The organism is Microbacterium sp. No. 7, from assembly GCF_001314225.1.
GTDB lineage: Bacteria > Actinomycetota > Actinomycetes > Actinomycetales > Microbacteriaceae > Microbacterium.
This window is the reverse complement of record NZ_CP012697.1, coordinates 3,805,017-3,862,207: the sequence shown is the minus strand read 5'-3', so window position 1 is coordinate 3,862,207 and position 57,191 is coordinate 3,805,017. Positions and strand designations below refer to the sequence as shown.

At 71.5% G+C, this 57,191-nt stretch carries 50 protein-coding genes (2 of these 50 cut by a window edge); 34 read left to right on the top strand and 16 right to left on the bottom strand.

Features of this window, described 5'->3' with window-relative positions; translation table 11 throughout:
- The 3 genes from AOA12_RS17875 to AOA12_RS17865 all read left to right on the top strand — a co-directional run.
- On the top strand, window positions 1-11 hold the final stretch of the coding sequence (locus AOA12_RS17875) for a ketosteroid isomerase-related protein (protein ID WP_054685902.1). Its footprint begins 445 nt before the window's first position; only the last 11 of its 456 coding nucleotides appear in the window; the start codon falls outside the window, past its left edge; it ends in the stop codon at window positions 9-11.
- Between the two features lie 30 nt (window positions 12-41).
- A complete protein-coding gene (locus tag AOA12_RS17870) occupies window positions 42-554 on the top strand; it encodes a ketosteroid isomerase-related protein (protein WP_054685899.1) in 513 nt (170 codons plus the stop codon).
- A 66-nt stretch (window positions 555-620) separates the two neighbouring features.
- Complete coding sequence (locus AOA12_RS17865) at window positions 621-1,199, top strand: flavin reductase family protein (protein WP_082406362.1); 579 nt, start codon at window positions 621-623, stop codon at window positions 1,197-1,199.
- 82 nt (window positions 1,200-1,281) lie between these two features.
- Here the strand turns inward: AOA12_RS17865 and AOA12_RS24080 are convergent, their stop codons facing one another.
- The 3 genes from AOA12_RS24080 to AOA12_RS17850 all read right to left on the bottom strand — a co-directional run bounded on the left by AOA12_RS24080 (window position 1,282) and on the right by AOA12_RS17850 (window position 4,670).
- Entirely contained in the window at window positions 1,282-2,406 is a 1,125-nt protein-coding gene (locus AOA12_RS24080; protein ID WP_269465075.1) for a helix-turn-helix transcriptional regulator, read from the bottom strand.
- Entirely contained in the window at window positions 2,403-3,332 is a 930-nt protein-coding gene (locus tag AOA12_RS17855; RefSeq protein WP_257720159.1) for a helix-turn-helix transcriptional regulator, read from the bottom strand. The genes AOA12_RS24080 and AOA12_RS17855 overlap by 4 nt, the downstream gene beginning before the upstream one ends.
- An 84-nt stretch (window positions 3,333-3,416) precedes the next feature.
- Window positions 3,417-4,670, bottom strand: coding sequence for a TetR/AcrR family transcriptional regulator (locus AOA12_RS17850; protein WP_054685889.1), 1,254 nt, complete (start codon window positions 4,668-4,670; stop codon window positions 3,417-3,419).
- 175 nt (window positions 4,671-4,845) lie between these two features.
- On the opposite strand from AOA12_RS17850, the gene AOA12_RS17845 reads away from it, so the two are divergent.
- From AOA12_RS17845 to AOA12_RS17805, 9 genes are read left to right on the top strand one after another with little or no spacing between them, the layout of a single operon-like run.
- Window positions 4,846-5,769, top strand: coding sequence for an NAD(P)H-dependent flavin oxidoreductase (locus AOA12_RS17845; RefSeq protein WP_054685886.1), 924 nt, complete (start codon window positions 4,846-4,848; stop codon window positions 5,767-5,769).
- Window positions 5,770-5,786: 17 nt separating this feature from the next.
- Window positions 5,787-6,992: an acetyl-CoA C-acetyltransferase gene (locus tag AOA12_RS17840; protein WP_197280971.1), complete on the top strand. Its 1,206-nt coding sequence runs from the start codon at window positions 5,787-5,789 to the stop codon at window positions 6,990-6,992.
- Window positions 6,993-7,020: 28 nt separating this feature from the next.
- Window positions 7,021-9,198, top strand: coding sequence for a 3-hydroxyacyl-CoA dehydrogenase NAD-binding domain-containing protein (locus tag AOA12_RS17835; RefSeq protein WP_054685881.1), 2,178 nt, complete (start codon window positions 7,021-7,023; stop codon window positions 9,196-9,198).
- Window positions 9,195-10,793 carry an acyl-CoA carboxylase subunit beta gene (locus AOA12_RS17830; RefSeq protein WP_054685880.1) on the top strand — a complete coding sequence of 533 codons (1,599 nt, stop codon included), beginning with the start codon at window positions 9,195-9,197 and terminating at the stop codon, window positions 10,791-10,793. Before AOA12_RS17835 ends, AOA12_RS17830 begins: the two co-directional genes overlap by 4 nt.
- An 8-nt stretch (window positions 10,794-10,801) precedes the next feature.
- Complete coding sequence (locus AOA12_RS17825; RefSeq protein ID WP_054685877.1) at window positions 10,802-12,808, top strand: acetyl/propionyl/methylcrotonyl-CoA carboxylase subunit alpha; 2,007 nt, start codon at window positions 10,802-10,804, stop codon at window positions 12,806-12,808.
- Entirely contained in the window at window positions 12,805-13,566 is a 762-nt protein-coding gene (locus AOA12_RS17820) for an enoyl-CoA hydratase-related protein (protein WP_054685875.1), read from the top strand. The genes AOA12_RS17825 and AOA12_RS17820 overlap by 4 nt, the downstream gene beginning before the upstream one ends.
- Window positions 13,563-15,353, top strand: a complete 1,791-nt coding sequence (locus tag AOA12_RS17815; protein WP_231637120.1) for an acyclic terpene utilization AtuA family protein — start codon at window positions 13,563-13,565, stop codon at window positions 15,351-15,353. Before AOA12_RS17820 ends, AOA12_RS17815 begins: the two co-directional genes overlap by 4 nt.
- A 1-nt stretch (window position 15,354) precedes the next feature.
- Window positions 15,355-15,741 carry a DMT family transporter gene (locus AOA12_RS17810; RefSeq protein ID WP_054685872.1) on the top strand — a complete coding sequence of 129 codons (387 nt, stop codon included), beginning with the start codon at window positions 15,355-15,357 and terminating at the stop codon, window positions 15,739-15,741.
- Window positions 15,738-16,487, top strand: coding sequence for an enoyl-CoA hydratase/isomerase family protein (locus tag AOA12_RS17805; RefSeq protein WP_054685868.1), 750 nt, complete (start codon window positions 15,738-15,740; stop codon window positions 16,485-16,487). The genes AOA12_RS17810 and AOA12_RS17805 overlap by 4 nt, the downstream gene beginning before the upstream one ends.
- A gap of 152 nt (window positions 16,488-16,639) precedes the next feature.
- Here the strand turns inward: AOA12_RS17805 and AOA12_RS17800 are convergent, their stop codons facing one another.
- The 6 genes from AOA12_RS17800 to AOA12_RS17775 form a co-directional block, all read right to left on the bottom strand.
- A complete protein-coding gene (locus AOA12_RS17800; protein ID WP_156366569.1) occupies window positions 16,640-17,758 on the bottom strand; it encodes a TIGR03617 family F420-dependent LLM class oxidoreductase in 1,119 nt (372 codons plus the stop codon).
- A gap of 109 nt (window positions 17,759-17,867) precedes the next feature.
- The gene (locus AOA12_RS17795; RefSeq protein WP_197280970.1) at window positions 17,868-19,328 is read right to left on the bottom strand and encodes a TRAP transporter large permease; all 1,461 of its coding nucleotides are present in this window, start codon (window positions 19,326-19,328) and stop codon (window positions 17,868-17,870) included.
- A complete protein-coding gene (locus AOA12_RS17790; protein WP_054685861.1) occupies window positions 19,325-19,882 on the bottom strand; it encodes a TRAP transporter small permease subunit in 558 nt (185 codons plus the stop codon). Before AOA12_RS17790 ends, AOA12_RS17795 begins: the two co-directional genes overlap by 4 nt.
- A complete protein-coding gene (gene dctP, locus AOA12_RS17785; RefSeq protein WP_054685859.1) occupies window positions 19,879-21,135 on the bottom strand; it encodes a TRAP transporter substrate-binding protein DctP in 1,257 nt (418 codons plus the stop codon). The genes AOA12_RS17790 and dctP overlap by 4 nt, the downstream gene beginning before the upstream one ends.
- Entirely contained in the window at window positions 21,132-22,373 is a 1,242-nt protein-coding gene (locus AOA12_RS17780) for an acyl-CoA dehydrogenase family protein (protein ID WP_054685856.1), read from the bottom strand. Before AOA12_RS17780 ends, dctP begins: the two co-directional genes overlap by 4 nt.
- A gap of 48 nt (window positions 22,374-22,421) precedes the next feature.
- Window positions 22,422-22,835: an SCP2 sterol-binding domain-containing protein gene (locus tag AOA12_RS17775; protein WP_054685852.1), complete on the bottom strand. Its 414-nt coding sequence runs from the start codon at window positions 22,833-22,835 to the stop codon at window positions 22,422-22,424.
- Window positions 22,836-23,104: 269 nt separating this feature from the next.
- Between AOA12_RS17775 and AOA12_RS17770 the strand changes: the two genes are divergently transcribed.
- From AOA12_RS17770 to AOA12_RS17750, 5 genes are read left to right on the top strand one after another with little or no spacing between them, the layout of a single operon-like run.
- Window positions 23,105-24,652 (top strand): CoA-acylating methylmalonate-semialdehyde dehydrogenase, encoded by a 1,548-nt coding sequence (locus tag AOA12_RS17770; protein WP_054685848.1) that lies wholly within the window; start codon window positions 23,105-23,107, stop codon window positions 24,650-24,652.
- A 2-nt stretch (window positions 24,653-24,654) separates the two neighbouring features.
- Window positions 24,655-25,800: an acyl-CoA dehydrogenase family protein gene (locus tag AOA12_RS17765; protein WP_054685845.1), complete on the top strand. Its 1,146-nt coding sequence runs from the start codon at window positions 24,655-24,657 to the stop codon at window positions 25,798-25,800.
- The gene (locus AOA12_RS17760; RefSeq protein WP_054685841.1) at window positions 25,797-26,882 is read left to right on the top strand and encodes an enoyl-CoA hydratase/isomerase family protein; all 1,086 of its coding nucleotides are present in this window, start codon (window positions 25,797-25,799) and stop codon (window positions 26,880-26,882) included. Before AOA12_RS17765 ends, AOA12_RS17760 begins: the two co-directional genes overlap by 4 nt.
- Window positions 26,879-27,793, top strand: coding sequence for a 3-hydroxyisobutyrate dehydrogenase (mmsB, locus tag AOA12_RS17755; protein WP_054685837.1), 915 nt, complete (start codon window positions 26,879-26,881; stop codon window positions 27,791-27,793). The genes AOA12_RS17760 and mmsB overlap by 4 nt, the downstream gene beginning before the upstream one ends.
- The gene (locus AOA12_RS17750) at window positions 27,790-28,566 is read left to right on the top strand and encodes an enoyl-CoA hydratase-related protein (protein ID WP_054685834.1); all 777 of its coding nucleotides are present in this window, start codon (window positions 27,790-27,792) and stop codon (window positions 28,564-28,566) included. The genes mmsB and AOA12_RS17750 overlap by 4 nt, the downstream gene beginning before the upstream one ends.
- A gap of 120 nt (window positions 28,567-28,686) precedes the next feature.
- On the opposite strand, the gene AOA12_RS17745 is transcribed toward AOA12_RS17750, so the two are convergent.
- The 3 genes from AOA12_RS17745 to AOA12_RS17735 are packed head-to-tail and all read right to left on the bottom strand — an operon-like array spanning window position 28,687 to window position 29,892.
- Complete coding sequence (locus AOA12_RS17745) at window positions 28,687-29,073, bottom strand: MmcQ/YjbR family DNA-binding protein (RefSeq protein ID WP_054685831.1); 387 nt, start codon at window positions 29,071-29,073, stop codon at window positions 28,687-28,689.
- Window positions 29,058-29,489: a DUF1801 domain-containing protein gene (locus tag AOA12_RS17740; protein WP_082406358.1), complete on the bottom strand. Its 432-nt coding sequence runs from the start codon at window positions 29,487-29,489 to the stop codon at window positions 29,058-29,060. Before AOA12_RS17740 ends, AOA12_RS17745 begins: the two co-directional genes overlap by 16 nt.
- A gap of 40 nt (window positions 29,490-29,529) precedes the next feature.
- Window positions 29,530-29,892 carry a DUF488 domain-containing protein gene (locus AOA12_RS17735; RefSeq protein WP_054685828.1) on the bottom strand — a complete coding sequence of 121 codons (363 nt, stop codon included), beginning with the start codon at window positions 29,890-29,892 and terminating at the stop codon, window positions 29,530-29,532.
- A gap of 172 nt (window positions 29,893-30,064) precedes the next feature.
- Here AOA12_RS17735 and AOA12_RS17730 point away from each other — a divergent pair, with 172 nt between their 5' ends.
- Together AOA12_RS17730 and AOA12_RS17725 are read left to right on the top strand one after the other, a co-directional pair.
- Window positions 30,065-30,853 carry an enoyl-CoA hydratase/isomerase family protein gene (locus AOA12_RS17730; RefSeq protein WP_054685825.1) on the top strand — a complete coding sequence of 263 codons (789 nt, stop codon included), beginning with the start codon at window positions 30,065-30,067 and terminating at the stop codon, window positions 30,851-30,853.
- Between the two features lie 9 nt (window positions 30,854-30,862).
- Complete coding sequence (locus AOA12_RS17725; RefSeq protein ID WP_054685822.1) at window positions 30,863-31,693, top strand: SDR family oxidoreductase; 831 nt, start codon at window positions 30,863-30,865, stop codon at window positions 31,691-31,693.
- A 131-nt stretch (window positions 31,694-31,824) separates the two neighbouring features.
- Here AOA12_RS17725 and AOA12_RS17720 read toward each other — a convergent pair whose 3' ends face one another.
- Window positions 31,825-32,700, bottom strand: a complete 876-nt coding sequence (locus AOA12_RS17720) for a Cof-type HAD-IIB family hydrolase (RefSeq protein WP_054685819.1) — start codon at window positions 32,698-32,700, stop codon at window positions 31,825-31,827.
- A gap of 77 nt (window positions 32,701-32,777) precedes the next feature.
- Between AOA12_RS17720 and glgX the strand changes: the two genes are divergently transcribed.
- Window positions 32,778-34,970, top strand: a complete 2,193-nt coding sequence (gene glgX / locus AOA12_RS17715) for a glycogen debranching protein GlgX (protein WP_054687198.1) — start codon at window positions 32,778-32,780, stop codon at window positions 34,968-34,970.
- Between the two features lie 151 nt (window positions 34,971-35,121).
- On the opposite strand, the gene AOA12_RS17710 is transcribed toward glgX, so the two are convergent.
- Window positions 35,122-35,847 (bottom strand): glutamine amidotransferase, encoded by a 726-nt coding sequence (locus tag AOA12_RS17710; RefSeq protein WP_054685816.1) that lies wholly within the window; start codon window positions 35,845-35,847, stop codon window positions 35,122-35,124.
- A 134-nt stretch (window positions 35,848-35,981) separates the two neighbouring features.
- On the opposite strand from AOA12_RS17710, the gene AOA12_RS17705 reads away from it, so the two are divergent.
- The 7 genes from AOA12_RS17705 (at window position 35,982) to AOA12_RS17675 (ending at window position 43,637) form a co-directional block, all read left to right on the top strand.
- The gene (locus AOA12_RS17705; protein WP_231637118.1) at window positions 35,982-36,755 is read left to right on the top strand and encodes a crotonase/enoyl-CoA hydratase family protein; all 774 of its coding nucleotides are present in this window, start codon (window positions 35,982-35,984) and stop codon (window positions 36,753-36,755) included.
- Entirely contained in the window at window positions 36,752-37,903 is a 1,152-nt protein-coding gene (locus AOA12_RS17700) for an acyl-CoA dehydrogenase family protein (RefSeq protein ID WP_231637117.1), read from the top strand. Before AOA12_RS17705 ends, AOA12_RS17700 begins: the two co-directional genes overlap by 4 nt.
- On the top strand, window positions 37,900-38,931 hold the full coding sequence (locus AOA12_RS17695) for an acyl-CoA dehydrogenase family protein (protein ID WP_197280969.1): 1,032 nt from the start codon (window positions 37,900-37,902) through the stop codon (window positions 38,929-38,931). The genes AOA12_RS17700 and AOA12_RS17695 overlap by 4 nt, the downstream gene beginning before the upstream one ends.
- Before the next feature lie 45 nt (window positions 38,932-38,976).
- The gene (locus AOA12_RS17690; protein WP_054685806.1) at window positions 38,977-39,759 is read left to right on the top strand and encodes an SDR family NAD(P)-dependent oxidoreductase; all 783 of its coding nucleotides are present in this window, start codon (window positions 38,977-38,979) and stop codon (window positions 39,757-39,759) included.
- Window positions 39,760-39,767: 8 nt separating this feature from the next.
- Window positions 39,768-40,628: an SDR family NAD(P)-dependent oxidoreductase gene (locus AOA12_RS17685; RefSeq protein WP_054685803.1), complete on the top strand. Its 861-nt coding sequence runs from the start codon at window positions 39,768-39,770 to the stop codon at window positions 40,626-40,628.
- Between the two features lie 63 nt (window positions 40,629-40,691).
- On the top strand, window positions 40,692-42,401 hold the full coding sequence (locus tag AOA12_RS17680; protein WP_054685801.1) for a class I adenylate-forming enzyme family protein: 1,710 nt from the start codon (window positions 40,692-40,694) through the stop codon (window positions 42,399-42,401).
- Between the two features lie 81 nt (window positions 42,402-42,482).
- On the top strand, window positions 42,483-43,637 hold the full coding sequence (locus AOA12_RS17675; RefSeq protein ID WP_054685797.1) for a CaiB/BaiF CoA transferase family protein: 1,155 nt from the start codon (window positions 42,483-42,485) through the stop codon (window positions 43,635-43,637).
- 25 nt (window positions 43,638-43,662) lie between these two features.
- Here AOA12_RS17675 and AOA12_RS17670 read toward each other — a convergent pair whose 3' ends face one another.
- A complete protein-coding gene (locus AOA12_RS17670; RefSeq protein ID WP_054685794.1) occupies window positions 43,663-44,397 on the bottom strand; it encodes a LysR family substrate-binding domain-containing protein in 735 nt (244 codons plus the stop codon).
- Window positions 44,398-45,042: 645 nt separating this feature from the next.
- Window positions 45,043-45,450: a transferase gene (locus AOA12_RS17665; RefSeq protein ID WP_054685791.1), complete on the bottom strand. Its 408-nt coding sequence runs from the start codon at window positions 45,448-45,450 to the stop codon at window positions 45,043-45,045.
- A gap of 315 nt (window positions 45,451-45,765) precedes the next feature.
- On the opposite strand from AOA12_RS17665, the gene AOA12_RS17660 reads away from it, so the two are divergent.
- From AOA12_RS17660 to AOA12_RS17630, 7 genes are all read left to right on the top strand, one after another.
- Window positions 45,766-46,908: an iron-siderophore ABC transporter substrate-binding protein gene (locus AOA12_RS17660; RefSeq protein WP_156366568.1), complete on the top strand. Its 1,143-nt coding sequence runs from the start codon at window positions 45,766-45,768 to the stop codon at window positions 46,906-46,908.
- An 8-nt stretch (window positions 46,909-46,916) separates the two neighbouring features.
- Window positions 46,917-50,978 carry an immunoglobulin domain-containing protein gene (locus tag AOA12_RS17655; RefSeq protein ID WP_156366567.1) on the top strand — a complete coding sequence of 1,354 codons (4,062 nt, stop codon included), beginning with the start codon at window positions 46,917-46,919 and terminating at the stop codon, window positions 50,976-50,978.
- Window positions 50,979-51,020: 42 nt separating this feature from the next.
- Complete coding sequence (locus AOA12_RS23905; protein WP_054685786.1) at window positions 51,021-51,923, top strand: hypothetical protein; 903 nt, start codon at window positions 51,021-51,023, stop codon at window positions 51,921-51,923.
- On the top strand, window positions 51,920-52,981 hold the full coding sequence (locus AOA12_RS23900) for a FecCD family ABC transporter permease (protein WP_082406357.1): 1,062 nt from the start codon (window positions 51,920-51,922) through the stop codon (window positions 52,979-52,981). The genes AOA12_RS23905 and AOA12_RS23900 overlap by 4 nt, the downstream gene beginning before the upstream one ends.
- Window positions 52,978-54,096 (top strand): FecCD family ABC transporter permease, encoded by a 1,119-nt coding sequence (locus AOA12_RS17640; RefSeq protein ID WP_231637116.1) that lies wholly within the window; start codon window positions 52,978-52,980, stop codon window positions 54,094-54,096. Before AOA12_RS23900 ends, AOA12_RS17640 begins: the two co-directional genes overlap by 4 nt.
- Complete coding sequence (locus tag AOA12_RS17635; protein ID WP_054685783.1) at window positions 54,093-54,950, top strand: ABC transporter ATP-binding protein; 858 nt, start codon at window positions 54,093-54,095, stop codon at window positions 54,948-54,950. Before AOA12_RS17640 ends, AOA12_RS17635 begins: the two co-directional genes overlap by 4 nt.
- A 295-nt stretch (window positions 54,951-55,245) precedes the next feature.
- Window positions 55,246-57,191, top strand: partial view of an OmpL47-type beta-barrel domain-containing protein gene (locus AOA12_RS17630; RefSeq protein ID WP_054685780.1) — the 5' portion only. It continues 1,591 nt past the right edge of the window; only the first 1,946 of its 3,537 coding nucleotides appear in the window; the start codon lies at window positions 55,246-55,248; its stop codon lies off the right edge, out of view.

Sequence of the window (57,191 nt, the reverse complement as noted above, 5' to 3'; positions counted from 1 at the left end):
TCGCCGCCTGACCGGCGCCGTATCGACGAAAGAAGACCACTATGACCACCACCACGGTCGGCGCCAAGCTCGCCGACGCGCACGCTGCCAAGTGGACCCAGGGGCTCACCGAGTCGCTCGACGCAGCCCTTGACCTCTATGCCGACGAGTTCGTCTACGACGACGGCAACGACCTCGACCACGTGATCGACACCCCCATCACGAAGGACGAGCTGCGTCCGGTTCTCGCCCCCTATTCCAACAAGAGTCGCGACAACGGTTCCGGCGTTCACCGGTTCGAAGTGCGCGAGGCGTTCGATCTCGCCGGGGACAATGGCCTGCCCGCCGTCGTCATCCTGTGGACCTGGACCGGCGAGGCGCTGGAGACCTACCACGGCCTGCCCGTGGGCGGACGCACGCTGTCGGCGCTCGGCATCACATGGCAGCAGCTCGACGCGAACGGGAAGATCACCCGCGAGACGACCTACTGGAACGACACGCCCCTGCTCGCCGAGCTCGGCGTGCCGGTGCAGACGCCGCACTACTGGGAAGCCGGCTTCGTCTTCCCCTCGTGAGCACGGAACACCCGGGCGGCGAACGCTGCCCGGGTGCCGCCTCTGAATCTCGTGAAAGGACCGATGATGAACAGCAGCATCGCACACCGCATGGAGCCTGAGCCCGTGCCGCTGCGCCTCGACGGAGGCCTGAGCGCCGAAGACTTCAAGGGCGCCTTCCGCAACCATCCCGCGGGCGTGGCTGTCGTCACCGCCGACGCCGGCGACGGGCCGGTCGGGCTGACGGCGACATCGGTGTTCTCGGTCAGCGCCGAGCCGCCGCTGCTCGTCTTCTCGGTGTCGGCGATGTCGTCGAGCACGCCGACCGTCCTCGCCTCCGACACCGTCGTCGTGCACCTGATCGGTGAGGAACAGCTGCACATCGCGCGACTGTGCGCCACGAGCGGGATCGACCGTTTCGCCGACACGTCGCTGTGGGACAGGCTCCCGACTGGAGAGCCGCACTTCCCATCGGCGAGCACGTGGATCCGCGGCCGCGTCGTCGAGCAGCTGGACGCGGGAACCTCGACCGTCATCGTCGTCCACGCCTTGCAGGCGAAGGCCCCCGAGCCGGGCAGCGAAGACGCCGTCGCGGAGGCATCCCGCCCATTGGTGTACCACAACCGCGCCTGGCACGTGTTGGGCGATCATTCGCTCGTGGGCTGAACTGCGTGAGACGAGCGCGCTCGCGCCGCCGTGGAGCCCCGGTCGACCGATCGAGGCTCCACGGCTTCCGGTGCCGCGAGCGTCAGTCGCGCAGATAGACGGCGACGGCCTGCGCGCGATTGCTGACGCCGAGCTTGCGGAGGATGTTCTTGACGTGCGACTTGACCGTGTCGGGTGAGATCACGAGCCGTTCGGCGATCGCCTGGTTGGTCCCACCGTCGGCGAGCAGGCGGAGGACGTCGGTCTCGCGTGGCGTGAGCGCCTCGAGCCACGCGGTGCCGAGCGCGTCGGACGCCGGTGTCGCAGGGCGGTCGAGCATGTCCTCCCTCTCGGCGAGAGCGATGATGCTCTCGGCGGCACTCAGCAGAACGTCGCGAGCTTGCTGCCGCTGGCCGCGTAGCGTCTCCTGCAGCAGCACCCGGTCGTAGAGCAGGCCGAGACCGCTGGCGAACGCCCACAGCACGTCGCGGTCGACCTCGTCGACGCGAGGGCCGTCGGCATGATGATCCGCGTGCAGAAGGCCGATCACCTCGTTCGCGCAGATGAGCGGCGCCACGACGTAAGAGCGCGCACGTCCGGAGTCCACGATGAGAGGACGGTGCACGCCCGGCGCTGCCGTGTCGACGACGAGCGCGGGACGCCGGATCGTCATCGCCTCGTGCTCCGGAGAGTCGCGATCGATCGTGATCGATGTGCCGACCCAGCCCGGAAACCACTCCTCCAGCTCACCGCTCAGCGTGGAATGGCCGAGATGCGGGGTCCACGACGTGCCGCTCAGCCGCGAGAGCACGACACGGCCGAATCCGCAGCCGTTCGTGGCCTCCATACAGCTGGCTTCGACGAGCTCTCGGACGCTCCCGGTGGTGCGGAGGTTCGACAGTGCCCTTGCGCACCCCTCCAGGCGCCGTGACTGCGCATCGTGCAGGTAGTGCCGCAGATCCGACGCAAGGCGTTCCAGCTCGGAGACGACCGCTGCCAGCCCGACAGGCGTCTCTCCTGTCGCGACGTCGAACTGGGCCGTCGCGTGTCGCGACAGCTGAGCGATCGCACGGAGGGACGTGTGGGGGATGGTCTGCGCAGCCTCGTGTGTCAGATCGGCGACCCGGCCGGCCAGGTACTCGAAGCGCGCCTGCAGCTCCATCCCCCGGCGGTCCGAGAGCGGCAAGGAGTCCGTGACCGCGCGTGCGTGCGCGATCGCTCTGGTCATGATGCGCGCAGACCTTCCCAGCGGGCGCGTCGCCACGCCCGCGCGATCGACTCCGGGCGGGTCGCTACCCCTTGCTTGCGGAAGATGTGTTTGATGTGGGTCTTCACGGTGCTCTCGGAGACGAAGAGCCGCTCAGCGATCTCACGGTTCGTTCGTCCCTCGGCCATCAGATCGAGGACGGCGCGCTCGCGCGCGGAGAGCCCCCACGGCTGCTTCGCGGGTGTCGCGTCCATGTCGGATGCTGCAGACGGACGGGGCGCAGCGACGGGAGCCAGCCCATCGTCGAGAAGCCGCAGCCCCGGCGAGCCGCTCGTGATGAGCGATTGCACGTCGGCCAGTGCACCGGCGATCTGCAGGCGCTCCGCGCGAACGCGGACCGCGAGCTGGAGCGCTTCGACGGCCAACCCCGCCAGTACCGCGAAATGCCGGACGACATCGTGATCGGCATCGGTCACGCGCCGACCGCCGATGCCATGATCGGCGTGCAGGAGCGCCACGATGTCCTCGCCGAGGACGACGGGCGCGACCACGTACGATCGCGTTCGCGTGGCGTCGACGAACGGACGGTGCACCCGAGGGTCCCGAGCGACGCGCGGGACCCTCATCGACGTGCGCCGTCTGACGACCTCGGTCTCGATCAGCGGCGGACGCAACGGCATGTGCAGTGTCCACAGGTGTGATGTCTCGGCGACGGTGTATGCGTCGCTCGCATGCCAGTGCAGGGGCGTCCATGTGGCACCGTCGATGTGCGAGAGCAGGACGCGCGCGAACCCTCCGGCGACGGCGAGGCTCGCGGGACAGGCGGCGAGCGCCTGGTCGATGTCGTCGAGGGTGCGCAAGCGATGCGTCGCGTCATGAAGAGCGTCCCAGCGCGCGGCGATGCGTGCACCTGGTACAGCAGCTGTGGTGGGCTCGGCCAGTGACATCATCGTCTCTCCCAGACCGGCGCGCTCCGTCGGGCGCGCTCCGCGGATCAGGTTCGATGAACTTCAGTGTTACTTGAAATTCACTTATCCATCATTGTCCATGCCTGAGTCGAGGTTGTCAACGGGCGTGCCCTCGGCGGCGCAGGCCACGTCGCTCCACAGCACGCTTTCGGCGAGCCGTGCGATGTTGCGGGCGACTCCCGCGTGCCGGCGCACGCGGGGCGTTCGCACGGCGTCGTTGACGATGGTCAGGGCTGCGTGCACGCGGAACCTGACCTCCGTGCGTCCGAGCTCGGGTCGTGCCGCCTCCAGCAGGGCGAACCACTCTGCCACGTAGGCGCTCTGGGCGCGGCGCAGGCTGTGGCGTGCGGAGTCGGGGATGTTCGTCAACTCCGCCACCAGGACCCAGAGCAGATCTGCGCGGTCGATCGCGAACTCGATGTACTCCGCGACGGTCGCCCTGAGTGCGTCGGCGGGCGTCGGCGACGTCGCGAGCGCCCGATCCAGTCCGAGATGGAGAGCCTCGGTGGCCCGCGTCATGATCGCCGTGAGCAGATCTCCTTTCGTCGCGAAGTGGCGGTACAGGCTCGTGCTCGTGGCCCCGACGGCGTCGCCGATGTCCTGCATCGTGACCGACTGGTACCCGCGCGCGCTGAACAGCCGTGTCGCCGCTGCCATGATCGCCGCCGGACGCGTTGTCGAGGTCACTCCCTGCGACGCCTCTGCGGGGCCTCGGCGCAGGTCGAGGCGCACGGCGGCCGCGGCGAGCGCGAGGTCCGCGGTGAGCGTCGCTATGCGCTCGGCCGGCAGCGGCGTGCTGTGGTAAGCGGGACTGGTGAGCACGGCGATCACGGCAAGGGCGGTCAGCTCGGGATCGTCGCTGCGTCCCTGCGCGTCAACGAGCTGGATGAGCCGCTCGAACACGTGATAGAAGGGCGCGCGGACGCGTTGGCGTGCCTCATCGGGCAGGTGACGTGCCTCGCGCGTCCAGAGCAGTGCCATCCGCCGACGCTGGGCGAAGGTCGATGCCATGGTCTGCACGGCCGTCTCCAGATCCTGGGGCGCCGCGCCGTCGAGGGACTTCCGCGCCTCCTCGAACTCGGCCAGCAGAGCCGCCTCCAAGAGATCTTCCTTGCCGCGCACGTGTCGGTAGAGGGCACTGGCGCCCACGCCGACCGCGCGGGCGATGTCGTCGGTGCTCACGTTGTGGAATCCGGAAGCGGCGAACAGCTCCGCGGCGACGGCAAGGATCGTCTGTCGCCGGTTTCGGGGCCGAGTACGTGCCGGGACTGTCGTCGTCGACGTCATCGCGACCTCCTCGATCGTGGTATCGCTCATGCATCGACAGTCTACGATGGTTACTGTAAATTCACTTATCGCGATTCTTGCGCTATCGTGATCGGCAGAGCAGATGACGGCGGCAGGCGACACGACAGACGTCCGACCGCCCTCGGCCGGGCTCGCATCAGGCGCAACGGCGCAGGTTCGGATCAATGACGACGAGGAGCAAACGATGACGCTGCCCGAGAACGTGTCGGCACGGCTCCGACTGCCCGCGATCGCGGCGCCGATGACCGGTGTGTCCGGCATCGAGCTGGTCGCGGCCGCGTGCGAAGCAGGCGTCATCGGATCTTTTCCCGTGCACAACGCGCGACGCGACACGTCGCTCGGCGACTGGCTGACCACACTGGAGCGACGCCTGCAGCAGTCGGAGGGCACGCCGGCCCCGTTCGCGCCGAACCTCATCATGCACAGCTCGAACCGCTACCGTGACGAGGAGCTCGCGACCCTCGTCGCACACGGTGTGGAGCTCGTGATCACGAGCGTGGGCTCTCCGGCTCGAGCGGTGGAGCCGCTGCACGCTGTCGGCGCACTCGTGCTGGCCGACGTCGCGACCCTCGCGCACGCAGAGAAGGCGCTGGAGGCTGGAGCCGACGGACTCGTGCTGCTCACCGCCGGCGCCGGAGGGCAGACGGGATGGTTGAATCCGTTCGCCTTCGTCCGCGGAGTCCGCGCCTTCTTCGACGGGCCGATCGTGCTCGCGGGCGGCATCTCCGATGGGGTGTCAGCGTTCGCCGCCGAGGTGCTCGGCGCCGACCTCGTCTACCTGGGCACGCGCGTCATCGCGACCGAGGAGAGCCTCGCCGACGATGCCTACCGGGCAGCGCTCGTCGCGGCGACTGCAGACGACGTCGTGCTCTCCAGCGCGGTCGGCGGGCTGCCTGCCAACCTTCTCCGGTCTTGGATCGAGCGCAACGACGCTGACGTGGCCCAAGGGGACTACCAGCAGGAGCGGTTGCTCGGCTGGCAGGGCGTATGGAGCGCCGGGCACGCAGTGGCCGGCGTCACAGAAGTGCTTCCGGTCCGCGACGTGATCGCGGAGCTGATCGACCAATACGAGGCCGCGCGTGCGGCGCTCCGGAATCCAGGCGCGTGAGAGCGGGGAGGATGACGATGTCACAGGCATACATCTACGAGGCGGTGCGCACACCGCGCGGCAAGGTCAGGAAGGGGTCGCTGCAGAGCGTCAAGCCCCTTGACCTCGTCACGTGCCTCGTCGACGAGGTGCGCGACCGGCTGCCGGACCTGGACCCGGCGGCGGTCGACGACATCGTGCTCGGCGTGGTCTCGCCCGTCGGCGACCAGGGCGGCGACATCGCGAAGGCGGTCGCGATCGCCGCGGGCCTTCCCGACACCGTCGCGGGCGTGCAGCTCAACCGGTTCTGCGGATCGGGCCTCGAAGCGGTCAACGTCGCCGCGCAGAAGGTGAGCTCGGGCTGGGAGCACCTCGTGTTCGCGGGCGGCGTCGAGTCGATGTCGCGCGTCGAGATGCTCAGCGACGGTGGCCCGCTGTTCAATGACCCCACGACGACCTATGACTCGTACATCGTGCCCCAGGGCATCGGTGCAGACCTCATCGCGACGATCGAGGGCTTCAGCCGCGAAGACGTCGACCGGTTCGCCGTACGCTCCCAGGAGCGCGCCGAGGCGGCCTGGCAGCAGGGCAGGTTCGCCCGGTCGGTCGTGCCGGTCCGCGACGTGAACGGCCTCGTCGTCCTCGACCGTGACGAGCATCGCCGACCGGGCACCACCGTCGAGTCGCTCGCCGACCTGAAGCCCGCCTTCGCAGCGGCCGGCGCCGCGGGGTTCGACGCCGTCGCCCTGCAGCGATACACCGACGTGGAGCGGATCGAGCACGTGCACCATGGGGGCAACTCCTCGGGGATCGTCGACGGTGCCGCCTTGGTCGTCATCGGCAGCGAGACCGCCGCCGACCGGTTCGGGCTGACCCCTCGTGGCCGGATCGTGGCGACCGCCGTCAGCGGCGCCGACCCCACCATCATGCTCACCGGCCCGACGCCCGCGACCCGCAAGGTGCTCGACGTCGCCCGTCTGACCGTCGACGACATCGATCTGTTCGAGATCAACGAGGCCTTCGCCTCCGTGGCGTTGAAGTGGGTCAGGGATCTCGACCTGCCCTGGGAGAAGGTCAACGTCAACGGAGGCGCCATCGCGATGGGCCACCCTCTCGGCGCGACGGGCGCGATGCTCGTCGGCACCGTCCTCGACGAGCTCGAGCACCGCGGGGCCCGGCGAGGACTCATCACGCTGTGCATCGGCGGGGGCATGGCGATCGCGACGATCATCGAGCGGGTCTGAGGACCCGCGGTAACGAGGAAGCACAGACATGAGCGAGAGCACGACCATCACGTGGCACCGAGACGACGACGGGATCGTCGTCCTGACCTTCGACGACCCGGCATCGTCGGCGAACACCATGAGCGAGGCATACGTCGCGTCGATGGCGGCGACCCTCGATCGTCTCGACGCGGAGGCGGAGAACATCGCCGGCGTGGTCCTCACGTCTGCGAAGAAGACGTTCTTCGCCGGGGGAAACCTGGGCGAGATCCTCTCCTACACGGCAGAGGACACACCGCGCGTCGTGGCGGTGTCCGACACGATCAAGGCGCAGCTGCGCCGGCTGGAGAGCTTCGGACGACCCGTCGTCGCGGCGATCGGCGGCGCCGCCCTCGGCGGCGGCCTGGAGATCGCGCTCGCGACCCACCACAGGATCGTGGCCGATGTGCGCGGCGCGGTCGTGGGCCTGCCCGAGGTCGGGCTCGGGCTGCTGCCGGGCGGAGGCGGCGTGATCCGCTCCGTGCGCCTGCTCGGCGTCGTTCCCGCGGTGCGCGACGTGCTCCTCACAGGGCGCCGGTTCTCGCCCGCGGAGGCGCGGGAGATCGGGCTCGTCGACGAGGTCGTCTCGTCGGCCGGCGAGCTCGTGCCCGCCGCCAAGGCGTGGATCGCGGCGAACCCCGAGGCGACCCAGCCCTGGGACCGGCGGGGCTTCCAGCTGCCCGGCAGCCGCTTCTACTGGCAGGCGCCCGCCGCCGAGCTGGGCGCTCTGTCGGCCGGCCTGCGCAAGCAGACCAAGGGCGCCCCGGCGCCGGCCGCGCGCGCCATCATCGCCGCCGCTGTCGAGGGCGCGCTCCTCGACATCGAGACCGCGGGGCGCATCGAGAGCCGCTACTTCGCGAGCATCGCGACCGGCACGATCGCGAAGAACCTCATCCAGTCGACGTTCTTCGACCTGCAGGCCGTCAACGCGGGCGGCAGCCGGCCCGCCGGCATCCCGCAGCGCACGGTGAGTCGCCTTGCCGTGCTCGGCGCCGGGATGATGGGCGCGGGCATCGCCTACGTCGCCGCGAAGGCCGGGATCGACATCGTGCTGAAGGACGTCTCGCTCGAGGCGGCGCAGCGCGGCAAGGCCTACTCCGAGAAGCTCGTGGCCGCCCAGGTCAGCCGCGGACGCCTCGCGCAGGCAGACGCCGACGCGCTCCTGGCGCGCATCGTCGCGAGCGACGACGACGCCGACCTGGCCGGCGCCGACGCGGTCGTGGAGGCGGTCTTCGAGTCGGTCGCCGTCAAGCACGAGGTCTTCCAGCGCGCCGAGGCGGTCGTGGACCCCGGCGCGCTGCTCGCCTCGAACACCTCGACGCTGCCGATCACGGTCCTCGCCGAGGGCGTACAGCGGCCCGAGGACTTCATCGGCATCCACTTCTTCTCGCCTGTCGACAGGATGCCGCTGGTCGAGATCATCGTGGGCGAGCGCACGAGCGACGAGACGCTGGCCCGCGCCTTCGACCTGGCCCGGCAGCTCGGCAAGACGCCGATCGTCGTCGGCGACAGCCGCGGATTCTTCACGAGTCGCACCATCATCTCCTTCCTCAACGAGGCGGTCGCCGCCGTCGGCGAGGGCGTCGAGCCGCAGCGGATCGAGCAGGCCGCCCTGCAGGCCGGCTACCCCGCCGGCCCGCTCCAGCTGATCGACGAGCTGACCCTGACGCTGCCGCAGCGCATCCGCAAGGAGGCGGAGGCGGCCGCGGGCGGTGCCCCGCGCGTCGAGCACGGCTCGGCTGCCGTGATCGACGCGATGATCGAGACGCACGGACGCCCGGGCCGCTCCGGCGGCGGCGGATTCTACGACTACGACGAGTCGGGGCGCCGCCTGCGCATCTGGCCCGGGCTGCGCGACGCGTTCGGCTCCGGCCGCGCCGACACGCCGCTGAAGGACCTGCAGGAGCGGATGCTGTTCGCCGAGGCGCTGGAGGCCGTGCACTGCCTCGACCAGGGCGTGCTGCGCTCCGTGCGCGACGCGAACGTCGGATCGCTGCTGGGCATCGGCTTCCCCGCCTGGACGGGAGGCGTGCTGCAGTACATCAACTCCTATCCGGGCGGTCCCGCCGGCTTCGCCGAGCGCGCCGACGAGCTCGCCGGCTTCTACGGCGAGCACTTCCGCCCGCCCGCCTCGCTGCGCGAGAAGGCCGCGGCGGGCGCCCGCTACGAAGACGAGGTCCAGGGATGAGCGTTCTCACGAGCAGGCTCGACGTCGCCGACGAGGACTTCCGCGCCAACCGCGCGGCGGGGCTCGCGCTCATCGCCGAGCTCGACGCCGAGAACGCCGCCGTGGTCGCCGGTGGCGGCGAGAAGGCCGTCGCCCGCCACCACGCCCGCGGGCGGCTGACGGTGCGCGAGCGCATCGAGCTGCTGCTCGATCCCGACACCGCCTTCCTCGAGCTGTCCACGCTCGCCGGATGGGGCACGGGCTTCACCGTGGGCGGCGTCATCGTCACGGGCATCGGCGTGGTCAGCGGCACGGAATGCATGATCATCGCGCACGAGCCCACCGTCAAGGGCGGCACGATGAACCCCTACACGCTGCGCAAGAACCTGCGCGCGCTGGAGATCGCCCGGGTCAACCGGCTGCCCGTGCTCTACCTCGTGGAGTCGGGCGGCGCCGACCTGCCGACGCAGGCCGACCTGTTCATCCCGGCGGGGCGGATCTTCCACGAGCTCACGGCGCTGTCGGCGGCGGGCGTGCCGTCGATCTCCCTCGTGTTCGGCAACTCGACCGCCGGCGGCGCGTACGTCCCCGGCATGAGCGACTACGCCGTGCTCGTCGACAAGCAGGCGCAGGTCTTCCTCGGCGGCCCGCCGCTCGTGAAGATGGCCACGGGCGAGGACGCCGACGGCGAGGAGCTGGGCGGCGCGGCGATGCACTCGCGCGTCTCGGGCGTGAGCGACTACTTCGCCGTCGACGAGCGCGACGCGATCCGCATCGGGCGGCAGATCGTCTCGCGGCTGAACTGGCGCAAGCACGGGCCGGCGCCGCGCGGCGTCCCGCGTCCGCCCCGGTACCCCGCCGAGGAGATCCTCGGCATCGTCTCCCGCGACCAGCGCGTGCCGTTCGACCCGCGCGAGATCCTCGCGCGTCTCGTCGACGACTCCGACTTCGACGAGTACAAGGCCCTGTACGGCACGTCGCTCGTCACGGGGTGGGCGAGCCTGCACGGCTACCCGATCGGCGTCCTCGCGAACCACCGCGGCGTGCTCTTCGGCGAGGAGGCGAAGAAGGCCGCCGAGTTCATCCTGCTGGCCAACCAGACCGACACGCCGCTCGTCTTCCTGCAGAACACGACGGGCTACATCGTCGGCTCGGCCTACGAGCAGGCCGGCATCATCAAGGACGGCGCGAAGATGATCAACGCCGTCGCCAACAGCGCGGTGCCGCACCTCACCGTGAACATGGCCGCGTCCTTCGGCGCCGGCAACTACGGGATGAGCGGGCGCGCCTACGATCCGCGCTTCCTGTTCAGCTGGCCCAACATGCGCCAGGCGGTCATGGGCGCGCCCCAGCTCGCGGGCGTGCTCTCGATCGTGGGACGTGCCGCCGCCGAGAGGTCGGGCCGTCCGTTCGACGAAGAGGCCGACGAGCGCCAGCGCCGGCAGATCGAGGAGCAGATCGAGGCCGAGTCGCACGCCTACTTCATGTCCGGCCGGCTCTACGACGACGGCATCATCGACCCGCGGCACACGCGTGACGTGCTCGGGATCGCGCTGTCCGCCACGCACTCCGCACCCGTCGCCGGCCGTCGCGGCTTCGGCGTCTTCCGAATGTGAGAATCCCCATGACTGCTGACACGACCGCGACGCCGCGCATCCGCCGGCTCCTGATCGCCAACCGCGGCGAGATCGCCGTCCGCATCATCCGCACCGCTCGCGCGATGGGCGTCGAGACGGTGGCCGTCTTCTCGGACGCCGACGCCGGCGCCCTGTTCGTCCGCGAGGCCGATCGCGCCGTGCGGCTGCCCGGCGTCGTCCCCGCCGACACCTACCTGCGCGGCGATCTCGTGATCGAGGCCGCGCGACGCACGGGCGCGGACGCCGTGCACCCCGGTTACGGCTTCCTGTCGGAGAACGCGGAGTTCGCCCGCGCCGTCGCGGCCGCGGGGCTCATCTTCGTCGGGCCCAGTCCCGAGGCGATCGACGCGATGGGGTCGAAGATCCGCGCCAAGGAGCTCATGGCCTCCTCCGGCGTGCCCGTGCTGCCGGGCGCGACCGTCACGGCCGAGCACGACGACGCGGCCCTCGTGACTCTCGGCGACCGGATCGGCTACCCCGTGCTCGTCAAGGCGTCTGCGGGCGGCGGCGGACGCGGCATGCGCATCGTCTGGGCGGCCGGCGAGCTGGCGGGCGCCGTCGCGTCGGCACGCCGTGAGGCGGGCTCCGCCTTCGGCGACGACACCGTCTTCCTGGAGAAGTACGTCACGGCGCCGCGTCACGTCGAGGTGCAGATCTTCGGCGACACGACGGGCCGCGTCATCAGCCTCTTCGAGCGCGAGTGCTCGATCCAGCGGCGCTACCAGAAGATCGTCGAGGAGTCGCCGTCGCCGGCCGTGACCCCCGCTCTGCGGGAGCGGCTGAGCACCGCCGCCGTCGCGGCGGGCGAGGCGCTCGGCTATCTCGGGGCGGGCACCGTCGAGTTCGTCCTCGACGCGAGCGGCGATTTCTTCTTCCTCGAGGTGAACACACGCCTGCAGGTCGAGCATCCCGTGACCGAGTTCATCACGGGCCTCGATCTCGTGCGGCTGCAGCTGCTCGTCGCGCAGGGCGAGGCCCTTCCGCAGGATGCGCTGTCGGCCCGCATCCAGGGTCACGCCATCGAGGCGCGGCTCTATGCCGAGGATCCGTCCGCGGGCTTCCTGCCGACGTCGGGCCTGCTGCGCGACTTCACGCTCGACCAGGGCGTGCGCGCCGACACGGGCTTCTCGCCCGGCGACACCGTGAGCATCCACTACGATCCGATGCTCGCGAAGCTCGTGGCGCACGCCCCGACACGCGGCGAGGCCGCGTCGGTGCTCGCACGGGCACTGGAGCGCAGCCGCATCCACGGCGTCGGCACGAACCGCGACCTGCTCGTCGGCATCCTGCGCGAGCCCGAGTTCCTCGCGGGAGACACCGACACGGCCTATCTCGACCGGCACGCCGTCGCCGAGCTCTCCCGCACCGACCGTGCGGTCACCGCTCCCGCCGCGGCCGCCGTGCTGGCGCTGCGGGAGCACCGCCGCACGAGCAGCGTGGTACAGCAGAGCATCACCCCCGGCTTCCGCACGCTCGTCTCGCAGCCCGCGCTCGTGCGCTTGTCGCACGACGAGACCGAGCACGACGTGCGCTACCGCGTCGAAGGATCTCGCGCCGAGATCTCGGTCGACGGCGTCTCCGTCGGCGATGTGCGGTTCGAGGTGGCGTCGGACGGAGCGGATCGCTACGTCCTCGTGCTCGAGATCGACGGCGACCGTCAGCGGTTCGAGGTCGCGCTGCACGGCGATCTCATCGACGTCGACGGACCGCAGGGCGGCGTCGAACTGGCCCGGGTCGACCTGCTGCCCGAGCCGGGCTCGCAGGTCGCGCAGGGCTCTCTGACCGCGCCCATGCCGGGCTCCGTCGTGCGGATCGCGGTCGAGCCAGGACAGCAGGTTCGTCAGGGTGAGCCGATCCTCGTCCTGGAGGCGATGAAGATGGAGCACGTGGTCAGCGCGCCCGCCGACGGGCTCGTGGAGGCCGTGCTCGTCGTCGCCGGGCAGCAGGTCGACATCGGCGAGGTGCTCGCCGTGGTCGGAGAGGAACAGGAATGAGCGACGACGTCCTCTACGAGCGACGAGGGCCGGTCGCCTGGATCACGATCAACCGGCCCGAGACGCGCAACGTGCTCAGCCGCTCGGTCCGCGAGGGCCTGTTCGCTGCGACGCGCCGCTTCGTCGACGACGACGCGAGCGTCATGGTGCTGACGGGAGCGGGCGACAAGGCGTTCTGTGCCGGCGGCGATCTCAAGGAGATGTCGGGTGAGGCGCTGCGCGTGCCGCCGCCCGACTACGTGCCCCAGTTCGAGCGGAACATCCAGGTCGACAAGCCCATCGTCGCCGCCGTCAACGGGGTCGCCTACGCCGGCGGCTTCCTGCTCGCGCAGAACGTCGACCTGATCGTCGCCGCCGAGCACGCGCGCTTCGCGGTCACCGAGGTCAAGGTGGGCCGCGGCGCCCCGTGGGCGGCGCCGCTGCCGTGGTGGATGCCGCCCCGCGTGGCGCTCGAGCTGCTGCTGACCGGTGACCCCCTCACGGCGCAGCGGGCCTACGAGCTGGGCTTCGTCAACCGGGTCGTGCCCGCGGCCGACCTCGTCGACGCGACGCAGGAGCTCGCGGAGCGCGTCGCGGCGGGCGCCCCGCTCTCGGTGCGGGCGGCGAAGGCGACCGTCTATACGATGCGCGAGCGTCCGCTCGCCCAGGCCTACGCGGAAGCCGAGCGCGTCTTCGAGCCGGCATACCTGTCCGAGGATGCGCAGGAAGGGCCGCGCGCGTTCGCCGAGCGCCGCTCGCCCGTGTGGAAGGGACGATGATGACCACCTCACCGATCAGGCGCCCCGTGCGGATCGCCAACGTCTCCGGCTTCTACGGCGACCGCGTGCAGGCCGCCGCGGAGATGCTCGAGGGCGGCGAGATCGACGTGCTCACGGGCGACTACCTTGCCGAGCTGACGATGTACATCCTGCACAAGAGTCGGCAGCGCGATCCCGACGCCGGCTACGCCGCGACCTTCCTGACCCAGATGGAACAGATACTGGGCACGTGCCTCGACCGCCGCATCCGCGTCGTCGCCAACGCGGGAGGGCTCAACCCCCGCGGTCTCGCGACCCGGCTGGAGCAGCTCGCGGCGCGTCTCGGGCTCAGCGCCCGTATCGCCTGGACCGACGGCGACGACGTGCTCGGCAGCCTCGCGCAGCTTCAGCGCGACGGGCATGAGCTGCGTCATCTCGACACCGGACGGCGCCTCGCCGAGCTCGACGCGGAGCCGGTGACCGCCAACGCCTACCTCGGCGCCTGGCCCATCGCCCGCGGACTCGAGGAGGGTGCCGACGTGATCGTCACCGGTCGCGTCACCGATGCGTCGGTCGTCGTCGGGCCCGCCGCATGGTGGCATGGCTGGGGCGAGGAGGACTGGGACCGCCTCGCCGGTGCCGTCGTCGCGGGACACCTGATCGAGTGCAGCACGCAGGTGACGGGCGGCAACTTCAGCTTCCTCGCCGACCTCCGCGAGCACCGGATGCCCGGCTATCCGATCGCCGAGATCGAGGCGGACGGCTCGAGCGTCATCACAAAGAACCCGGGAACCGGAGGACTCGTCTCGGTCGACACCGTCTGCGCACAGCTCCTCTACGAGATCGGCGGTCCGGCCTACGGCGGACCCGACGTCACGACCTGGTTCGACGCCGTCACCCTGCTCGAGGAGGCACCGGACCGCGTGCGGGTGTCGGGCACGCGTGGAACACCGCCGGCGGGCGAGGCGAAGGTCGCCGTCAACTACCAGGGCGGCTATCGCAACACCATGACGCTGGGGCTGACGGCGCCCGACATCGAGCAGAAGGCGGCGCTCGCCGAGACCCTGCTGTGGGAGCGGCTCGGCGGACGCGACTCGTTCGACGGCGCCGACGTGCGGCTGCTGTCGAGCCGGCCGGATGCCGACGTGCAGGCCGACGCGACCGCTCATCTGACCGTGACCGTCAAGGACCGCGATCCGAAGAAGGTCGGACGCCGGTTCTCCAACGCCGTCCTCGAGCTCATCCTCGGGGGCTACGCAGGCGCCTATGCGACGACGCCGCCGTCGTCGGAGAGCGCTTTCGGCGTGTACTGGCCCACGCTCATCCCGGCCGCGGCGGTCACGCCCACGCTGCATCTGGACGACGGCTCCGAGAAGGTCTTCCCGTTGCACCCGGGCGACCCGGCCCGTGCGGCCGTCTCGCCCGTGCCCGCTCCCGAGCCACCGCGGTGGCACGGCGGCGGCGAGACGATCGAGCGTCCGCTCGGGGTCATCGCGGGGACCCGTTCGGGCGACAAGGGCGGCAACGCCAACGTCGGAGTGTGGACCCGCACAGACGCCGAGTACGCGTGGCTCCACGGTTTCCTCACCGCAGAGCGCTTCCAGCAGCTGCTCCCCGAGACGAAGACGTTCGAGGTGCGCCGCTACGAGCTGCCGAACCTGCGGGCGCTGAACTTCGTGGTCGTCGGCCTCCTCGGCGACGGCGTCGCCTCGTCGACGCGGCCCGATGCGCAGGCCAAGGGGCTCGGCGAGTTCCTGCGTTCGCGGCCCGTCCCGGTGCCGCGCGAGCTGCTCGAGGAGGAAGGCTGACATGGGCATGGTATTCCTGGCCATCGCGATCGTCGCCGAAGTGGCGGCGACGACGAGCCTCAAGCTCACCACGGGCGAGAACCCCGCATGGTGGGCGTGGATCGTCGTCGTGATCGGATACATCGTCGCGTTCGCGTCGCTGCAACGCTGTCTCGACGCCGGATTCCCGCTCGGCATCGCCTACGCGATCTGGTGCGGCGTCGGCGTGACGGTCGTCGCGCTGCTGAGCTTCTGGCTCTTCCGCGAGGGCCTGACGGCGTGGCAGATCGCCGGGATCGCGCTCGTCGTCGTCGGGATCGGATGCCTCGAGCTCGGTCGTGCGCCCGAACCGGCCGCCGCAAGCTCTGCGACCGTCGTCGCAGAGACCCCGAGGGAGGAGAGCTCATGACCGCTGCGACGTCGAACGGTCCGGTCACGATCGGCGAGCGCGACGGGATCATGCTCGCCTCGATCGGCCATGGCAAGGTCAATGCGCTCGACACGGAGCTGCTGAACGCGCTCGGCGACGCCTTCCGGTCGTTCGCCGACGCCCGCGCCGTTGTGCTCACGGGCGAGGGCCGCACGTTCTCGGCGGGCGTGGACCTGCGTCGCCTCATCGACGGCGGTCGCTCCTACGCCGAGGAGTTCTTCGCGGCGCTCGACGACGCGTTCACCGCCGCTTTCACGTGCCCCGTGCCCGTCGTCGCCGCGATCAACGGGCACGCGATCGCGGGGGGCTGCGTGCTCGCGGCTGCGGCCGACGTGCGGGTGATGTCCGCGGGAACGATCGGGCTGCCCGAGCTCAAGGTCGGCGTCCCGTTCCCCGCCGTGACCGTCGAGATCATGCGGCACCTGCTCGGGGAACGGCTGGCGCCCGTCGTGTACTCCGCCGAGGGGTATGCGCCGGACGCGGCCCTGGCCCAGGGGCTCGTCGACGAGGTAAGCACGCCCGACGAGCTGTCGCGGCTCGCGTTCGAGCGGGCAGCCGAGCTGGCGGCGGGCGTCCCGAGCACGTTCGCGGTCGTGAAGGCGTCGCTGCGGGCTCCCGCCCTCGAACGCATCCGCTCAGTCGAGGGAGAGCCGGCCCGTATGGCGGAGCTGTGGACGAGGGCGGACGTCCTGGAGGCCGCGGAGCGCGTGCTCACCCGGGTATAGCGACGGGCCCCGGATGACCTCGAAGACGCAAGAGGTGACGACTCGGCGCCCCAGGCGACGAACAGCGCGCACCGTCACATCACTCCGAGGGAGGGAATCATCGCGACGGGGATATCGCTGCCGGCCGGCACACGGGCCGGCACCGCGTGTGGCTACGGGGTCCGGTCCAGGTGCGCCCGCAGATCTGCCCAGCCGTCATCGGAGATCGGATGGGGCGTGTTGAAGGAGATCGTCGTCGCTATGGGCGAATATCGTCGTACGAGCTCGCTCGCTACGTGCGCGGGTGGCCCGACGACGGCGAAGGCATCGACCATCTCGTCGGAGATGAACGATGCCATTGCGTCCCATTCCTTGCGCAGCGAGGCCGCCGTGAGGCTTCTTGCGATCCCATCCCAGCCGTGGAGCTCGAGGACGCCGCGGTAGGCCGGCGTCGACGCATAGAACGCGATCTGGCGCCTGATGGCGAGCTCCGCCGCGCGGCGCTCGTCGTCGTCCACGATCGCCACGAAGGGCTGGACACAGACATCGATCGGTGTGTCGTCGCCGGCGTCTCTGCGTCCTTGCATGAGGGCGTCGGCTGTGATCGTCTCCAGGTAGCGGGGCGTCGTGAACGAGTGCGCGAGGAACCCGTCGGCGACGCGCCCGGCGGCACGCGTCATGCCGCTGCCTACGCCCGCGATCCAGATCGGCGGAGCGCCGAAGGGGTTCGGGCCCGGATCGAAGAAAGGCGTCATCAGGGTGTGGCGGTAGTGCTCGCCGGTGAACCGGAGCGGCATTCCTGTCTCCCACGAGTGCCAGATCGCCCGTACCGCCCGAACGAACTCCTCCATCCGCGGCGCCGGAGCGGTCCACGGCATCGAGAAGCGGCGCTCGATGTGTGCGCGCACCTGAGAGCCCAGCCCCAGCACGAACCTGCCGCGTGAGAGCAGCTGAAGGTCGTTCGCCGACGTGGCCACGGTCATCGGATTGCGTGCGAAGGCGACCGCGACCGATGTCGTGACACGCAGCGATCCTGTCGCGCGGGCGGCGAGGGCAGACTCGATGAACGGGTCGTGACGTAGCTCGGAGACCTGGATCCCTTCGTAACCCAGCCGTTCCGCCGTCGCGGCACGCTGCTCTATCGAAGCCAGGGGCGTCTGCCAGTCGGCGAGGTCGAAGCGCACGCGTGTCGGCCCCTTCCCCGCGGCCATCGAGCCGCGACCTGGCATGCGAAGGCGACCGGCGGGGGCGGAGACGCTGAGCCCATCAGCGCCCGATGAGAATCGCGACATTGTCTCTCCTTGGGGTCACTGCTCGGACGACGTTCGTCCGAGTGTCGATCGGCGCCGCGCCGCGGGCGCCCGAGGGCGAGGAGGCGTTCCCGCGGCTCTCGGCGATCTTTCAGCCGGCCGCGGCGAGCTGTGGCAGCCACAGGACGAGCTGGGGCACCAGGATCATGACGACGAGCACGATCACCGTCACACCCACGAACCACAGCGCGCCGCCGAAAACCGCCGTCAGTGTGACGGTCCGGCCGAGGTTCACGGCGGGATCCTGGGCGAGCCGGTGGATGATGAACGACAGCAGTCCCACGGGCGGGGTGACCATCGCGAGTTCCGCGACGACGATGAGGAAGACCCCGAACCACACCGGGTCGATGCCCAGTGCCAACACGATCGGCAGGAACACCGGCGTCGTGATCAGGATGATCGCGAGCGTGTCGAGGAACATCCCGAGCACGAGGTACAGCGGGATGAGCGCGAGCAGGAAGGCCACCGGCGTCAGGCCCAGGTCGGTCACGAACGTCGCGAGCATGTTGGCGACCCGGCTGAGCGTCATGACGCGCGTGAGCGCGGTCACCGCGATCAGCAGCAGGAACACCGCCGCGACCGAGTAGGCGGTCGTGCGGAAGGTGTCGAGGAGGAAACGCGCGATCGCGCCGGGACGGCGATTTTCCGCCCCCGAGAAGAAGCACCCGACGACGATCGACGCGAGGGCGCCGAACGCCCCGGCCTCGGTCGGCGTGAACACGCCCAGCGCGATGCCGCCGATCACGATGCCGATCACCGCGACGAGCGGCACGACGCCGCCGAGGGAGCGGAACCTCGTGCCCAACGTGACGCCGGCCAGCTCGGCGCGCGGCGCGATGCCGGGCGTCACGATGGCGCGCACGGTGATGAGCAGCGCGAACGCGGCCGTGAGCACGAGGCCGGGAACGACACCCGCGATCAGCTGCGGCCCGACGGGCGTCTGGGCGACGCCGGCGTAGATGACGAGCATCGTGCTCGGCGGGATGATCTGGCCGAGCACGCCCGCCATCGCGACGATGCCCGTCGCGAGCGACGGGGCGTAGCCCGAGCGCAGCATCTCCGGGATCGCGACGCGTCCGAGCGCGTACGAGATGCCGACCGTGCTCCCGCTGGCCGCCGCGAGACCGGCCCCCGCGACGCCGGTGCCGCTGGCGAGCCCGCCGGGCACGTGCCCGAACCACTGCCGCGCGGCCTCGAAGGCCTTTCCGCTCACCCCGGAGCGCCACATCGCGACGCCCATGAGCACGAACAGCGGGATGACGCTGAGCTGCCAGCTCGCCACGGGGGCGAAGACGGCATCCTCGAGCGTGAGCCAGGCCATCCGCGTGCCCCCCAGTGCGATCAGGCCGATGAGCGAGGCGAGCATCATCGCGACCGCGACGTGCGTGCCCGACAGGATCAGGGCGATCGTCAGCACGATCACGGCGACACCCTGCACCTCTCGGGGCAGGGGGGCGAACAGGAGCAGAGCGGCCGTCACGACGCTCAGCCCGAGAGCGATGCCCCAGCCCGTCCCCGTGCCGCGCCGTGCCGCGCCGGTCACGGCGCTCACGACGGATCTCCGTCGGCGAGGAGATGCTCGATGTCGTCGGCGCGCACGATGTCGTCGGTGCGCGCGAGCGCGCGGACGATGCCCAGCACCGTCTGCGCCAGGAGCGCGGCGAGGCCGAGCAGGACGAGGAGCTTGACAGGCCAGATCGGCACGGGAACCGACGAGCCGAGCGACGCCTCGCCGATCGCCGCCGCGTGCAGGGCGTCGGACGTCTGCGCCGCCAGGAGCAGGGCCGTGACGAGCGCGAGGAGCGCGAGCCCCACGACATCGGCGACGCGGCGTGCGCGGGGCGGGAGCCCCTCGATCAGGAGCGTGACGCGGATGTTCTCGTCGCGTCGCTGCGTGCCCGCCATCGCGAGGAAGACGAGCAGCGGCATCCACCAGTACTGTGCGATCTCGAGCGTCGCCGGCAGCGGCCTGCCCCACAGCGCGCGACCGATCACGTCGACGACGACGTGCAGCATCAGGATGCCGAGCGCCGCCGCGGCGACGACACCGAGCGCCTCGGAGGTGCGCTCGATGCCGGTCGCTGCGGCTGTGCGGAGGGTTCTCATCTGGCCGTGAAGCCGTATGCCGCGGCCTCGTCCAGGAATGTGGCCAGCTTCGGATCCGCCGCCGCCTCGGCGAGCGCCGTCTTGTAGGCGTCGGAGCCGAGGTCGGGGTCGATCGGCTCGATGCCGGCCTCGTCGGCCAGCTTGGCCTCCCAGCGGGCGACGGCATCCTCGAACTGCCTGATGACGGCCGCGGGGTCCGCGATCGACGACGGTGCGGAGCCGGGCAGAGCGTCCCTCGCGGCCGCCTGGTGCGCCGCGAGTGCCTTGCGGATCTCCGGCGCGGCGTGCAGCACGAGATCGGTGCCGACCGCTCCCTGGCCGCCCGCGCCGAACGCGTCGGCGTACTGGGCGAGGCTCGTCTTGATGTTCTCGCGCAGCCACGTCGCGGCCGCCTCCTCGAACACCTCCTGCACGGCGGGCGGCAGCGAGTCCCACGTGTCCAGGTTGATCAGCAGCGGGATCGAGCTGCCCGACATCGGCGCGGTCACGAGGTGGTGCGCGACCTCGAACAGGCCCCAGTCGAGCAGGCCGGTGAGGTTGATGCTCACGCAATCGATGACGCCGCGCTGCAGACCCTCGTACATCTCGGTCGTCGGCAGCGAGGTCGGGACCATCCCGATCGCCTCCGCCTCGGCGACCCACGTGGCGCCGGCCGCTCGGATGCGCTTGCCGGCGGCGTCGGCGAGGGTGTCGACGGGCTCACGGCACAGGATGTGGTACGGCGTCATGGCGTTCGCCGCGAGCGGCTTCAGGCCCTGCGCCGCGTACTCGTCGACGAACACGTCGTTCGTGATCAGCAGGTCGTTGATCGCGATGTTCGTGACGACCTGGTTGAACGGCAGCGACTTCTCGGGCAGTGACAGCAGGTCGGCGGTCCAGTTCGCGTTCGGCAGCTCCTGCGGCTGGTACACGTAGGGCGTCGGCACCATGTCGGCCAGTCCCGACGACGCCGCGGGTAGCAGCTCCGGGCCCGTCGCGAGCGACGCGCTCCAGAAGTACTCGAACGTGACCTTGCCGCCCGTCTTGCGGGTGACCTCGTCGGCGAACGCGAGGAACGCAACGCCGTTCGAGGCGGTCTCGCTCCCCTGGTCGGCGTACGTGATCGTGATCGGGTCGAGATCGGCGAACGCATCGTCGGTCTCGGACGCCGGGTCTTCCACGGGTGCGTCCGTGCCCGCAGTGCACGCGGTCAGCGCGAGCGCGAGACTCACGCCGACCGTGAGCGTGGCCCATCCTCGTCTGCGGACGCTCATTCGGCTGCGTCCTCGGGGGCGAGGAGGTACTCGCCGATGTAGGTCTGGCTCTGGTCCCCGTTGAGCGGCTGGAACATCGACGCCGCCGAGTCGCGGTAGAGCCGCTCGAAGATCGCGCCCTTCTTGAAGGACGATCCGCCGACCAGGCTCATGGCGCGCTTGCTCATATGCAGCACGTTCTCGGAGATGAAGGTCTTGGCCAGGCCGATGTAGGGGAAGCGCAGCGCGAGAGGCCAGTTGTCGTCATAGCCGTTCATGACGTCGGCGCAGGTCTGGTACAGCACCCGCCGCGAGAGCTCGACCCGTGAGGCGAAGTCGCCGACGCCGTCGATGATGTGGCCGACGTTGGCGACCTTCGTCTCCGCCGCGACGATCGCGCCGAAGGTGGCGCCGAGAGTCTTCTTCGAGAGCACCTCGACCGACTCCTCGAGGATGCGCTGCTGCATGCCGTAGTAGATGCTGGCGAACATCAGCGACGCCCACTCGAGCACGCCGAACGCGCCGGAGCGCCACTCGCAGATGAAGCCCGACGGCGGCACGTAGAAGCCCTCGAAGTGGATCGTCTGGGTCCCTGTCGCGTGCATGCCCAGCGCGTTCCACGTCTTCTCGATCCGGACGCCGTCGCCCTGCCCGTTCTCGTCGACATCGAAGTCCGCGATGAAGAACGACTCCGCCTCGACGCGCTCCTGGAAGTCCTCGGGGATGTTGCCGTGCGCATCCGTGATCGTCGCGTTCGTCGTCACGATGTCGGACGCCTCCGAGAGAGTGCCCCACACCTTCTTGCCGTACAGCTTCCAGCCGCCGTCGGACTGCGGCACGGCCTTCATATCGGCGAGACCGCTGAAGCCGGCACGCTGCTCGGAGAACGGGCCGAACATGATGTCGCCCTTCGCGACCCGCGGGAACCAGTACGCGCGCTGCTCGTCGCTCATGAGGCTGCCGGCGATGCCCACCATGATGAAGTGCATGTTGTAGGACAGCGCGATCGCGGAGTCGCCGCGGGAGAGCTCGCTCACCACCTTGGAGGTGTGGAGCAGGTTTCCGCCGAGGCCGCCGTACTCCCGGGGGATCTGGAGGGCGCCGAGGCCCGACTTCTTGAAGGGCTCGATCGTCTCGGTGGCGAAGGTGTTGTCGGTGTCATGGGCCGGACCGACCTCACGGAACAGTTCGGAGAGCTCGCTGGCCTTCTGGAAGACCGCCTCGAACTCGGCCTCGGTCATGTGTGCGGTGTCGAACATGTGTGATCCTCTTCGTATTCGTGGTGATGGTGGCGATAGGCGGGCGCGTCAGCCGACGATCAGGTCGTCGCGGTCGGCCGCCTGCAGGATCTTCTTGTAGGTGTCGAACAGCGGTGCCGTGAGAGGGAGGAGCTTCAGGGCCAGCGTCCGCTTTCCTTCGAGCTTGACCTTGCCCTGCGCCATGGCGAGCGTGAAGTTGAGCCTGCCTTGCCAGAAACGGTTGCTGTTGTCGGATGACATCCGCAGAAGAACCGACGAGCGCTCGCCCGCGGCGGCCTCGCCGAAGAGCACGCGCTGTCCCGGAAAGTCGACCAGGATCGTGGCATCCGGGTTGGTCTGCTTCAGCAGGACGATCAGCCCCGTGTCCTTGGTCGCCTCGATGAAGGCGGGCTCTGCGACCGCCACTTCGAAGATCTTCCCGATGTACTCATACACCTCGTCGGTGTCTGTGAACGCGCTCATCCTTGCTCCTTCCGCGTCGTTGCGGCATCCAGGCGGAGACCTGGAGCGTGTTCGACGCTACGAGCCCACACTCCGTCCGGACGTCACCCGCTGGGGTGAGAGTGCGCACCGACCGGGGGATCTTCTGCGCGATCGGTGGCGATGCCACCGATCGCATGGCGATGATGGCACCAGATGCCGACCCGGATGCCACGGTTCTCTGCCCACCTCGCAGCACGATCCGGGTTCTCGGGCGAGATCGCGTCGTGCGGCGCGGGAAGGATGCCAACATGGCCAGTGAAGCGACTCAGCCGGGCGCGGGAGTCTGGGCTCCCAACGTGCGAGTGCTCTCTCATCTCATCGGCGGCGAGCACGTCGCCGGAGCATCCAGCCGGTTCGGGGATGTCTACGACCCGAGCACCGGCGCCGTCCAGGCGAAGGTGCCGCTGGCGACGACCGCCGAGGTGCAGGCCGCGATCGCAAACGCGGAGGCCGCCCAGGTCGAATGGGGTGCGCAGAATCCGCAGAAGCGGGCACGCGTGCTGCTGAGGTTCCTCGAGCTCGTCGCGAAGGATACGAAGAACCTGGCGCGGCTGCTCTCCAGCGAGCACGGTAAGACCGTGCCGGACGCGATCGGCGACATCCAGCGGGGCGTCGAGGTTGTCGAGTTCGCCGCGGGCGCTCCGCACCTGCTGAAGGGCGAGTACACCACGGGCGCCGGGACGGGCATCGACGTGTACTCGCTGCGCCAGCCGCTCGGCGTCGTGGCCGGGATCACTCCGTTCAACTTCCCGGCGATGATCCCGCTGTGGAAGGCCGGACCTGCCCTCGCGGCCGGCAACGCGTTCATCCTGAAGCCGAGCGAGCGCGATCCCTCGGTGCCGCTGCGGCTGGCCGAGCTGTTCCTTGAGGCGGGCCTGCCTGCGGGCGTGCTGAATGTGGTCAACGGCGACAAGGAGGCCGTCGACGCGATCCTGCACGACGACCGGGTCAAGGCGGTCGGGTTCGTGGGCTCGACGCCGATCGCGCAGTACATCTACGAGACGGCCGCCGCGAACGGGAAGCGCGCGCAGTGCTTCGGCGGGGCGAAGAACCACATGATCGTCATGCCGGACGCCGACCTGGACCAGGTCGCCGACGCCCTGATCGGCGCCGGCTACGGCTCGGCGGGCGAGCGGTGCATGGCGATCTCGGTGGCCGTTCCGGTCGGCGAGGAGACCGCCGATGCGCTCGCCGCCAAGCTGGCCGAGCGGGCGAAGGATCTCAAGGTCGGTCCGGCGCTCGGTGAGGACAACGACTACGGCCCGCTCGTGACGGCCGAGGCGAAGCAGCGCGTGGAGCACTACATCCAGGTCGGCATCGACGAGGGCGCGACGCTGCTCGCCGATGGTCGCGGCCACACGGTGCCCGGCTACGAGAACGGCTTCTACCTCGGACCGACCCTGTTCGATCACGTGACCCCCGAGCACACGATCTACCGCGAGGAGATCTTCGGCCCGGTGCTGATCATCGCGCGGGCGAAAGACTACGAGGAGGCGCTGAGCCTGCCCTCGACGCACGAGTACGGCAACGGCGTGTCGATCTTCACGCGCGACGGCGACACCGCGCGCGACTTCGCGGCCCGCGTCAACACCGGAATGGTCGGCGTCAACGTGCCCATCCCCGTGCCCATCGCGTACCACACGTTCGGCGGCTGGAAGCGCTCCGGGTTCGGCGACCTGAACCAGCACGGTCCCGACGCGTTCCGCTTCTACACGAAGACCAAGACCGTGACCAGCCGCTGGCTCTCCCACGACGTCCGCGAGGGCGCCAGCTTCGTCATCCCCACGATGCACTGACGATGTACACCATGGCGACGGAGGAGCGCGCGGCGCTCGTCGAGGCGGTTCGCGACTTCGCAGAGTCGGCGCTCGCGCCGTACGCCGCGGAGCGGGATGCCGAGAAGCACTTCCCGGTGGACACGCTCCGCCAGGCGGGAGAGCTGGGCCTGGGCGGCATCTACGTGCGCGAGGAGTTCGGCGGGTCCGGCCTGTCGCGGCAGGACGCCCTCGCGATCTTCGAGGAGCTCGCGAAGGGCGACACCGCGATCGCGGCGTACGTCTCGATCCACAACATGGTCGTGTGGATGATCGACACGTTCGGCGACGACGAGCAGCGCGCCCGGTGGGTCCCGGGCCTGTGCGCGATGGAGGACCTCGGCAGCTACTGCCTCACCGAGCCCGGCGCGGGATCGGACGCCGCGGCGCTCGCGACGTCGGCGCGGCGCGACGGCGACGAGTACGTCCTCACAGGCACGAAGCAGTTCATCTCCGGAGCGGGCACGTCGGCCGTCTACATCGTGATGGCGCGCACGGGCGCGCCGGGGCCCAAGGGCATCAGCGCGATCGTTGTCCCCGCCGACGCCCCAGGCCTGAGCTTCGGCCCCGACGAGAAGAAGATGGGCTGGAACGCGCAGCCCACGCGTCAGGTGATCCTCGACGAGGTGCGCGTGCCGGTCTCGTACCGGCTCGGCGCCGAGGGCGACGGGTTCGGCATCGCGATGAAGGGCCTCAACGGAGGGCGCGTCAACATGGGCGCCTGTTCGCTCGGCGGGGCGCAATGGGCGCTGAACCGCACTCTGACCTACGTGCGGGAGCGTCAGGCGTTCGGCGGGCCGCTCGCGGCGAACCAGTCGGTCGTGTTCCGCCTCGCGCAGATGGAGACCGACCTGCAGGCGGCCAGAGCGCTGCTGCAGCGCGCGGCCGAGAAGATGGACGCCAGGGCGTCCGATGTGGCCGCCGCCTGCGCCCTCGCCAAGCGGTTCGCCACGGACGCGGCGTTCGACGTCGCCAACGCGGCGCTGCAGCTGCACGGCGGATACGGCTATCTGCATGAGTACGGCATCGAGCGAGTCGTCCGCGATCTGCGCGTCCACCAGATCCTCGAGGGCACCAACGAGATCATGCAGCTCATCGTCGGGCGAGCGCTGCTGGAGGAATCACGATGACCGCGACACCGGAGGCCGAGGCGTTCAAGGAGCGACGCGGACGTCTCGGGCTGATCACGCTGAACCGTCCGCGCGCCATCAACGCGCTCACGCACGACATGGTGCGCGTCGTCGCGGGGGCTCTCGAGGAGTGGCGCGACGACCCCGCCGTGGGTGCCGTCGCGATCGTCGGTGCGGGCGAACGCGGCCTGTGCGCGGGCGGCGACGTCATCACGCTGTACGACGACACGACGAAGGGCGACGGCCTCGACGCCGCGGCCTTCTGGCGCGACGAGTACGCGATGAACGCAGTGATCTCCTCGTACCCGAAGCCATACATCGCGATCCAGGACGGGATCGTCCTGGGCGGCGGCGTCGGCGTCTCCGGGCACGGCTCGCACCGCATCGTCACCGAGCGCACCAGGATCGGTTTCCCTGAGACCACGATCGGATACATCCCCGACGTCGGCGCGACGTGGCTGCTCTCGCGTGCGCCGGGAGAGCTGGGCACGCGGCTCGCTCTCTCGGCGGAGTCCGTCGGCGCCGCCGACGCGATCCTGGTCGGGTTCGCCGACCACTTCGTGCCCGCCGCGCGGATCCCCGCGCTGCTGGCGGCGCTGGAACACGAGGAGCCGGCGGACGCGATCGCGCGGCTGGCCGCCGACGCGCCTGCCGGATCGCTGGAGGCGCAGCGATCGTGGACCGACCGCGCGTTCTCGGCCGACACGGTCGCCGAGATCCTCGACCGGCTCCACGACACCGGTGCGGACGACGCCGTCGCTCTGGCCGACGCGATCGCGCAGAAGTCTCCGATCGCGCTGAGCGTCACGCTCGAGGCCGTGCGGCGCGCCCGTGCGTTGCCGAGCCTCGAGGCGGCGCTCGTGCAGGAGTACCGCGTGTCGCGCCACTCGTCGGCGTCACACGACTTCGCCGAGGGCATCCGTGCCCAGCTCATCGACAAGGACCGCAATCCACGCTGGGCACCGGCGACCCTGTCGAGCGTGACGGACGACGGCGTCGCCGCGTTCTTCGCCGTGCCGTCCGACGGCGATCTCGTCCTGCCCCATCGTGTCGAAAGCGTGTCGAAGGAGACCACTGCATGAGCACCATCGCGTTCATCGGACTGGGCCACATGGGCGGCCCCATGGCCGCCAATCTCGTCAAGGCCGGTCACCGCGTCGCGGGATTCGACCTCGCGCCCGCCGCGCTCACCGCGGCATCGGCCGCCGGGGTGGAGCTGGCCGCCTCGGCCGCGGGGGCGGCGGCAACGGCCGACGTCGTCATCACGATGCTTCCGGCGGGCCGCCACGTGCTGGCCGCCTACGGCACCGCCGACGAGCCGGGACTGCTGGCCGCGGCCCGGCCGGGCACGCTGTTCATCGACTCGTCCACGATCGCCGTCGACGAGGCCCGCGCCGCCGCGGCGGCCGCGGTCGCGGCAGGCCATCGCGCCCTCGACGCGCCCGTCTCGGGCGGCGTCGTCGGCGCCGAGAACGGGACGCTCGCCTTCATGGTCGGCGGCGAAGACACCGACTTCGCCGAGGCGCTGCCGCTCCTGGAGGGGATGGGCCGGCGCATCGTGCACTGCGGCGGCACGGGCCTGGGCCAGGCCGCCAAGGTCTGCAACAACATGATCCTCGGCATCTCGCAGATCGCGGTGTCGGAGGCCTTCGTGATCGGCGAGCGCCTCGGGCTGTCGCACCAAGTGCTGTTCGATGTGGCGTCCAACGCCTCCGGGCAGTGCTGGGCGCTCACGACGAACTGCCCCGTTCCCGGCCCCGTGCCGACGAGCCCGGCCAACAACGACTACCGGCCCGGCTTCGCGGGCGTGCTGATGGCCAAGGACCTGAGCCTCGCCGAACAGGCGATCAGGCTCACCGGCGTGAACGCGCAGCTGGGTCTGCAGTCGAGTCGAATCTTCGCGGAGTTCGCCGACGGTCCGGGAGCCGACCAAGATTTCTCGGGCATCATCAACAGCATCCGAGCGGCAAGCGAAGAGAGAGGACGCGGATGACCGAGTACGAGACGATCTTGGCAGAGACGCGCGGCCGTGTCGGCTGGATCACCCTGAACCGCCCGGAGGCGCTGAACGCACTGAGCTCGCAGGTGATGTCGGATGTTGTCGCCGCCGCGACGGCATTCGACGGAGATGCGGAGATCGGCGCGATCGTGGTCACCGGCTCGGAGCGCGCGTTCGCCGCGGGCGCCGACATCAAAGAGATGGAGGCCAAGACCGGGCTGGACATGCTGATGGACGACCATTTCGGCTCTTGGGCAGAGTTCGCTGCGATACGCACGCCGGTGATCGCAGCCGTGTCCGGCTATGCGCTGGGCGGAGGATGCGAGCTTGCGATGATGTGCGACATCATCCTCGCCGCAGATACGGCGAGCTTCGGGCAGCCCGAGATCAACCTGGGCGTGATCCCGGGCATCGGTGGCACACAGCGGCTGGTTCGTGCCGTGGGCTACTACAAGGCTGCCGATCTCATCCTGAGCGGACGCACGATCGGAGCCCAGGAGGCGGAGCGGATGGGGCTCGTGTCGCGCATTGTGCCTGCGGTGGATCTGCTGGAGGAGGCGGGCAAGGTCGCCGAGACGATTGCGTCGAAGTCGCGGCCGAGTCTGTTCGCAGCGAAGGCGGCGCTCGACGCGGCCCTGGAGACCTCCCTCGCGGAGGGCCTGCGGTTCGAACGGCAGGTGTTTGCGGGCCTGTTCGACACTGCAGATCAGAAAGAGGGCATGGCTGCGTTTCGCGAGAAGCGGAGACCCGGCTTCACCGGTCGGTGAGGGCACGGCTCAGGGAGCCGAGCCATGTCTGCCGCTCTGACGGCCAGAAGAGCGGCAGCATTCAGATCCGATCTCCCCCGCGAGCACGGCAGGTCTCGGCGGATCCGTCTGTCGGTGACATCACGCGAGCAGGCGCACGAGCCGCGCCGGCGCCGTCAGCCGGTACGAGGCGTCGATGAGCTCGGCGATCTCCGACCAGTCGGTGCCGGCGTCGAGGTCGAGCCCGAGCCAGCCCGCGGGGCCGAGGTAGGCGGGCACCCAGAAGCGCGGCTGCTGACGCAGCGCGGGTTCGTCGTCGGGGTCGGGCCGCACCATGATCGCCCGGTCGTGCGCGATCCACACCCCGTCGACGCGCTGCGAGCCGCCGTAGTAGCAGAACACCTTCTGCGTGAAGAACGCGGGCCGCCCGTGGCTGACCTTCTCGTCCGCCTCGGGGAACGCGAGCGCCAGTTCCCGCACCCGCGCGAGCACGGGATCGTCGTCGTCGAACATCACCGGGTGCGCCATGCCCCGCCCTCCTGCCGGGATGCCGCCATCGCCTCGGCGTGGCAGATCCCCAGCATCTCGGTGAGGGCCTCGAGGTCGAGGGCCGCGAGCGAGGTCGCGTAGAGGCACGACACGCTCGTGGAGTGCGGGCCGAGCCGGGCGAGCTGCGCGGCGTAGCGGTCGAAGCCGTCGAAATAGAGCGTGAGCCTCGCCCTGCGGGGGCTGAACGCGAGCAGCGGCATGTCGCCCTCGCGGCCGCTCGCGTAGCGGTAGTGCATCGAGCCGAACCCGATGATGCTCGGGCCCCACAGCACCGGCTCCTCGCCCGAGATGCGCCGCATCACGTCGATGAGCACGCGCGCCTCCTCCTGGCGGCGGGGGCTCTGCTGCGCGACGAACTCGTCCACGCTCGCGTCGGTGGGCTGGAAGACGGCCATGCACGCAGCCTACGGGCGGCGCTCTGCCGGATGCCAGGGCTCAGCCGGATGCCAGGGCACCGGGCTCCAGAAAGGTGCGCAGCAGCAGCGCGTGGTTGTGCTCCTCGTCGTGCGCGGCGTAGACGAGCGTGACGCGGTCGTGCGCCGCGAGCGTCTCGCGCAGCGCGGGGACCGCGGGGTTCGCGGCCAGCTCGGCGCGATACGCGTCGGCGAAGGCACTCCAGTCGAGCCCGCCGTGGTGGAACGCCGTGCGCAGCTCGGGCGTCGGGGCGACCTCCTTCGCCCACAGGTCGATCGCCGCGCGCTCCTTCGACACCCCGCGCGGCCAGAGCCGGTCCACCAGCACGCGGAAGCCGTCGTCGGCGTCGGCCGGCTCGTACGCCCGCTTCATCCGCAGTTCCATGTCCCCATCATCCTCCCGCCCCTGTGCGACACAACCCCCGCGCCGCGCAGCCCCGACCCTGCGCGGTCGTGAAACTGCGTTCCGCTCTTCTGAAACCCGGTGTCAAGGACTATGCTGGCGAAAGCTCGAAGGAGAGCATCCCGCTCGACGGCGCGATCAGAACGGCATCGAAATGACAGACGCGATCCTCTTCTCGGTCGACGACGGCCTCGCCCGCGTGACCCTCAACCGGCCCGGACGGCTCAACGCGTTCAACGCCGAGCTCGCCGAGGCGTGGGCCGCGGCGACCGCCGAGGCCGTGAGTCGCGACGACGTCGGCGCGATTCTCGTGGATGCCGCGGGGCCGGCCTTCTGTGCGGGCGGCGACGTGCAGGAGATGGCCGCGACGATGACCGGCGGCGCCGACATCGAGCGCCTCGCGCAGGTCATCAACTCCGGCATCCGCTCGCTCGTCGAGTCGTCGGTCCCGGTCGTCGCCGCGGCGCACGGCACGACGGCGGGCGGGGGCCTCGGCATCCTGCTCAGCTCCGACTACGCGATCGTCGGCGCCGACTCGCGCATCGGCAGCCTCTACGCGAACATCGGGCTGGTACCTGACATGTCGGTGTCGGCGCAGCTCGCCCGCGCCGTCGGCCAGCGCCGCGCGTTGCAGCTCGTGCTGCGCGACCGCCTGCTCACGGCCGACGAGGCGGTCGAATGGGGGCTCGTCGCCGAGGCCGTCGGGGGAGAGGACGCCGCCGCCACCGCGGCGGCGGTCCGCGCACGCGCCGAGGAGATCGCCCGGTTCTGGCTCGCGGGCGCGTTCGGCGCCTACGGCCAGGCGAAGCGCCTCGTCCGCTCGCAGCCGGCCCGCTCGTTCACCGAGCAGCTCACCGAGGAGGCGCGCGCGATCGGCGCCGCCTTCGACACCGACGACGCGCGCCAGCGCATCGCGGCCTTCGCGAGCCGCGGCAAGAAATAAGGAGCATCCATGTCCCTCGCCGGAAAGACCATCCTCATGTCGGGCGGCAGCCGCGGCATCGGCCTCGCGATCGCGCTGCGCGCGGCGCGCGAGGGCGCCAACGTCGCGATGCTCGCCAAGACCGACACCCCGCACCCCAAGCTCGAGGGCACGGTGCACACGGCGATCGAGCAGGTGCGCGCCGCGGGCGGGCAGGGGCTTGCGATCGTCGGCGACGTGCGCGACGACGACGACGTCACCGAGGCCGTGCTGAAGACGCAGGGCGAGTTCGGCGGCATCGACGTCGTCGTCAACAACGCGTCGGTCATCGACCTGTCGGGATCGCTCGAGCTCCCCGCCAAGAAGTATGACCTCATGCAGGACGTCAACGTGCGCGGCACGTTCATGCTCTCGCGCGCGGCGCTGCCGATCCTGAAGGAGGCCGAGAACCCGCACATCCTGTCGCTCTCGCCGCCGCTCAACATCACGCCGCGGTGGCTCGGCGCGCACACGGGGTACACGCTCGCCAAGTACGGCATGACGATGGTGACGCTCGGACTCGCCGCGGAGTTCCGCAGCGACGGCATCGCCGCCAACACGCTGTGGCCCGCCACGACGATCGCGACGGCGGCCGTGCAGTTCGCCCTCGGCGGCGACCGGATGATGAAGGTCAGCCGCACGCCCGAGGTCTACGCCGACGCCGCCTACGAGGTGCTCGTGCGGCCCGCGCGCGAGCACACCGGCCAGACGCTGATCGTCGAGGACGTGCTGCGGGATGCCGGCGTCACCGACTTCGCGAAGTACGCCGCCGTCCCCGGCACCCCCGACGGCGAGCTCTACCCCGACATCTTCCTGGACTGACCCTCGCGCCCAGCTCCGCCACCCCTATCCGCCGAGTCAATCCCCGCGCGTCGAGTCAAGCCACGTTTCGCGCGGGGCGGGGGTTGACTCGACGCGCGGGGATTGACTCGGCGTCAGGGGGCGGGGCGGCGCTAGGCGAGGCCGAGCTCGACGAGGGCGTTGCGCACGCCGTCGTCGAGCACGTCCGTCGTGACGCGGCCGGCGAGCGCCTTGAGCTGCGGGTCGGCGCCGCCCATCGCCACGGCCGTGCCGACGACCTCGAACATCTCGATGTCGTTCCAGCTGTCGCCGATGCCGACGGCGTCCGCGGCGTCGAGGCCGAGCACGTCGAGCACGCGCAGGATCGCCGAGCCCTTGTTGACGCCGAGCAGCCCGATCTCGCCGTTCGAGCCGCCCGGCATCGGGATCGAGCCGGGCACGACGTGGAAGCGGTCGCCCAGCTCGGCCTGCGCCACGTCGAGGCTGTCGCTCGTGGTCGAGACGAACACCGCCTTCGCGATCGCGTCGAGGTCGGCCTCGTCGAGCGGCCGGTAGCGGATCACCGGCTCGACCGCCCGCAGGTCGCTGCCGCTCGCGCGCAGGTCGGCCGCGTGCTGCTCACGCCGCACGCGGAAGAACTCCTCGGTCAGCTCGCCGATGCCGGGGCTCGCGAACACGGCGTCGTCCGACTGCAGGAAGAAATGGATGCCGTGGGCGCCGAAGAACGCGAGGAGCCGGTCGACGTCGGCGCGGTCGAGGGGCTGCGCGAACAGCCGCTCGCCGCCGCGCGTCGCGAACGCGCCGCCGTTGGTGATCTCGCCGTCGACGCCGATCTCGCGCACGCGCGGGTCGATGTCGCCCGCCGAGCGCCCCGTGCACAGATACACGAGGTGCCCGTTCCGCCGGGCCCGCCGAATGGCCGCGACCGTCGAGGGGGCGATGACGCCGTGCTCGAGGATCGTGCCGTCGACGTCGATGAAGACGATGCGCTGGGGAGAGGAGCCGGGGGAGGAGGTCACGGCATCCATTCTCTCCCGGCCGCTCGTCCGAACGGCCGTCCCGCGCACCCTGTCGCGTGTCAGGAGCGGACGCTAGGGTGGGGGCCGTGACGCGACGACTCGAGGTCTGGCCCGGCTCCGCCTACCCCCTGGGGGCGACGTTCGACGGCAACGGCACGAACTTCGCCCTGTTCAGCGAGGACGCCGAGCGCGTCGAGCTGTGCCTGTTCGACGGCGACGGCGACGAGACCCGCGTCGAGCTGCTCGACGTCGACGCGCACGTGTGGCACGGCTACCTGCCGGCCGTGCAGCCGGGGCAGCGCTACGGCTACCGCGTGCACGGCCCGAACGACCCCGCGCAGGGCCTGCGCTTCAACCCGACGAAGCTGCTGCTCGACCCCTACGCGAAGGCCGTCGAGGGCCAGGTCACGTGGGGCCAGCCCGTGTTCGGGTACACGTTCGGCGACCCCGACAGCCGCAACGACGACGACTCGGCCGCCGACATGATGATGGGCGTCGTCGTGAACCCGTTCTTCGACTGGGCGGGCGACCGGCGTCCGAAGACCCCCTACGCCGAGTCGGTCATCTACGAGGCGCACGTCAAGGGCCTCACGCAGCGGCATCCCGGCATCCCCGACGACATCCGCGGCACGTACAGCGCCATCGCGCACCCCGTCATCATCGACCACCTCCGGCGCATCGGCGTCACGGCGATCGAGCTCATGCCCGTGCACCAGTTCGTCAACGACTCGACGCTGCAGGAGAAGGGGTTGTCGAACTACTGGGGCTACAACACGATCGCGTTCTTCGCCCCGCAGAACACCTACTCGTCGACGGGGCAGCGCGGCCAGCAGGTGCAGGAGTTCAAGGCGATGGTGCGGGCGCTGCACGCCGCGGGCATCGAGGTGATCCTCGACGTCGTCTACAACCACACCGCCGAGGGCAACCACCTGGGGCCCACGCTGTCGATGCGCGGCATCGACAACACCGCCTACTACCGGCTCGAAGAGGCCGACAAGCGCTACTACACCGACTACACGGGCACCGGCAACAGCATGAACGTCGGCAATCCGCACACGCTGCAGCTCATCATGGACTCGCTGCGCTACTGGGTCGAGGAGATGCACGTCGACGGGTTCCGGTTCGACCTGGCCGCGACGCTCGCGCGCGAGTTCTACGAGGTCGACCGGCTCGCGACGTTCTTCGAGCTCGTGCAGCAGGACCCCGTGGTCAGCCAGGTGAAGCTCATCGCCGAGCCCTGGGACATCGGGCCCGGCGGCTACCAGGTGGGCAACTTCCCGCCGCAGTGGACGGAGTGGAACGGCAAGTACCGCGACACGGTGCGCGACTTCTGGCGCGGCGAGCCGGCGACCCTCGGCGAGTTCGCGTCGCGGATCACGGGCTCGGCCGACCTGTACGCGCACAACGGGCGCTGGCCCGTGGCATCCATCAACTTCGTCACGGCGCACGACGGCTTCACGCTGCGCGACCTCGTCTCGTACAACGAGAAGCACAACGACGCCAACGGCGAGGACGGGCGCGACGGCGAGTCGCACAACCGCTCCTACAACCTCGGCGTCGAAGGCCCGACCGACGACCCGGAGATCCTCACGCTGCGCGCCCGGCAGCAGCGCAACTTCCTCGCGACGCTGCTGCTCAGCCAGGGCGTGCCGATGATCAGCCACGGCGACGAGCTGGGCCGCACGCAGGGCGGCAACAACAACGGCTACGCGCAGGACAACGAGATCACGTGGGTCGACTGGGAGCAGATCGACCAGCCGCTCATCGAGTTCACGGGCGCCCTCGCGCGCATCCGGCGCACGCACCCGACCTTCCGCCGCGGGCGCTTCTTCGACGGCCGGCCGGTCAAGCGCGAGGAGGGGCAGCCGATCCCCGACATCGTGTGGCTGCGGCCCGACGGCACGATCATGCAGCCCGAGGACTGGGATGCCGGGTTCGGCCGCGCGATCGGCGTGTTCCTCAACGGCGGCGGCATCCGCGAGCGCGACCGGCGCGGCCAGCCGATCACCGACGCGCACGTGATCCTGCTGTTCAACGCGGGCGAGGAGATCGCCTTCACGGTGCCGCACGCCGAGTTCGCGCCCTCGTGGGACGTGATCGTCGACACGGGCGGCGAGCTCGCCGACACCGAGCCGCTGCTCGGCGGCGACGAGGTGCGGCTCAAGGCGAAGTCGCTCGTGCTGCTGCGCGAGCACATCGACACGCCGCCCGAGATCGGGCACTCGGTCGCCGCGTCGCTCGCCGCGCTCACGGTGCCGATCGAGACGATCCGGCCCTAGGGCTCGGAGCAGCGCCGAGGCGGCATGAGCGCGCCATCCCCAGGACAGGAGAAATCACGAGGACAGGAGGATTCCTGCCAGATCGTCCTGTCCTCGTGATTTCTCCTGTGCTCGTGATGGATGCCGGGCCCGCCGGCGTTGCCGCCGGCCGTCAGAAGGTCTGCGCGAACGCGCGCAGGATGCGCATCGGCTCGGTGACGGATGCCGCGAGCACGCGCGCCGCGAGCGTGTCGTAGGCGTCGGCGTCGAAGTAGCCGTCGTTGCGGTAGACGGCCATCCGCTCGGTGAAGGCCTTCGACGTCGGCTCCGGATGGAACTGCGTCGCATAGAGCCGGTCGCCCACGCGGAACGCCTGCACGGGGCACGCGTCGCCCGTCGCGAGCAGCACGGCGCCGGCCGGGAGCCGCGCCGTGCCCTCCTTGTGCGCCGTGAGGGCGGTGAAGCTCGTGGCGAGGGCGCCGAACAGCGGATCGGCGCGGCCCGCGTCGGTGAGGCCGATCGTCGCGGGACCCGTGTCCTCGGGGTGGGCGCGGCTCACCTCGCCGCCGAGGGCGCGCACGGCGACGCCGATGCCGTAGCAGGTGAACAGCACCGCGGTCTCGCCGTCGGCGGCGTGCCGCGCGAGCCGGGCGAGATCGGCCTCGACCCGTCGCTGCGTCTCGGTCTTGGTGCTCTCGGGGTCGGTCACGTTGAACGGGCTGCCGCCCACGACGAACCCGCGCCAGCGGGCGGCGGCGTCGTCGGGGAGCGGCGCGGCGACGAGGTCGATCTGCTCGAGCTCGTCATCGTCCAGCCGCATCGCGGAGCGGAACGACTCGTACTCGGCCGCCGCGGCTCCCGACTGCGGGCGCGCGCAGAGATAAGCGAACGCTGCCATGCGCCGAGTTTAGGCCGAGTGTGCCGAAATCGAGACACGTCGACAATACTGATCATGAATATGATGGACGCACGACGCGATCGCCGCCGCAAGGGCGCGGCGGCATGAGACCTCGAAGGAATGAGGTGACACCCGTGACATCACTCGATATCACGCGCGAGGGAGCGGTCGAGCTCTGGACGATCAATGACCCCTCGACCGGCAATGCGATCACTCCGAAGCCGTTCATCGCTGCGTTCGACGCCGCGGTCGACGCGGCCAACGACGATCTCGACGTGAAGGCGATCATCCTCACCGGTGCCGGCAGGATCTTCACGTCGGGCGGCAACGTCAAGGAGATGGCCGACCGCACGGGAATGTTCGGCGTGGACGAGCGCCGGCAGCGGCAGGAGTACATGAACGGCATCCAGCGCATTCCACGCGCCGCGCTGCGCCTGGAGGTGCCGCTGATCGCCGCGGTCAACGGCCCCGCGATCGGCGCCGGCTGCGACCTGTCGCTCATGTGCGACATCCGCATCGCCTCCGACCGCGCCTCGTTCGCCGAGAGCTTCGTCGCCGTGGGCCTTGTGCCCGGCGACGGCGGGAGCTGGTTCTTGCCGCGCGCGATCGGATACGAGCGCGCCGCCGAGCTCACCTTCACGGGCGACCGCATCGACGCCGCGACGGCCTACGACTGGGGGCTCGTGAGCCGCGTCGTTCCGCACGACGAGCTGCTGCCCGCGGCGCGCGAGCTGGCCGAGCGCATCGCGAAGAACCCGTCGCACGCCCTGCGCATGGCCAAGCGCCTGCTTGCGGAGTCGCGCACCGCGAGCCTCGACACGCTGCTGGCGATGGCGGCGGCGATGCAGCCGCTGGCCCACCTCGACCCCGAACATGACGAGCGCGTCGAGAAGTGGAAGACCTCGTGAGGGGCGACGCGCGGCTCGTGCCGCAGGTGGCACGGATCTCCGACGACGAACGCGCGCTGCGCGCCGAGGTGCGCGAGTTCCTCGCCGAGAAGCGCGCGGCCGGCCGGTTCGAGCCGACCGTCGACAGCTGGCTCTCGGGCTGGGACGAGGACTTCTCGCGCGAGCTGGCGGCGCGCGGCTGGCTCGGCATGACCATCCCCGTCGAGTACGGCGGCCGCGGTCGCAGCTTCGGCGAGCGGTTCGCCGTGGTCGAGGAGCTGCTCGCCGCGGGCGCCCCCGTCGCGGCGCACTGGATCGCCGACCGGCAGATCGCGCCAAGCCTGCTCGCCTACGGCACCGAGGAGCAGAAGCAGGCCTACCTGCCGCGCATCGCGGCGGGCGAGGGCTACTGGGGCATCGGCATGAGCGAGCCGAACTCGGGGTCCGACCTCGCGAGCGTGCGCACGCGCGCCGAGCGGGTCGACGGCGGCTGGCGCGTCTCGGGCAACAAGGTGTGGACGAGCGGTGCGCACCACGCGCACGCGTTCATCGTGCTCGCTCGCAGCGCGCCCGTCGACCCCGAGCACCGCCACGCGGGGCTCAGCCAGTTCATCGTCGAGTTCGCGCAGGAGGGCGTCGACGTGCGCCCCATCGTGTCGATGAACGGCTCGCACCACTTCAACGAGGTGTTCCTCGACAACGTGTTCGTGCCCGACGACCGGGCCTTCGGTGAGATCGGCAGCGGATGGAAGCAGGTCACGAGCGAGCTGGGCTACGAGCGCAGCGGCCCCGAGCGGCTGCTGTCGACCTTTCCCCTGCTGGCCGAGCTCGCCGAGAGCGCCCGCACGGGCCACGTCGAGGCGGATGCCGATCTGGGATGCCTCGTCGCGCGCATCGCGGGCCTGCACCAGATGTCGATGGCGGTGTCGGGGGCGCTCGAGCGCCACGAGCCGGCCGATGTCGCGGCGGCGGTCGTGAAGGTGCTCGGCACCACGACCGAGGGCGACATCGCCGACTACGCCGACCTGCGCGTGGGCGACGACGTCGACGACCGGACGCTGACCGCGCTGACCGCCCGGGCCGTCGACCAGCGGCCGGGCTTCACCCTGCGCGGAGGAACGAACGAAGTGCTGCGTGGCGTGATCGCGCGAGGATTGGGACTGCGGTGAGTGACGAGATCCTGACGGCAGACGCCGAGCTCGTCGAGATGCTCGGTGACGTCTTCGCCGCCGCGCGGGAATCGCGGGCGCCCGGCGTCGGCCGCGTGAGCGTCGACCGCGACCTGTGGGCCCAGCTGGCCGAGCTGGGGCTCACCCGGCTGACGGGCGACGAATCCGCCGGCGGCAGCGGCGCGACCTGGACCGAGGGCATCGCGCTCGTGCGCGCGGCCGCCTCATACGGCGTGCGGCTTCCCCTGGTCGAGAACGACCTGCTCGCGGGCTGGATCGCCGACGAGGCGGGCCTGCCGGCGACCGATGCCGTGCGCACCGTCGCGGTCGTCGACGAGAACGGCGTCGCGCGGCACGTGCCGTGGGCCGGTGCCGTGGACGCGATCGTCGTGGTCGCGGGCGGCCCCGGCGCCTATCGCATCGCCGAGACGACCGTGAGCGACGTGCGCGTCGAGACGGGCGAGAACCTCGTGGGCGAGCCGCGCGACACGATCACCGTCGACCTCTCGGCGATCGGCGGGGTGGCCGTCCCCGACGAGACCGTCGCGCAACTGCAGCGCAAGAGCGCGCTCGTGCGTGCCGTGCAGGTGAGCGCGGCCCTCGAGCGCATTCTCGCCCTCGCCGTCGAGCACGCGACCGTGCGCGTGCAGTTCGGCCGGCCGCTCGCGCGGCTGCAGGCCGTGCAGCACCTGCTCGCCGACATCGCGACCGAGGCCTCGCTCGCGCGCTCGGCGACCGAGTTCGCGCTCGTCACGGCGCTCGCCGACGGCTGGTCGGCGCCCGACCTCGACACGCTCATCGCGATCGCGCGCTCGTGCGCGGGTCACGCGGCATCCGTCGTCGTGCGCGACGCGCACCAGGTGTTCGGCGCGATCGGCACGACGCGCGAGCACGTGCTGCACGAGTACACGCGCGCGGCGCTCGCGTGGCGCGGCGAGCACGGCTCGGTGCAGTCATGGGACAAGAAGCTCGGCGAGGCCGCGCGTGCCGCCGGGCGCGATGGCCTGTGGGCCCTGATCACGTCATAGAGCGGTTGCGCGACGAGCGCGCGCACAACGTCAAAGGAGAGAATCGTGAGCGAAGAAGCGAACGAATGGGCCGGCAAGGTCGCCGTCGTCACGGGCGCCGCGGGGCCGATGGGACGCAACCTCGTCGAGACGCTGCTCGAGCGCGGCACGAGCGTGCTGGGGATCGACCTGCCCGACGTCGTCGCGGCATCCGACCTGGCGCACGACGAGCTGCTCTTCGTGGGTGCCGACATCTCGTCGCGGGAGCAGCTCGCCGAGGCGTTCCGCCGGCTCGACGAGCGATGGGACGGCCGGGTCGACTACCTCGCGAACATCGCCGGCATCGTCTCGCCGCCGCACAGCATCACCGAGATCACCGAGGACGAGGTCGCGCACGTCTTCGGCGTCAACGTGAACGGAACGCTCTTCGCGGCCCAGGAGGCCGCGCGTCGCATGATCGCGGGCGGCCGCGGCGGCAGCATCGTCAACATCGCCTCGCTCGCGGGGTTCATGGGACGCATGCAGTTCCCCACCCACACCTACTCGACGTCGAAGGGCGCCGTCATCGGCTTCACCACGTCGCTCGCCGCGGAGCTCGGCACGCACGGCATCCGCGTCAACTGCATCGCCCCCGGCCTGCACGTGACGCCGCTCGCGCTCGCCACGGCGGGATCCCCCGAGGAGAGCAAGAGGTTCTTCGAGGGCGCCGCGAAGGCCGCACCCCTCCAGCGCGTCGGCGACCCGGCGGAGATGACGGGGCCGATCCTGCACTTCTTCAGCGAGGCGTCGAGCTTCATGACGGGCCAGCTCGTCGCGAACGACGGCGGCCGATCCACCTGGTACCAGTAGGAGTCGGCATGAGCAGGCTCATCGTCACCGGCGGTGCGAGCGGCATCGGCCTCGCCACCGTGCGCGGGATGCTCGACCGCGGCGACCGGGTCGGCGCGATCGACCTCAACCCGGCGTCGCTCGCCGCGCTGCGTGCCACGTTCGCCGACGCGGTCGCCGACGGCAGGCTCGCGACGGCGCAGGCCGACGTCTCGGACGAGCCGCGGATGGAGCGTGCGATCGGCGGCTTCGCCGACGCCTTCGGCGGCATCGACGGCATCGTCAACAACGCCGCGATCGGCGGCGCCATCGGGCCGCTCGTCGACACGCGGGTCGAGGACTGGGACGCCACGTTCGCGGTCGTCACGCGCGGCGTGTTCATCGGCGTCAAGCACGCCGCGCGCCTGCTCATCGCGCAGGGCACGGGCGGCTCGATCGTCAACATCGGCTCGATCGCGGGCCTCATCGCCGACGCCGGGCCGCAGGCCTACTCCGTCGCCAAGGCCGCCGTCATCCACATGTCGCGCGTGTTCGGCGCCGAGCTGGCGCCCCACGGCATCGCGGTGAACACCGTGAACCCGGGGCTCATCGAGACGCCCATCAACCCCACGAGCGCGCGACGCACGCGCGATGACTTCGCCCGTGCGCAGCCCTGGCCCGAGGCGGGCCGGCCCGAGCACGTCGCGCGGGCCGTGCTGTTCCTCACCGACCCGGCCACGCGGTTCATCACGGCCGAGACCGTCACCGTCGACGGCGGCATCGCCGGCGTCGGCCACCGCCTCGGCACCCTCATGGGCACCAACTCCCTGCAGCACGGCGTCGCCGGCATGAACTACGGCACGACCGGCCGCGCGGCCGACATCCACACGCGACGGGCGTCCGCCCCCTGACCCCGTCGGCGGCGCTGCCGCCCCGGCTCCCCCCGGCTTTTCATCGACGAAAGGTTCGCCCGCATGTCCTCTCCCCACCTCGACCCCGCCCAGCGCCGCGCGTCCGTCGAGGCGCGCTACCCGGAGTGGACGCCGCAGGCGATCCACGCGTGGTTCCTCCGCACCGCCGAGGCGTTCCCCGACCGCGACTTCGTGGTCACCGACGAGCGCACCTTCAGCTACCGCGAGATCGCGGAGCGCGTGCGCCGCGTCGCGGGCGGCCTCCACGCCCGCGGGGTGCGCAAGGGCGACCACGTCGCCGTCATGATGGCGAACTACCCCGAGTACGTCGTGCTGAAGTATGCGCTCTCGACGCTCGGCGCGGTCATCGTGCCGCTCAACTTCGCGTTCAAGCGCGACGAGCTCGCGTTCGTGCTGCGCAACTCCGAGGCCGTGGCGCTCATCACCATGACCGGCTTCCGCGGGCTCGACTACCTCGCGATGCTCGACGAGATCGTGCCCGGCTGGGAGCGGGGCGGGTTCGCCGAGCTGCCCGACCTGCGCTTCGTCGTGCAGTTCGAGGCGATGGCCCCGCTCCGCCCCGGCGTCGCCGCGTTCCCCGCGCTGGAGGCCGGCGGCGAGCCGCCCGACGACCTCCCGGAGGTCGCGGGCGACGACCTCAGCATCCTCTTCTACACCTCCGGCTCGACCGGAGCGCCCAAGGGGGTGCTCTGGACGCACGACCAGGACGCGCGCATCGGCTACGGCGGTGCCGTCAGCCGCGCCTTCGGCGACGGCTGGCGCGTGCTGTCGGCGCTGCCGCTGTACCACGCGTTCGCCAACAACGAGGTGCTCAACGCCTCGATGTTCGCGGGCGGCGCGGTCATCACGCGGCTGCAGTTCGCGCCCGACGACATCCTCGCCGCGATCGAGCGGCATCGCGCCAACGAGCTCGTCACCGTGCCCACGATGGTCATCTCGCTGTGCGACGGCGCGACCACGACCGACCATGACATGGGCTCGCTCGTCGGCCTGATGAGCGCGGGGGCGCCCGCGCCCGTCTGGCTCTGGGAGCGGGCGATGAGCCTGCTGCAGGTGACCGAGGCGACGACGGGCTACGGGCAGACCGAGTCGGGCGGCGGGCAGGTCATGTCGCGCCCCGAGGACGGCGTCGAGTTCGTCGCGTCGACCGTGGGACGCATCAAGTACGCGGGCGTCGCCGGCATCCCCGAGCGCGGCGGCGACGTCGCCGAGATGCGCGCCGCCGACCCCGAGACGGGCGAGATCCTGCCCGACGGCGAGATCGGCGAGCTCATCTCGCGCGGTCCCGTCAACGCCGTCGGGTACTGGAAGCGGCCCGACGAGACGACGACGTTCCGCGAGGGCGGCTGGGTCTACTCGGGCGACATCGGCCGCGTCACCTCCGACGGCGCCGTGCACCTCACGGGGCGCAAGAAGGAGCTCATCCGCAGCGGTGCCGAGAACTACGCGCCCAAGGAGGTCGAAGACCTGCTCACGTCGCAGCCGGGCATCAGCCAGGCGTACGTCGTCGGCATCCCCGACCCCAAATGGGGCGAGATCGGCTGCGCATGGCTCGTGCGCGACTCGGGAACGGATGCCGACGAGGCCGCCCTCGCACACGCGCTCGAGCGCGTGTGCCGCGAGAAGCTCGCGGCGTTCAAGCGCCCGCGCCAGTTCCGGTTCATCGAGGCCGCGCAGCTGCCGACCACGGCGACCGGCAAGGTGCAGAAGTTCCGTCTCGTCGAGATGGCCGCGCAGGGACCGGTCGGCTGAGGGGCCGCGCATGATCGCCTTCTTCACCGTCACCGTCACCGTCACCGTGGCGTCTCCACGTGCCCGCGCGGCGGTGGGCGCGTGAGCGCGCCGGCCGGCCGAGGCCCCCTCGCGGGGGTGCGCGTCATCGAGCTCGCCGGCATCGGACCCGGGCCGTTCGCCGCGATGCTGCTCGCCGACCTGGGCGCCGACGTCGTGCGGGTCGACCGTCTCGGCGCGCGGCCCGTCGTCGAGCGTCGCATCGAGGTCAACGGCCGCACGCGCCGCTCGATCGCGGTCGACCTGAAGAGCCCGCGCGGCCGCGAGCTCGTGCTGCGGATGGTCGCCGACGCCGACGCCCTCATCGAGGGCATGCGGCCGGGCGTCACGGAGCGGCTCGGCCTCGGGCCCGACGACTGCCTCGCCGTGAACCCCGCGCTCGTCTACGGCCGCATCACCGGCTGGGGGCAGGACGGCCCGTACGCACAGACGGCCGGCCACGACATCACCTACCTCGCCGTGACCGGCGGGCTGCACGCCGTCGGCCACGGCGACCGTCCGCCCGTGCCGCCGGTGAACATCATCGGCGACTTCGGCGGCGGGGGCATGTACCTCGCATTCGGCATCGTCGCGGCCGTGCTGCGAGCGCGCGCGACGGGCGAGGGCGACGTCGTGGACGCGAGCATCGTCGACGGCGTCGCCTCGCTCTTCGGCATGATGCGCGGTTTCCTGCACGACGGCACGTGGGTCGACCGGCGCGAGAGCAACTTCATGGACGGCGGGGCGCCGTACTACCGCGCCTACCGGTGCGCCGACGGCCGGGACGTCGCGGTCGGCGCGATCGAGCGGCACTTCTGGGACGTGCTGATCGAGCGCATCGGCCTCTCCGGCGACCCGCGCATGGCCGCGCGCGACGACCGGACCCGCTGGCCCGAGCTGATCGCGGCGCTCGACGCGCACTTCGCGACCCGCCCGCGCGACGAGTGGGTCGCGCTGACGGCCGGCACCGACGCGTGCCTCGCGCCCGTGCTGACGTTCGAGGAATCACTGCACGACCCGCAGCTGCGGGCCCGCGGAGCGTTCTCCGAGGTCGGCGGGATCTGGCATCCGGCCCCCGCGCCCCGCTTCGCGCGCGCCGGGACGACGCCGCCGCGCCCCGCGCCCGAGATCGGCGAGAACACCGACGACCTGCTGGCGTGGCTCGGGCTCGACGCGGGCGAGATCGCGGACCTGCGCGGCGAGGGCGTCGTGGGCTGAGCCGGGCCGGCGCGGCGACGGGGGCTCAGCCGCGCGAGGAGTTCGCCGTGCGGCCGCGCACGATGCCGACGAACACGTCGACGAGCGGCGTGGCCGCCTCGGCGGGCCACGCGAGGGCGACCGATGACAGGGGTGCGTCGGCGAGCGGGCGGAACGCGACGTCGCGGCGGTGGTGCAGGCGCGCGAGCGACATCGGCACGATCACGGCGCCGACGCCCGCCGCGACGGTCGCGATCGCGTCCTCCGTCGTCGCGGGCGGGTCGAACGCGGGTGCGACGGCGCCCGGCACCTCGAGGTGCAGCACGTCGTCGGCGGGCGTGAGGACGATCTCGCCCGCGAGGTCGTCCAGGGTCAGCTCGTCGGCCGCCGTGAGATGCGAGTCGGCGGCGCAGACGACGACCGGCACCTCGTCGTACAGGGCGATGACGTGCAGGCCGTCGCGGTCGAGCGGCAGGCGCACGATCGCCGCGTCGACGGACGCCGAGAGCACGGCGTCGCGCTGACCGGCGACGGCCAGGGGAACGAGCTCGAGCGGCGTCCGCGGCATCCGCTCGTTCCAGGTGGAGATCCACTTGCCCGGCGTGGCCCCCGGGATCGCGCCCAGCCGGAACGGTCCCGCCGGCTCGGCGCCCGGGGGCGGGGCGTCGGCGGGGTTCGTGCGCGGCGGGCGCGCGTCGCGCGGGCGCGCGGTGCGCGAGCCGCCCGGCCGCTGCCGCGGCGCGCCGGGACGCCGCCGCTGTGAACCGCCTCCGCCCGCCATGGCACCCAGGCTAGCCCGTCGCGGGGACCATGTCGGCGGTCCGTGACACGGGTTTCGATACGCGCGCTGCGCGCGCTACTCAACCAGCAGGGGTGTGCTGGGGTGCCGGGGTGTGGGTGTGCCGGGGGCGCGGGCTCTCCCGTCCCGCTGGTCGAGTGCCCGCGGCGGAGCCGCGGGTGTATCGAGACCCTTCCCGTGGTCCGTTACATGGGTTTCGATACGCGCGCTGCGCGCGCTACTCAACCAGCGGGGGTGTGCGGGTGTCCCGGGGTTCGGGCTCTCCCGTCCCGCTGGTCGAGTGCCCGCGGCGGAGCCGCGGGTGTATCGAGACCCTTCTATCGGTGCGTTAGACGGGTTTCGATACGCGCGCTGTGCGCGCTACTCAACCAGCGGGGGTGTGCGGGTGTGCCGGGGTGCGGGTGTGTCGGGGGTTCGGGCTCTCCCGTCCCGCTGGTCGAGTGCCCGCGGCGGAGCCGCGGGTGTATCGAGACCCTTCTATCGGTGCGTTAGACGGGTTTCGATACGCGCGCTGTGCGCGCTACTCAACCAGCGGGAGTGGGGGTGGGGGTGCGGGTGTGTGTGGGCGGCGGCGCGGCGGGTCGCTCAGCGGGAGCGGCGCGTGCCCGGCGGGGCTGGTGCTCGGCGTCAGGCGGCGAGGCGCAGGCCGCGCCCGTCGGTCGCGACGTGCTCGCCCGCGGCGATCGCGACGTCGTCGCCGATGAGCGAGTCGGTCTCGATGCGCGCACCCGCGCCGACCACGGCGCGCACGCCGATCTTCGCGCGGGCGCCGACGGCGGCGCCGGGTCCGATGTGCGCGTGCGGCGCGATCTCCGCCTCGGGGCCGATGACGGCGTCGGGCTCGATCCACGCGCCGCGTCCGATGTGCGCGCCCGCGGCGACCTGCACGCCGGGCTCGACGTAGGCCCCCGCCTCGACGAGCGCGCTCGCGTGCACCTTCGCGCCGTGCGCGATGAGGCCGCGGCCGTTGATGTGCTTGCGATACCGCAGCGTCTCGCCGCGGTCGTTCTCGATATCGATGTAGTTCTTACCCACGAGACCTCCCGGTCTACATCAACGCCGCTCGTCCGCAGAACATTCCCGGACGTCCGTACAGAATTCCGCCCGCCGCCCGTCTCGATCCCCCCCCCGCCGAGATGGTGGGTTTCTCGCCGAGAAACCCACCATCTCGGCGGAGAAAGGGACCGTCTCGGCGCGGTGACGGAGGCGGGGCGGGGTGGCGCGGGCGGGATGCCGGGGTGTCGTCTGCTCTTACTAAGGGTACGCTATCCTTAATGTTGCGCTGGCGCCGTGTCGCTCTGCCCGATGCGGTCGCCCGGCACTCGCAATCGGCCGGAGGCCCTGAAACCCATGACGTCCCGCATCTCCCCTCGATCACGCTCGACCCGATCGGCCTCCGCACGATCAGCCCTGCGCCGCCTGCTGGCCGCCGCGGGCGTGCTCGTCGCGACGACCGTCGCCGTCTCGGCGTGCGCGGGCGCGCCCGCGACCGGGGCGCCCGGAACGACGGATGCCGGCGACGGCGCGGCGAGCGCCTACGGCGTGGAGATCGGCGGCGAGGGCGTCGCCCAGGGCATCCCGGGGCTCGAGGACGGCACGCCGTTCCGGGTGATCGAGGACGTGCGGCACGACGCCGTCGCGGTGCCCGTCGACCCGCAGCGCGTCGTGACGCTGTCGGAGCCGACGCTCGACGGCGCGCTGGCGCTGGGCGTGCAGCCCGTCGGCTCGGTCAACGGCCGCGGCCAGACGACCATGCCCAACTATCTCATCGACCTCGCCGACGGCATCCCCGCGGTGGGCACGGTCGCGCAGTTCAACTTCGAGGCGATCGCGGCGCTGAAGCCCGACCTGATCCTCACCTACGCCTCGGGCGGCAACAACCCCGAGTCCATCGCGATCATGGAGCAGATCGCCCCCGTCTACTTCGTGGGCTACGCCGGCGCGGACTGGAAGACCACGTTCCGAAACGTCGCCGACTCGCTGAACCGGCTCGACGACGCCGAGCGGATGCTGGGCGAGTTCGACGCGCACGCCGCCGACGTCAAGGAGCGCCTTGTGCAGGCCGGCTACGGCGACAAGACGTTCTCCATCGTGCGCTGGCAGGGGTCGAACGCCTCGCTCATCCTCAAGGAGCTGCCCCCGGGCATGGCGCTGGAGGCGATCGGCCTGCAGCGCCCGCCCGCGCAGGACAAGGAGGGCCGCGGCCACTCCGAGCCGATCTCGCTGGAGAACCTGAGCGACGCCGACGCCGACTACATGTTCTTCGGCACGCTCGGCGGATCGAGCGTCGGCAACCCGGTCGCGGGCGGCACGGCCGACCTGTCGGGCGCCGAGCTGGCCTACGAGGAGGCGCAGGGCGTCCCCGGCTTCCGCGACCTCACCGCCTACAAGAACGGCAACGTCATCCTCGTCGACGGCTCGCTGTGGACCTCCACGGGCGGCCCGCTGCTGATGACGCGCCTGATCGACTTCGTCGAGGAGACGCTGCTATGAGGATGCGGATGCGCGCCCCTCTCGCGCTGCTCGTCGCCGCGCTGCTCGCCCTCGGGGGCGCCGTGCCGGCGGCCGCAGCCGCCCCCGCGGCCGGGCTCGTCTCCGCGTCGTCGGGAGACCCGTTCGCCGAGGAGACCGCCGGCGAGGACCCCTTCGACGAGGCTCCCGCGGCGCCCGCCGAGGAGGAGCCGGCGGAGGAAGAGCCCGTGCCGGGCCCCGTCGTCATGGTCGCGAACCCGCTCGCGGGCGACCCGGGCACGAGCGTCGACAACGGCGACGGCACGTCGACCTACACGTACTGGGACGACGAGACCGTCACCTACCCGAACGTCGTCGTGCCCGGCGAGCCGATCCGCCTGACGGGCGCCGGCTGGCTCACCGTGCCGGGCCACCCCCAGGTCGACGAGGGCGACGAGGGCTCGGTCATCGGCGTCAAGTTCATGCCCGCGTCGGGCTCGGTCATCCGCATCGAGCGCGTGCCCAACCCCCGCACGGGCGAGGCCGACTACTCGAGCAACGACGTGTGGGACATCGCGCAGGCCGCCGGCACGGGCGAGTGGTGGGGCGGCGCGACGCCCGGCACGTGGCAGATCGACATCCCGTGGCCGACCGCCGATCTCGCGCAGAACCCGCCGACCCTGCAGGCGGGCGACCGGTTCACCCTGCAGGTGCTGTCGGGCACGCTCTACAGCAACGAGGTCTGCAGCGGCGGCTGCGAGCGCCCCGACGTCTCGCGCACCATCCCGCTCTCGCTCACCGTCGTCGACGAGACGACCGAGCCCGACCACGTGGCGCCGTCGTTCACGGGCCAGCCCGCCGACGTGACCGTGACGGAGGGACAGGATGCCGTGTTCTCCGTCGCGGCGGCCGGCTACCCGCGGCCCGACATGCAGTGGGAGATCACCGACGGCCCCGGCGGCGAGTGGCTCGTCATCACCGACGTGACCGGCCCCACCCTGACCATCCCCGCGGCGTCGCTCGAGCGGTCGGGGTCGCACGTGCGCGCCGTCGCGACGAACGCCGCCGGCAGCGCGGAGAGCCGCGCCGCCCTGCTCACGGTGCAGCCGGCCCCCACGCGCGTCGCGCCCGTCGTCACGACCCAGCCGCAGGACGTCACGATCCGCGAGGGCGAGTCGGCGACCCTGACCGCGGCGGCGACCGGCGATCCCGCGCCGACCGTGCGCTGGGAGTCCGCCCCCGCGGGCGAGGCGTGGGCGCCCATCGCGGGCGCGACGAGCGGCATCCTCACGCTGCACAACCTCACCCCCGCGCACTCCGGCACGCGCTACCGCGCCGTGTTCACGAACGAGGCCGGATCGGCGACCTCCGACGTCGCGACCGTCACGGTCGGCGCGGGCGAGGCGACGCCGGTCGCGATCACGACGCATCCCGCGTCGCAGTCGATCGAGTCGGGCGAGCCCGTGACGTTCACGGCCGCCGCGAGCGGCGTGCCCGCGCCGGCCGTGCGCTGGCAGCGCTCGACCGACTCCGGCGCGACGTGGCAGGACGTGCGCGGCGCCGAGAGCGCGAGCCTCACGATCGAGGCGGTCGCCGAGAGCGAGAGCGGCCACCGCTTCCGCGCCGTGTTCACCAACACGGCCTCGCCGAACGGCGTGGCGACGAACGCGGCGACGCTCACCGTCACCCCGCGCGAGAACATCCGCGAGTTCTGCGGCACCTCGTACGGGCCGGGCGCCGTGAACTCCGGCATCCCGTTCTGCTTCCGCGGCCCCGAGAAGGTCGTCGAGGGCGAGCCGATCGTGATCGAGGGCGTCAGCGGCTACCTCGCGACCGACGACGTCACGGGCTCGGTCGTGAACTTCTTCCTCGACGCCGAGTACTCCGGCGACCCGAACACCGTCTACTCCAAGCGCACCTTCACGAACCTCGCGACGGGTGAGCAGATCTCCGACCGCCGCACGCACGCGATCGTGCAGGCGAACCGCGACGGCACGTGGCGCGTCGAGATCCCGTGGCCGACCGTGAGCACCGTGTCGCCCTCGAGCGACGGCCAGGCGAGCTACACGGCGCAGGAGCTCGCGGAGAAGTTCGCCCCCGGCACCAAGCACAGCTTCCGCATGCTCACGGGATCGCTCATGAACACCCCGCCCGACCGGCAGCGCGGCGGATCGCTCTACTTCACCGTCGTCGAGTCGCTCGACGACACGGTCACCGTGACCGAGCCCCTGTACGAGCACCAGACGTTCCGCTCGACCGTCGCGGGCGACCAGGCGGTCGCGTGGCTGCAGCAGCAGGTGAGCTCGGGCCAGAGCATGGGCCTCAGCGGCACCGGCTGGCTCACGAAGGACAAGCAGTGGGGATCGTCGATCACCGTGCGGCTGCAGAACGAGGACGGCGAGTACTACCAGCGCTCGGGCGGCACGGGCGGCTCCACCGGATCGGGGGTGTGGCAGACGATCCAGGCCTCCGAGCGCGGCGAGTTCGACGTGCGCGTCGACCTGCCCGCGGGGGTGAAGGCCGGCGACTTCGTCGCGGTCGAGCTGACGACCGTCGACGACGGGTCGGCGCTCGGCGACGTCGCGCGGCGCTGGGTCTCGGAGCCGGTCGTGATCGACAAGGAGCCGTACGTGAAGGGCCCCGGCGAGGGGGCGACGTGCACGGCCAAGCCCGGGGCGGCCAGCTACCAGCTCGCGCCCGGCATGGACAAGCCGGCCGCCAACGTCGGCGGCTCGATCCGGCTCACGGGCAAGGACTGGTGCAACCTCGTCGGCGGCGGCTCGCTGATCGCGATCAAGATCGACGACGGCGCCTACTCGCGCCTGCCCTCCGACACCGCGCCGATCTTCGACGCGAACCGCGGGCAGGAGGTCGGGAAGTGCCCCGCGACCATCTGCGCGACGAACAAGACGATCTGGTACGTCATCGAGGCGAAGTCCGACGGCTCGTTCGACGTGGACATCCCGATCCCGACGCGCACCAACACGGATCCCGCCTTCGAGGAGGGCGCGTACACGCTGCGCATCATGACGCGCACGCTCGCTGCCGACCCCTACTACAAGGGCGAGCGCCTCGACCCCTCGCGCACGATGAAGAGCCCCGAGTTCACCGTCGTCGCCGAGGGGGAGTCGCTCACCGACGTCGCCGCCGGCAAGCCCAAGGCGCCGCCGAAGCCGCCGCACGCGACGCAGGACCTCTCCGACGCGGCGCGCGGCGGCGTCACGGTCGAGCAGCGCCAGAACGACTGGCTCGTGACCGTGCCGGGCGCGGCCGAGGGCGACTGGGTCTACGCGAACGTGTTCGACGGCGCGTCGCCGCGCAGCCCGTGGGGCGCGGAGTGGTTCGAGGTCGACGCGAACAGGCAGTTCACGCTGCCGCTCGCGGGCGCCACCATCCCGGCGGGCGAGAACAAGCTCAGCGTGCAGGACCGCACGGGCGCCGTGCTGGGCTGGGCGTGGGTGACCGTGGCGGAGCCCCCCTCGACGGAGAGCCCCCAGGGCGGCGGCACCTCGACGACGGGCACGACGGGATCGACCTCGTCGGCGAACCGCACGACCTCGGGCGGCACGTCGGCCGGCTCCGGCACCGCGATGTCGGCCGTGCAGAGCAAGGCGCGCCCCGTCACGACGCCGCCTCAGCCCGTCGCGGCCTTCGCCGATCTCACGCGCGCGAACGCGGGCGGCGTGACCGGCGTGGAGAAGGACGGGAAGATCGTCGTGACCCTGCCGGGAGCGGCGGGAGGCGACTGGGTCTTCCTCTACCTGTACACGTCCACGGGGCAGGTCCTGCCCGTCGACTGGGTGCAGGTCGGCAGCGATCGCACCTTGACCGTGGACATCGGCACGCTGCCCGCCGGCACGCACAAGCTCGCCTTCGTCGGCGCCGACGGCACGCTCGTCGGCTGGGTGACCGCCAACGGCAAGCAGGCGGCCGTGGCCGGTGCCACGCCGGGCGGAGCGGATGCCGCGGGTGCGGTCGGCGGCGCGCTCGGCGCCGTCTCGAGCAACGACGACACGACCATGACGCTCGTGATGAGCGGGATCGCCGTGCTCGTGCTGGCCGCCGCCGCGGCGGGCGCGATCACCATCCGACGCCGCACCGCGGTCGCATGAGCGCCGCCCCGGACCAGAGATCGAGAACGTAAGGAGCACATCGTGAACCACACGACGCACAGCACGGCACGGGCGGGCGGAGGGCGCGCGCAGCGCGGACGCGCCGGCATCCTGAAGGGCGCCGCGGCCCTCGCTCTCTCGCTCGTCGTCGGCGCGCTCGGCATGGCGCCCGCCCTCGCGCTCCCGCCGGACGGCCCGGGTCCCGAGACGCCGGGCACGTCGTCGCGCGTCTGGCCCACCGAGCTCAGCGCGGGCGACGTGCTCAACTTCGAGGTGTCGGGCTTCCCGCCGAACGAGGTCGTCTACATCAAGATCGACGACGGGGAGGCATGCTCCGACACCTCGCACGGCGCGTGCGTCTACCACACGCAGGCGCTCGACGCGAACGGCTACGCGACCGGCTCGCTCGTGCTGCCGGCCGATCTCGCCCCGGGCGACCACTGGCTGCGCATGCTCGCGACGGGCGACGTGTTCGACTCCGAGACGGGCGAGAAGCTCGGCTACGAGGGCTACACGCGTCGGGGCGGCAACGACTTCCGCATCGTCGAGCGCGCGGCGACGCAGACCACCCAGGGCGGCGCCGTCGATCAGGGCGGCCAGGCGGCCCCCGCCGACCAGGGCGGCGCGGCGGACACCGGCACGGGCAGCACGGGCACGACGAGCCCCGGCTCGGCCGCCCCGGGCACCGACGGCACCGTGCAGGGCGGCACGATCTCGCTCGGCGACGGCGGCACCGCCGCGACGCCGGGTGCCCAGACCGACCCGAACGCGACGCAGGCCGAGGCGGACGCCCCCGTCGCGGCGGCGCACACGACCGACGGCGGCTCCGGCTTCCCCGTGCTCGGCGTCGCCGTGCTGGGCGGGGCGATCGTGATCGGCGGCGGCCTGCTGGCCTGGGCGCTGCGCGGACGCGGCGCGTCGTCGCGCACGACGCCCGCCGCGTGACCAGCGCCCCCGCGGGCGTCGCGCCGGCGGCGCCGGCGGGCGCGCCCGCGATCGTCCGGCCGGGAACGGTGCGGACGGGCGCGGTGCTCGCCGCCGTGGCCGCGCTCGCGGCCGTGACGATCCTGTCGCTGTCGCTCGGCTCGCGCGACATCCCCCTCGGGCAGGCGTGGGAGCTGCTGCTGCGGCCCGTGCCGGGCGACACCGACTCGGGCGTGCTGCACGACCTGCGCGTGCCGCGCACGCTGCTCGGCCTCACGGTCGGCCTCGCGCTCGGCGTCGCGGGCGCGCTCATGCAGTCGCTCACCCGCAACCCGCTCGCCGACCCCGGCGTGCTCGGCATCAACGCGGGCGCCTCGTTCGCGGTCGTGGTCGCCGTGCTCGTCACCGGCGTGAGCGGCATCGGCTTCTACCTGTGGTTCGCGTTCGCGGGCGCGGCGCTCGCCGCCACGGCCGTGTACGCGCTCGGCACGTCGCGGCAGAACTCCGCGACGCCCGTGCGGCTCGCGCTCGCCGGCGTCGCGATCAGCGCCGCCCTGCAGGCGCTCACGACGACCATCACCCTCATCGACCAGACCGTGTTCAACGAGTTCCGGTACTGGGTGGCCGGGTCGCTGGAGGGGCGCCTGTATCTGATCCTGTGGACCGTGCTGCCGTTCATCGCGGCCGGGCTCGCGATCGCCCTGCTGCTCGCGCCGGCGCTCAACGCCCTCGCCCTGGGCGCCGAGACCGGCCGCGCGCTCGGCGTGCGCGTGCGCACCACGCGCACGTGGGCGATGGTCGCGATCACGCTGCTGTGCGGCGCCGCGACCGCCGCCGTCGGGCCGATCAGCTTCGTCGGCCTCGCGGTGCCCTTCCTCGCGCGGCTCATCGTCGGCTCCGACATGCGCTGGGTGATGGTGTTCTCCGCCCTCCTGGGGCCCGTGTGGCTGCTCGCCGCCGACGTGCTCGCGCGCATCGTCATCCGGCCCGAGGAGGTGCAGGTCGGCATCGTCGCGGCCCTCCTCGGCGCGCCGATCTTCGTGCTGATCGTGCGCCGGCGAAGGATCGCGGCCCTGTGAGCGGCACGGTGGACCGGCCGGCCGCGCGCACGAGCCCCGCGCCCCCGACCGGCGACGCGCGCGCCGCCCTCGCCTCGAGCCTGCACCGCGGCCGCACCGTGCTCCGCGCGGGCGGGCTCGTCGTGCGCTTCGAGACGCGCCGCGCCGTCGTCTACGCCGCGCTGCTCGTCGTCGCCGTGGTCGCCGGCATCGCCGGCATCCTCATCGGCGACTACCCGATCACGCTCGACCAGGTGCTCGCGGCGTTCGTCGGCGGCACCGACGACCCGCTCGCGGGCTTCTTCGTCGTCGACGTGCGCCTGCCGCGCGCGCTCGCCGCGCTGCTCGTCGGCGCCGCGCTCGGCATGAGCGGCGCGATCTTCCAGACCGTGTCGGGCAACCCGCTCGGGAGCCCCGACATCATCGGCTTCACGACGGGCGCCGCGACCGGCGCGCTGCTGCAGATCGTCGTCTTCGGCGGCGACACCGTGTCGATCGCGATCGCCGCGTTCGCCGGCGGGCTCGTCACGGCCGCGGTCGTGTACGGGCTGTCGTGGCGCGGCGGCGTCGCGGGCTTCCGGCTCGTGCTCGTCGGCATCGGCGTCGGCGCGATCCTCTCGGCCGTCAACGCCCTGCTGGTCGTGCGGGCGTCGCTGGAGAGCGCGCAGACGGCGGCGCAGTGGCTCGCCGGGTCGCTCAACAGCACGCTGTGGCCCGAGGTGCAGGCGATCGCGGTCGCGCTCGCGGTGCTCGTGCCGCTGCTCGTCGTGGTCTTCCGCCCCACCGAGCAGCTCACGCTCGGCGACGCCAGCGCCGTCGGCATCGGCGTGCGCGTCGAGCGCACGCGCTTCGTGCTGATCATCCTCGGCGTCGCGCTCATGGCCGTGGCGACCGCCGCGACCGGGCCGATCGCGTTCGTCGCGCTCGCCGCGCCGCACCTCGTGAAGAAGCTCGTCCGCACGGCGGGCGTCTCGCTGTTCGGCGCCGCGATCATGGGCGGCGTCCTCGTGCTCGTCTCCGACCTCGTCGCGCGGCGCCTGTTCGCGCCCACCGAGCTCGCGGTGGGCGTCATCACGGGCTCGCTCGGCGGCCTGTACCTCATCTGGCTGCTCGCCGTGGAAAGGAAGCGTCTATGAGCGCGCCCGCCCTCTCGTCCCCGTCCCCCGCCGCGCCGTCGTCCCGTCTCGTGGGGGAGGGGCTGCGCGTCGGCTACGGCGGCAAGGCCGGCGAGATCCTGCACGGCATCGACGTGGCGATCCCCGAGGGCGAGCTCACCGTCATCGTCGGGCCGAACGCGTGCGGCAAGTCGACGCTGCTCAAGACGCTCGCGCGCATGCTGCCGGCGACGTCGGGGCGGGTGCTGCTCGACGGCGAGCCGATCCTGCGACTGCAGCCGAAGGCCGTCGCCCGCCGTCTCGGCCTGCTGCCGCAGGCGCCGAGCGCGCCCGACGGCATCACGGTGTCGGATCTCGTGGCGCGCGGCCGCTATCCGCACCAGAACCTGCTGCGGCAGTGGTCGAGCGACGACGAGGATGCCGTGATCGAGGCGCTCTGCGCCGCGAACGTCGCCGATCTGGCATCCCGCAACATCGATGAGCTGTCGGGCGGTCAGCGGCAGCGGGTGTGGATCGCGATGGCGCTCGCGCAGCAGACGCCGATCCTGCTGCTCGACGAGCCGACGACCTACCTCGACATCGCCCACCAGATCGAGGTGCTGAACCTCGCCCGGCGGCTGCAGCGCGCGGGCCGCACGGTCGTGATCGTGCTGCACGAGCTGCACCTCGCCTTCCGCTACGCGACGCACCTCATCGTCATGCGCGACGGCGAGATCGTCGCGCAGGGCCACCCGCACGACATCGTGACGGCGGAGCTCGTCGAGCGCGTCTACGACCTGCCCTGCCGGGTCGTGCCCGACCCCGTGACGGGGCGTCCGCTCGTGCTCCCGCTCGACGTCGCCGACGAGGACGCCGGTGACGATGCCGGTGCCTGACGCCCCGTCATCCCCGCACGCCGAGAAGCGGGCACTCGCCGCCGCCTCGCCCCGCGGCATCCGGCGACGACCGCCCACCGCGTCGGCGTGACCTGATCCCGGGGGCGCTCGTCGTCGTTCTGCGACGCGCGAAGCGGCGACGAGCGCCCCCGATCCGGGCGCGTTCGCGATGAAACAGAGGGTACGAGTTCTTTCAGCCGAGGAAGGTTATGCTAACCTCGCTCTCGGTTCCGTCTGCGTGAGCCGTGGTCGCCCGCCGATCCGCGCTCTCGCCGAGCTCAGCTGAGAGGTCCTCATGAACGCACGCAGCACGACGCCGTCCGGTCATCCGGTGCGTCGCGGCCTGGCGATCCTCGCCGCCGCCCTCATCGCCCTCACCGGCGCCGCCGTCGCGACGCCGGCGTACGCGGCCGAGACGACGTACACGCACGCCGACGGCGCGACCCTGACGTACGACACCGAGGTCGCCCCGGGCGAGAGCATCCGCATCTCGGGCACCCAGTGGCTCGCCAAGCCCGACCGCGTCGACGAGGGCGAGGAGGGCTCGGTCATCGGGCTCAAGCTCATCGACCCCGCGATCGGCCAGCTGTCGCGCCAGGAGCTCGTCGACAACCCGCGCCTCGGCGAGCCGATCAGCAACGCCACCGTGTGGGGCGCGGTCTGGGCCGACTCCGACGGCTCGTTCGAGATCGACCTGGAGTGGCCCGACGCCTCCAACGCCGTGACCGACCCGGTCTGGGAGGCCGGTGACACCTTCACGGTGCAGGTGCTCTCGGGCACGCTGTACAGCGACGAGCCGGGCATCGACCCGAGCCTCCGCCCCGACGTCTCGCGCACCGTCGCGCTCACGATCACCGTCGCCGACCCCGCGCCCGCGGCGCCCCTGGCGATCGCGACGCAGCCGACCGCGCAGGGCGCGGCGAACGGAGCCTCCGTGAGCTTCGCGGCCGCCGCGACGGGCGGCGTCGCGCCGGTGACCGTGCAGTGGCAGCGCAGCACCAGCGCGAGCGCCTCGAACCCGCCGGCGGCCTACGCCAACCTCACGGCCGCCAACACGGTCGACGGCAGCTTCGCGAAGCCGACGCTCACCGTCGTGGCGGGGCAGAGCACCAACGCCAACAACCGCTGGTACCGCGCCGTCTTCACCGACGCGACGGGCGCCACCGTGACGACGGATGCCGCGAAGCTCAGCATCATCCCGATCCCGACCGCCACGACGCACCCCGTCGGCCAGACGATCGCGGAGGGCCAGACGGCGACCTTCACGGCCGGCGGCACGAGCACCGTCGACATGACGGTGAGCTGGCAGGCGAACACCACCGCCCTCCCCAACGGCGAGCCTAACGACGCGACGTGGACGACCGTGCCCGGTGCGACGGGCACGACCCTCGAGGTCGAGGGCGTCGACGCGGCCGCGCAGCACGACACGTTCTATCGCGCCGTGCTGACCAACGTCTCCGGCTCGGCGTACAGCAACCCCGCGCAGCTCCGTTTCGTCGAGCGGCTCGACACCACGAGCGGCGTCACCGTCTCGGCCGAGTCGTACGGCCCCGTGCAGCCGAACACGCCGTTCAGCGTGTCGGCGCCGAACGCGGTCGTGAAGGGCGAGCCCATCGTGATCGAGGGCACGGGCTACTTCGCGACCGACGGGACGACGGGCTCGGTGGCGAACTTCATGATCGACGCCTCGTACTCGGGCGACCCGAACACCCTGAGCACGACGCGTGACGTCGTCAACCCCGTGACGGGCGGCGTCTTCGCCGACAAGCGGTCGCACGGGATCGTGCAGGCAAACGCGGACGGCACGTGGCGGATCGAGATCCCGTGGCCGGACGAGACGAACACGACCCGTGACGCCGCGTTCTTCGAGACCAACTGGGCGAGCGGCAGCCACCACATGGTGCGCATCCTCACCGGCTCGCTGCTGACGACGCCGGCCGACTACCAGCGCGGCATCTCGGTGCGCTTCACCGTCGTCGACGAGCCGACCACGGCCGGGCCCGTCGTCACGACGACCGGCGGCACCGCCGAGCAGGGCGGGGACCTGTGGTTCGCGCTGTCGGGCTTCGAGCCCGAGGCCGCGGTCGCGGTCGAGCTGGTCGACGGCGCCGGCACGGTCGTGGCGTCCGCACCGTTCACGATCGGCGCCGACGGCAACACCGCGAACCCCGACGGGCAGACCTACCGCCGCCTCGTCGTGCCGCGCGACGCGGCCGTCGCGGCCGACTACGCGGTGCGCGT

Excerpts from the sequence above, each read along its gene's own strand:
- AOA12_RS17790 (WP_054685861.1), bottom strand. The coding sequence starts at position 19,882 with ATGAGAACCCTCCGCACAGCCGCAGCGACCGGCATCGAGCGCACCTCC.
- AOA12_RS17670 (WP_054685794.1), bottom strand. The coding sequence starts at position 44,397 with ATGGCGGGCGGAGGCGGTTCACAGCGGCGGCGTCCCGGCGCGCCGCGG.
- AOA12_RS17835 (WP_054685881.1), top strand. The coding sequence starts at position 7,021 with ATGAGCGAGAGCACGACCATCACGTGGCACCGAGACGACGACGGGATC.
- AOA12_RS17735 (WP_054685828.1), bottom strand. The coding sequence starts at position 29,892 with ATGGAACTGCGGATGAAGCGGGCGTACGAGCCGGCCGACGCCGACGAC.
- dctP (WP_054685859.1), bottom strand. The coding sequence starts at position 21,135 with ATGAGCGTCCGCAGACGAGGATGGGCCACGCTCACGGTCGGCGTGAGT.
- AOA12_RS17850 (WP_054685889.1), bottom strand. The coding sequence starts at position 4,670 with ATGAGCGATACCACGATCGAGGAGGTCGCGATGACGTCGACGACGACA.
- AOA12_RS17740 (WP_082406358.1), bottom strand. The coding sequence starts at position 29,489 with ATGGCCGTCTTCCAGCCCACCGACGCGAGCGTGGACGAGTTCGTCGCG.
- AOA12_RS17750 (WP_054685834.1), top strand. The coding sequence starts at position 27,790 with ATGACCGAGTACGAGACGATCTTGGCAGAGACGCGCGGCCGTGTCGGC.
- AOA12_RS17710 (WP_054685816.1), bottom strand. The coding sequence starts at position 35,847 with ATGGCAGCGTTCGCTTATCTCTGCGCGCGCCCGCAGTCGGGAGCCGCG.
- AOA12_RS17720 (WP_054685819.1), bottom strand. The coding sequence starts at position 32,700 with ATGGATGCCGTGACCTCCTCCCCCGGCTCCTCTCCCCAGCGCATCGTC.
- AOA12_RS17655 (WP_156366567.1), top strand. The coding sequence starts at position 46,917 with ATGCGCGCCCCTCTCGCGCTGCTCGTCGCCGCGCTGCTCGCCCTCGGG.
- AOA12_RS17660 (WP_156366568.1), top strand. The coding sequence starts at position 45,766 with ATGACGTCCCGCATCTCCCCTCGATCACGCTCGACCCGATCGGCCTCC.
- AOA12_RS17855 (WP_257720159.1), bottom strand. The coding sequence starts at position 3,332 with ATGTCACTGGCCGAGCCCACCACAGCTGCTGTACCAGGTGCACGCATC.
- AOA12_RS17765 (WP_054685845.1), top strand. The coding sequence starts at position 24,655 with ATGTACACCATGGCGACGGAGGAGCGCGCGGCGCTCGTCGAGGCGGTT.
- AOA12_RS17800 (WP_156366569.1), bottom strand. The coding sequence starts at position 17,758 with ATGTCGCGATTCTCATCGGGCGCTGATGGGCTCAGCGTCTCCGCCCCC.
- AOA12_RS17685 (WP_054685803.1), top strand. The coding sequence starts at position 39,768 with ATGAGCAGGCTCATCGTCACCGGCGGTGCGAGCGGCATCGGCCTCGCC.
- AOA12_RS17780 (WP_054685856.1), bottom strand. The coding sequence starts at position 22,373 with ATGTTCGACACCGCACACATGACCGAGGCCGAGTTCGAGGCGGTCTTC.
- AOA12_RS17845 (WP_054685886.1), top strand. The coding sequence starts at position 4,846 with ATGACGCTGCCCGAGAACGTGTCGGCACGGCTCCGACTGCCCGCGATC.
- AOA12_RS24080 (WP_269465075.1), bottom strand. The coding sequence starts at position 2,406 with ATGACCAGAGCGATCGCGCACGCACGCGCGGTCACGGACTCCTTGCCG.
- AOA12_RS17760 (WP_054685841.1), top strand. The coding sequence starts at position 25,797 with ATGACCGCGACACCGGAGGCCGAGGCGTTCAAGGAGCGACGCGGACGT.
- AOA12_RS17745 (WP_054685831.1), bottom strand. The coding sequence starts at position 29,073 with ATGGCGCACCCGGTGATGTTCGACGACGACGATCCCGTGCTCGCGCGG.
- AOA12_RS17680 (WP_054685801.1), top strand. The coding sequence starts at position 40,692 with ATGTCCTCTCCCCACCTCGACCCCGCCCAGCGCCGCGCGTCCGTCGAG.
- AOA12_RS17635 (WP_054685783.1), top strand. The coding sequence starts at position 54,093 with ATGAGCGCGCCCGCCCTCTCGTCCCCGTCCCCCGCCGCGCCGTCGTCC.
- AOA12_RS17815 (WP_231637120.1), top strand. The coding sequence starts at position 13,563 with ATGATGACCACCTCACCGATCAGGCGCCCCGTGCGGATCGCCAACGTC.
- AOA12_RS17870 (WP_054685899.1), top strand. The coding sequence starts at position 42 with ATGACCACCACCACGGTCGGCGCCAAGCTCGCCGACGCGCACGCTGCC.
- AOA12_RS17725 (WP_054685822.1), top strand. The coding sequence starts at position 30,863 with ATGTCCCTCGCCGGAAAGACCATCCTCATGTCGGGCGGCAGCCGCGGC.
- AOA12_RS17730 (WP_054685825.1), top strand. The coding sequence starts at position 30,065 with ATGACAGACGCGATCCTCTTCTCGGTCGACGACGGCCTCGCCCGCGTG.
- AOA12_RS17805 (WP_054685868.1), top strand. The coding sequence starts at position 15,738 with ATGACCGCTGCGACGTCGAACGGTCCGGTCACGATCGGCGAGCGCGAC.
- AOA12_RS17810 (WP_054685872.1), top strand. The coding sequence starts at position 15,355 with ATGGGCATGGTATTCCTGGCCATCGCGATCGTCGCCGAAGTGGCGGCG.
- AOA12_RS17770 (WP_054685848.1), top strand. The coding sequence starts at position 23,105 with ATGGCCAGTGAAGCGACTCAGCCGGGCGCGGGAGTCTGGGCTCCCAAC.
- AOA12_RS17840 (WP_197280971.1), top strand. The coding sequence starts at position 5,787 with ATGTCACAGGCATACATCTACGAGGCGGTGCGCACACCGCGCGGCAAG.
- mmsB (WP_054685837.1), top strand. The coding sequence starts at position 26,879 with ATGAGCACCATCGCGTTCATCGGACTGGGCCACATGGGCGGCCCCATG.
- AOA12_RS17830 (WP_054685880.1), top strand. The coding sequence starts at position 9,195 with ATGAGCGTTCTCACGAGCAGGCTCGACGTCGCCGACGAGGACTTCCGC.
- AOA12_RS17865 (WP_082406362.1), top strand. The coding sequence starts at position 621 with ATGAACAGCAGCATCGCACACCGCATGGAGCCTGAGCCCGTGCCGCTG.
- AOA12_RS17825 (WP_054685877.1), top strand. The coding sequence starts at position 10,802 with ATGACTGCTGACACGACCGCGACGCCGCGCATCCGCCGGCTCCTGATC.
- AOA12_RS17775 (WP_054685852.1), bottom strand. The coding sequence starts at position 22,835 with ATGAGCGCGTTCACAGACACCGACGAGGTGTATGAGTACATCGGGAAG.
- AOA12_RS17820 (WP_054685875.1), top strand. The coding sequence starts at position 12,805 with ATGAGCGACGACGTCCTCTACGAGCGACGAGGGCCGGTCGCCTGGATC.